Source organism: Streptomyces sp. NPDC051217, assembly GCF_044455465.1.
GTDB lineage: Bacteria > Actinomycetota > Actinomycetes > Streptomycetales > Streptomycetaceae > Streptomyces.
Window position 1 is genome coordinate 613,061 of sequence record NZ_JBITEV010000003.1, and the last position, 55,471, is coordinate 668,531.

A 55,471-nucleotide genomic window follows, 5' to 3' on the forward strand; every position below is an offset into this window, starting at 1 on the left:
CCGGAGGCGGCAAACAGACACAGCCCCGATGGCTGGGAGGCGAACCACGCGGTCCTCTCCCACCTCACGGAACACCGCGTGCCCTGGCAACCCTGAGGCCCACTTGCGCGGGGCGGGACAATGGACGGTGGCCGAAGCGACACGTACGACCTCACAGGCACCCGCACCAGGAGCAGCAGGAGGAACACATGGCGGAATCCGAGTCGAGTCAGCGGCGGCTGCGGCCCGCCCCGCTGCTGTTCGAGCCGTCGGAGGCGGCCTCCGATCCGGAGCATTTCTTCGACCTGGAGTCGATCGACGATCCGGGCGCGCTGCTGGACCGGGCCACCGAGCTGACGCTCGCCTTCCGGGCCGCGACCGACCGGGCCGTGGAGTTCCAGGCCCTCGCCGCCGCTCAGCTGGCCGATCCGCGGCGGTTCGACCGGCTCACGGCCGCGGACATCGCCGCACGGGCGGAGTGGACCGAGGACTACGCCCAGAAGATGGTGGAATTCGGCCGCGACCTGCTGCGCAACGGGCGCACGCCCGGGGAGTGACCCGCACCGGACGTCCGGCCGGGCGCCCTTTTACGGCCAGCCGCCTGGCATATGCCGGGCCGCAGGTTACGCCCTCCCGCCCCACCCTGTCCTGGTTTCCGACAACTCCCGGGAAGCGGTCGGTTACTCCAGGTAGACGTAGTCGCCATGAGCGCATGGCTGCGAGATGAATCCCCCTTGAGTCCGGGTGCTTGCGACGACGAGCGCCGGACCGACATCTTCGACTACCTCCGCGAGGAAGGCCGCCACCACACGGCGCAGGTCACCGCGACCGGCGCCGGATGGCTGGCCTCCGCCGAGCCGTACCCCCGCTCCACGCTCTCCCTCTGGGAGGCTCGGCCGACCGCTCCGGGCGTGCTGCCCTGCGGCGCCGTCTTCGACGTCGTCAATGTGCCCGCCATCTTCGGCAGGCGCGTGCTCGACCGGCTGTGGTCCGACGGGCCGGGCTCCGGGCCGGTCGCCACGCACCGGGGCCGGATGATGCTCTTCGCGGCCCCCGGCACCGCCCAGCGGCTGCCGTCGCTGCTGGCGTGGGAGGAGTGGGGGCGCTCGGTCCCGGAGGGCAGCGTGCCGGCCGTTCCGCCGCTGCTCTGCCACGGCTCCGGCGACGCCGTGACCGTACCGCCGCTGGTCCCCGGCACCGCTCCGGCGCCGCGCTGGGTGGTCGCCCCCGACACCCGTCATCCGTGGCTGCCGGGCCCCGAGGTCCTGCTCTGGGCGTGCGTGCGCGCGAGCCGTCCCACGGTACGGACGGCGGGCACCCACCCCCGGGCCGACGCGGTGACGAGCCTGCCGGGTTCCCGCCCCTGAGCAGCGCACCAGCGTCATCGGGGGCCTGTCATATCGATTTTTCTTCGCACCGATCCTGGTGCTAAGGTCTACGACGTCAGCAGGCGCCGCTAGCTCAGTTGGTTAGAGCAGCTGACTCTTAATCAGCGGGTCCGGGGTTCGAGTCCCTGGCGGCGCACAGACAGGGAAAGCCCCTCGCGAGAGCGGGGGGCTTTTTCGTACGCGCGCTCCTCAGACACCCGTCGTGACCTTCACCGTCCACGCGCCGGTCCGCGTGCGGTCGGCCACTTCCACCTTCGTGCCCTCCCCCGGCACCGTGAACGTCTCCCCGATCTCCAGCGGCGCGTCCGCCAGCGGCGGGTAGACCGACTGGTCCCAGCAGGCCTCGCTGTCCGGGTGCGTGTCCACCACCTCGATGGGGCCGCCGCCCGACTCGGCCTCGCCCCGCACCCGGTAGATCAGCACACCCTCGGTGCAGGTGGTGGCGTCGTTGCCGGTCGAGCCGCGCGCCTCGATCGCCAGGGCCGAGTGCTCGCCCGTCCTGACCACCGCCAGCCGGGTCCCGGCGCTCGCGCCGACCGGGGGCGCGCTGTCCAGCGGTTCCAGGGTGAGCATGCTGCTGCCCGTGGGCTTCACACAGCTGACCTGCCGTCCTTCGAGCCAGCCCAGTTTCCATTTGTGCCAGCCGAAGAGGTCCGGTGCCAGCCCGAATTGGCTGCCCATCACATCCCAGTCGCCGACGTGGGTGTCCCAGTCGCCCTTGCCGTCGGTCGGCCGGTGGTAGAGGTCGGGCAGGTCGAATACATGTCCGGTCTCGTGGGCCAGCACGTTGCGGTCCGGGGGGTGGCGCTCGAAGACGGTGACCACGCGCTTGATGTCCGTGCCGTCCGCGCTGAGCGGGTGATCGAAGTTGACCACTTTCGTCGCGTCGGAGTCCACGCCGGGCGCGTCCGGGTCGGCGACCAGATAGACGAGGTCGTACCGCGAGAAGTCGATCACCGGATCGGCGACCGACAGCGCGTCCCGGAGGTACGCCGTGCGCATCGCCGGCTCCCAGTCGCGCCTTATCGCGTAGTCGGTGGACGGGCGGGGCATGTCGATCCACCGGAGCCGGGGGTGCGGGTGGAGGGCGAACTTCCCGTACGAGGCCCGCTCGAAGAATCTGCTGGTCGCGGGGAAATGGTCGGAGACGAGATCGGCGGGGTCGAGACGGGGCACCGCGTCCGGGAAGGACAGGAAGACCATGACCGCGTCGAGGGTCCTGGCCGGGCGCGGGTAGGAGCCGTTCCAGGTGTCGAGGCCGAGCGAGTGGTGCGCGGCGGTACGCGGCAGGGCGCACGGGCCGGCGGAGTTGGCCGCCACGGCGGGGCCGGCCACCAGTGAGGTGGCGGCGACCGCGACGAGGGAGGTGAAGGCCGCGGCGGTACTGCGCAGACGCGGCCGCTCCACTCCCCCGTGTGTCGGGCGACGCTCCACGTGGACCTCCGGCTGTGGAATGCGGGACAGCTCACCCACCTTGTGCCTTTTTGCCGGAGGACGCCCTGTTCCACTGGACCGGTTGGGTGAGTGGGGCGACACCCCCGGTGGATCACGGAAAGTCACAATCGATCAGGTCGGAGACATCCCGCGCCGCAGCCGCGCAGAAACGATCGTCCGTCGCCCCGGCGTCGACGTCGCGCGCCCGGGTTCACCACCGGGGAGCTGGAACGGCCCACCGGCCAGCCTCTATGATCGGCAGACTTTCATGCGCCGACCATCCCGAATCACACCCTGTACGACACCACTGCACCGCGGGAGCGAGCCGTGAGCGGAACCTCCGAAAGGCCGCGGCCTGCGGCAGTCGCGGCACCCGATTCCAGCGCGCCCTCGGTGACGGAACGTGTTGCTCTGGCCAGGCTGGACGGTACGGGCTTCGCGCTCGGCGAGCTGCGGACCCTCACCCGCCCGGCGCCCGTCCAGCCCACCCCCGCCGGTCACCGCGCCGACCGCGAGGCCCCCGGCCACCACGCCGACCCCGACGCCCGGGGCAGCCACCCCGGCGCCCCCGATCAGCGCGCCGCCGCCCTCAATCACCGCCGTGGCGCAGACCCCGATCTCCGCGACTACCGCGCCGCCTTCAACGCCGCCCGGCTCCCCATGGCCGTCGTCGACCGCCGGGGGACCGTCGTCACCGCCAACGACGCCCTCGCCGAGCTGGTCGGCAGCGAGCGCACCGCGCTGCGCGACCGCGCCGCCGCCGACCTGGTCGACCTCGCCTCCGACGACCGGACCTGGCACGCGTACCACGAAGTGCTGCGCGGCCGCCGCTCCCGCTTCCGCTGCACCCGCCGTCTCAAGCATCCCGACGGCCGCACGCTCTGGGCCGAGGTCACCGTCGCGCCCCTGCCCGACGGCGGCACCGTGCTGCTCTCCCTCTCGGACATCAGCGAGCGGCGCGAGCTCCAGGCCAGGATCCGCCACCTACAGATGCACGATCCGGTGACCCGGCTGCCCAACCGCACGCTGTTCTTCGAGCGGCTCTCCGCCGCGCTCGAATCGTCGTACGACCATGGCAGAACAGGGCGGATCGGTCTCTGCTATCTGGATCTGGACGGGTTCAAGGCCGTCAACGACACCCTCGGGCACCGGGTCGGCGACCGGCTGCTCGCCGCCGTCGCGTGTCGCCTCACCGAGTGCGCCGACAATGACGGCCACAGCCGGGGCGGCAGCCACCTCGTGGCGCGCCTGGGCGGGGACGAGTTCGCGATCCTGGTCGAGGACTCGGCCGGTACGGAACAGCTCGCCGACCTCGCCCGCGCCGTACTCGCCGCCCTCCGGCTCCCCTTCGACCTGGCCGGGCAGCGGCTCTCGGTCTCGGCGTCCATCGGTGTCGTCGAACGGGCCGCCGACGGCACCACCCCCACCGGTCTGATGCAGGTCGCCGACACGACGCTCTACTGGGCGAAGGCAGACGGCAAGGCGCGCTGGACCCTCTTCGACCCGGAGCGCAACGCGCACCGGATGACCCGCCAGGCGCTGTCGTCCACGCTGCGCCCGGCGGTCGAGCGCGAGGAGTTCGTGCTCCAGTACCAGCCGCTGGTGGGAATGGCCGACGGAGTCGTCGAGGGCGTGGAGGCGCTGGTCCGCTGGAACCACCCGCAGTTCGGCATCCTGGCGCCCAACCGCTTCATCGGGATCGCCGAGGAGGACGGCTCGATCGTGCAGCTGGGGCGGTGGGTGCTGCGTACGGCCTGTCTCCAGGCCCGGGAGTGGCAGCGGGACCACCCGGCGGAGCGGCCGCTGTTCGTGAGCGTCAACGTCGCCGTACGGCAGGTCTGGGATTCCGACCTGGTGGCCGACGTGGCCGCGATCCTCGCCGAGACGGGCCTGACGCCGCATCTGCTGCAACTGGAGCTGACCGAGTCGGCGGTGATGGGCTCGGCGGGCCGGCCGCTCCAGGCGCTCCAGGCGCTGAGCGACATGGGCGTGCGGATCGCCATCGACGACTTCGGGACCGGCTACTCGAACCTCGCGTATCTCAGCCGGCTGCCCGTCTCCGTACTGAAGCTGGACGGCTCCTTCGTACGAGGCTTCCGTTACGACGGCGGCGCGCACCCCAATCCGGCGGACGAGACGATCGTCGAGACGCTGGTCCATCTCGCCCACCGGCTCGGCCTGACGGTCACGGCGGAGTGCGTGGAGACGGCGGGGCAGGCGGCGCGCCTGCGCCGGATCGGGTGCGACACCGGGCAGGGCTGGCTGTACTCGCGGGCGGTGGCGCCGGAGCGGATCGCGGAGATGATCGGGGCCGGCCCGCTGAAGGTCTGACGCCGGCCCCGCCGTCTCGTCATCGGACCGCGGGGGCTCGCAGGTCCTTCACCGGGCCCGTACCCGTGGGGTGGCCCCTTCGGCCCGTACGCGCGGTTCGTCCCCCCGGATCAGTCCGGCAGGCCGTACGCGTCGGCGATCAGGCCGTAGCTGTGCAGCCGCGCATCGGCGCCGTGGGCATTGGCGGTCAGCATCAGCTCGTCGGCGCCGGTGCGCTTCTGGAGGTCGTCGAGGCCGGCGCGGACGGCGTCGGGGGTGCCGTGGACGATGTTCGCCAGCCAGCTGTCGACGAAGTCACGCTCCTGCGCGCTGAAGCTGTACGCCTCCGCCTCCTCGGGCGTCGGAGCGAGCCCGGGGCGCCCGGTGCGCAGCCGCAGCATCGACAGCGCGCCGGTCAGGACCTGGCGGCGGGCCTCGTTCTCGTCGTCGGCGGCGAGGGCGGCGACGCCGATCAGCGCGTACGGGGCGTCGAGGACGGCGGAGGGCCGGAAGGACTCGCGGTAGAGGTCCAGCGCGGGGATGGTGTTCTGCGCCGAGAAGTGGTGGGCGAAGGCGAACGGCAGCCCGAGCGTGGCGGCGAGCCGGGCGCTGAACCCGGAGGAGCCGAGGAGCCAGATCGGCGGCCGGCCCGCGGGGCCCTGGACGGGTCCGGGGACGGCGTGGATCCGGGAGTACGGGTGCCCGTTCGGGAAGTCGTCGTCCAGGAAGCGGGTGAGTTCGGCGAGCTGCTGCGGGAAGTCGTCGGCGCCCTCGTTCAGCCGGTCGGTACGGCGCAGGGCGGCGGCCGTCGCCCCGTCGGTGCCGGGCGCCCGCCCGAGCCCGAGGTCGACCCGCCCCGGGGCGAGGGCCTCCAGGGTGCCGAACTGCTCGGCGATGACGAGCGGCGCGTGGTTGGGCAGCATGACGCCGCCCGAACCGAGGCGGATGGTCTCGGTGTATGCGGCGAGGTGGGCAAGGATCACGGCGGGCGACGAGGAGGCCACGCCGGGCATCGAGTGGTGCTCGGCGACCCAGTGCCGGTGGTAGCCCCGGCGCTCGCCGAGCTTGGCGATCTCGACGCTGGTGCGCAGTGACTGCCGCGCGGTGCTCCCGCTGCCGACGGTGACCAGGTCCAGTACGGACAGCGGCACGGGCGCGGTGCCCAGCGCCGTACCTCGAATTGCGTCAACCACCGGTGCGAGCCCTCCTGAGCGGGAATCAACTACGACTCCCACAAACAGGAGGACGGCTCCGTTTTATTCCCGAAGGCCCCGGGAGACCGGCCTGACCGGCAGGACAGGGCCTAGGCCCTCTCGCGGCTCGCGAAGAGTGTCCCCAGCTTCGGGGCCCACGCGTGCCGCTCCACCAGGCGCAGGCCCTCCCAGACCGTGACCTGGTTCGCCGTGAGGACCGGCTTGCCCACGGCCTCCTCCAGCTCCGGCAGATACGCCACGGTGTGCAGCGCCGTGTCCGGGAGGAGGAGCACTTGCGCGTCGGGGTGGTCACCCTCGCGGGCCAGGGCAAGTACCTCGTCCCGGCCCCAGGTGCCGACCTCGGCGGCCGTGATGATGCCGCTGCCGCGCGTGGAGACCACCTCGATGCCCGCCGCCTTCAGGAAGGCGGCGAAGTAGCCAGCGACGTCATCCGGATAGGTCGCGGCGACCGCGACCCGCCGGGCGCCCAGCGCCTGGACCGCGTGCGCGAAGGCGAAGGACGTGCTCGAAGCCGGCAGTCCCGCCTCCATCGCCAGCCGCCGGGCCTGCTCGTGCGCGCCGTCCCAGCCGTACACGAAGCTGCCGCTCGTGCAGGCCCAGACCACGGACTCGGCGCCCGCCATCCGCAGCTCCTCGACGCCGTCCGCCAGCCGCTGCGCCGCGCCCATTTCCAGGAGCGCGTCGACCCGGTGGGCGTCCTCGCCGATGTCGGTGTGGACGAGGGGCAGTCTGATGTCGCTGTCGAAGAGCATCTCCAGACGGGGGTAGTCGTCCTCGGCGGAGTGGCCGGGGTAGAGAAGTCCGACGGTCGTCATGTCCACCCTTCCTGTTCCTCGGTCGGAGCGTCCGGCTGGGAAGGCTGCGCCCACTCACCGGGCTGGGCCGGCTGGATGTCCTGCATCTGCTGGACCGGTTCCATCCGCTCCATCTCCGCGATGCCGGGGATGTCGCTGATCTCGGAGATCTCGTTGATCTCCGCGATCTCGGAGATCGGGACCTCGGGGATGTCCGAGATCCCTGAGAGTTCTCCCATCCCTTCCAGCGTAGGCACGTGGCGCACCGGAGGCGGGTCGAGCAGCAGGCCCTGGTACGGGCCGACCGCGTGCGCGCCGATTCTGCGCAGCGCCGCCCACATCGTGACCTGGTTCGCCGACAGCACCGGCATCCTCAGCTCAGCCTCCAACTGCGGGATCGCGTCATAGGTCGGCAGGTTCGTACAGCTGATGAACAGCGCGTCGGCCGCACCGACGACGGCCTGCCGCGCCATGTCCACGACCGACCTGTACGGCACCTTCCAGATGTGCCTGGTCAGCCCCAGAAAGGCGCGACCCGTGACGGTTACCCCGGCCTCCGCCAGGTACTCCTCCAGCGACTCGGTGACCGACTCCGTATAGGGCGTGACCAGGGCGATCCGTTTCGCGCCCAGCTCCTCCAGCGCTTCGAGGAGCGCGCCCGAGGTGGTGAGCGAGGGCACCTCGCCCGCTCTGTTCATCGCCTCGCACATGGCCCGCTCGCCGCCGACACCGCCGACGAAGCTGCCCGATGTGCAGGCGTACGCGATCACCTCTGGTTCGGACGCTCCAAGGGCCCGCACCGCCTCTCCGAGGGTCTCGTGCTCACTCACGAGCCTGGCAAGATCCAGCGACACCTCGACGGGGACGTAAGGGGTCCTCGTCAGGCGGAGCGAGATGTCGTCAGGCATCCAACGCCAGAGTTCACGGTCGAGAGCGAAATCGAATGGGGCGACCACACCGACACCACGCTGCGGCTGTGGTCCACCCAGAAAGGAGACATCCAAGGCACGGCCCCCTTTGGCTGTTGTTGACGACGGTAGGAGCTAAATGCGAGCGTGGTCAATCCGCACAGGAAAGACGTTGCACCGAGTTTTCCTCGGGGAAATCCCCGCCCCGCTCAGAAGGGCTCTCCCGATGGCCGAACCGACCCTTCTCGTACTGGGTGCCGACCCACCGCCGCGCCTCGGCCGGCTGACCGGCCGAGCCCGGATCCGGTACGCCGACGACTCCACCCTCGCCGCTCAACTCCCCCTGGCCGATGTCCTGTTGGCGTGGGACTTCACCTCGGACGCGATCCGGCTCGCCTGGCCGGGGGACGGCCCCCGGCCGGGATGGGTGCACACGGCCAGCGCCGGAGTGGACCGGCTGCTCAGCCCCGAGCTGATCAACTCCGAAACATTGGTCACAAACGCGCGCGGCATCTTCGAGGAGCCCATTGCCGAATACGTGGCGAGTCTGGTGCTTGCCATGGCCAAGGATCTGCCGGGAACTCTCGAACTCCAGCGCCAGCGGCGCTGGCGCCACCGCGAGGGACTGCGGGTCGCCGGCAGCCGCGCGACCGTCGTCGGCGCGGGTCCGATCGGCCGGGCGATCGCCGACACGCTGAAGGCACTCGGCGTGACGGTTGCGGTCACCGGCCGTACGGCGCGCCCGGGAATCCACGGCGCCGATCAGCTGGACCGGCTGCTGACCCGCTCCGACTGGGTGATCTGCGCGGCGCCGCTCACGGAGAGCACACGCGGCATGTTCGACGCGCGTCTCTTCGGTCTGATGCAGCCGTCGGCGCGCTTCATCAATGTGGGGCGCGGCCAGCTCGTGGACGAGAACGCACTGGTGGACGCCGTGTCCAAGCGCTGGATCGCCGGCGCCGCCCTCGATGTCTTCGAGTCGGAGCCACTCGACCCGGAGAGCCGTCTGTGGGACGTGCCCGGCCTGATCGTGTCGCCGCACATGAGCGGCGACACCGTCGGCTGGCGCGACCGACTGGGCGAGCAGTTCGTCGCGCTTTACGACATCTGGGCGTCCGGAGAGCCATTGCCTAACGTGGTGGACAAGAAACGTGGGTACGTCCCCATGCATGACTGAGTCCATGTTCCTCACCGATCTCACCGCACGACAGCTGCTGGCCGGCTACGAGAGGGGCGACTTCTCACCGGTCGACGTGACACGCGCCACGCTGGACCGGATCGAGGCGATCGAACCGCTCGTCAACGCCTTCGTCCGGGTCGACGCCGAGGAGGCGCTGGCCGCCGCCGAGGAGTCCACCGTCCGGTGGCGCGGAAAGGAGCCCCGGGGGCGGCTCGACGGGGTCCCCGTCTCGGTGAAGGACATCTTCCTCCAGCGCGGCGGGCCGACCCTGCGCGGCAGCAGGACGATCGATCCGGCGGGTCCCTGGGACGACGACGCGCCCGCGGTGGCGCGGCTGCGCGAGCACGGCGCGGTCCTCGTCGGCAAGACGACGACGCCGGAGTTCGGCTGGAAGGGCGTGACGGACTCGCCGCTGAGCGGGGTGACCCGTAATCCGTACGAGCTGTCCCGGACCGCCGGCGGGTCCAGCGGCGGCAGCGCGGCGGCGGTGGCGCTCGGCGCGGCTCCGCTGTCGATCGGCACCGACGGCGGCGGCTCGGTCCGGATCCCCGCGTCCTTCTGCGGAATCTTCGGGTTCAAGCCCACCTACGGGCGGATCCCGCTCTTCCCGTCCAGCGCGTTCGGCACGCTGGCACACGCCGGTCCGATGGCGCGGGACGCCGCCGACGCCGCACTGCTGCTCGATGTCATCAGCGGCCCGGACTGGCGCGACTGGTCGCAGCTCGCCACGGCACCGGGTGTCGGGGCGACCCTGTCGGACGGGGTGGCGGGGCTGCGGATCGGGTACTCGCCGTCGTTCGGCGGCCAGGTCGCGGTGCGGCCCGACGTGGCGGCGGCGGTACGGCGCGGGGTGGCGCGGCTCGCCGAGCTGGGCGCGTACATCGAGGAGGCCGACCCGGACATCTCGGACCCGGTGGAGGCGTTCCACATGCTGTGGTTCACGGGCGCGGCCCGGGTGGCGCAGTCGCTCGGCGAGGGGCAGCGCGAGCTGCTCGATCCGGGGCTCCGGGAGATCGTGGCGACGGGGTCCCGGGCGAGCGCGCTGGACTATCTGGCGGCCGTGGACGCGCGGATGGAGCTGGGCCGGCGGCTCGGCCGGTTCCACCAGACGTACGACCTGCTGGTCACGCCGACCCTGCCGATCACCGCCTTCGAGGCGGGCGTCGAGGTGCCTAAGGGCTCGGGGCACCACCGCTGGACCGGCTGGACCCCGTTCACGTACCCCTTCAACCTGACCCAGCAGCCCGCGGCGACCGTGCCGTGCGGGGTGGACGCGGACGGGCTGCCGATCGGCCTCCAGCTGATCGGTGCCCGTCACGCGGACGCGCTGGTGATGCGGGCGGCACACGCGCTGTACGAGTCGGGAGCGACGTCGCTCCCGGCACCGACCGGCGCGTGAGTCCCGCCCTCAGCCTCCAGGGACAGGCCCGTGCTCTGTCCTCAATCGCCGGACGGGCTCTGACAGGCCCGTCCTTGAGGACAGAGTGGGCCCAGCACCTCAGACCCGGCGGAAGTTGAGCGTCTCGCCGGTCGCGCCCGCGCGCCACAGGTCCTGGCACGCCTCCGCCATCTGGTCGAGACCCTCGACGATCGAGCCCCACACGATGCCGGGGATCCACCCCGTATCGCCGTTGATCAGCAGGTTGTTGCGCTCGTAGAAGAGCGCGAGGTCGACGACGGTACGGCGGCCCCGGTGGGCGGCCTTCTCCTCGTAGCCGTACGACGAGGTGCCGAGCACCGTGTCGGAGAAGGTGAAATAGCACAGATCGCCCGGAATGGGGGTGACCGTCGGATTCTCCAACGGCGGCTCCTCCGCGGCGAACCCGGGCATCAGCGCGTAGATCTCGTTGCGCGCGTACTTGGCGTGATAGACGTCACCCCCCAGCGGCAGCGCGTCCCACACCGCGGCGCAGGTGATCGGGGCCAGTTCGTCGAGGAGCTTGGCGGTGCAGCGCACTCCGCGCTTGTCCAGGGAGACTTCGATGAAGCGCTCGCTCATAAGTCTTCGCGCCCTTCTCGTCAGTTCGTATGCAGCCGGTGTCCGGCCATGAATACCCGCCCCGGCCGCGCGAATGCCGGGCCGGACGGACCCGCCCTCCCCGCGGGTAACGATAGGCATATCGGTCCGAAAATGATCCGCATACCCCCGGACGATTCGGGTAGCCGCGCGCCTATGGCTCCACTAAAGGGGAACAACACACGAAGCACAGGAAGCGGGCTCCGGCGCCGTTCGCTGCTCGCGGGTGCCGCGGCACTCGGTGTCGCGGGGGCGGTCGGAGCCACCAGCGGATGCAGCCGCGTGGCCACCGCCGACACCGGGGACGGGGGAACCCTCCTGGACCAGTTGCGCGCCAAGGGGACGGTGCGCCTCGGGCTGGCCGGTGAGCAGCCGTACAGCTACATCGGCAAGGACGGCGAGATGACGGGCTCGGCCCCGGCGATCGCGTCGCGCATCTTCAAGGAGCTGGGCGTGGAGAGCGTCCAGCCCTTCGCCACCGAGTTCGGTTCGCTGATCACCGGACTGAACTCGCTCCAGTTCGACGTGGTCGCCGCCGGGATGTACATCAACCCGGAACGCTGTGAACAGGTGATCTTCGCCGACCCCGAATACCAGATGCTCGACGCGTTCATCGTGGCGAAGGGGAATCCGAAGAATCTGAACAGCTACAAGGACATCGCCGAGGCCGGCGCCACCATGGCGACGGGTGTCGGTTACGCGGAGATCGGCTACGCGGAGGAGGCCGGGGTCAAGAGCATCACGACCCTGCCCGACCAGCTGGCCGGGCTGCTCGCCGTCGAACAGGGCCGCGTCGACGTCTTCGCCGGTACGGCCGTCACGGTGTTCAACGTCATCAAGGAGACCGAGAGCACGAAGGCCGAGGCGACCAAGGAGGTCACGCCGATCGTGGACGGCAAGCCCGTCATCGACGTCGGCGGCTTCGCCTTCCGCTCACCGGAGACCAACCTCCGCGACTCCTTCAACCGCGAGCTGCACAAGCTCAAGAAGAGCGGTGAACTCCTGGAGATCATGCGGCCCTTCGGCTTCACGAAGGACCAGATGACGACCATCACCGCCAAGGAGAAGTGCGCGCCATGAGCGAAATAACCTGGGGTCTCTGGGAAATACTCCTCAAGGGCGTCTGGATCACCGTCCAGCTGACCGTCTTCAGTGCCGCGCTGGCCGCCGCGGTCGCGCTGGTCGTCGGGCTCGCCCGCTCCCACCGGCTGTGGATCGTGCGCTTCATATCCGGGGCGTACTTCGAGATATTCCGCGGCACGTCCGCGCTGATCCTGATGTTCTGGATCTTCTTCGTGCTCCCGCTGGGCTTCGGCTGGCAGCTCGTCCCGCTGTGGGCGGCGACGCTGGCGCTCGGGCTCACCTACGGGGCGTACGGCTCCGAGGTCGTCCGGGGCGCGGTGCGGGCCGTGGCTCCCGCGCAGCGCGAGGCGGGGATCGCGCTGAGCTTCACCCCCGCGCAGCAGCTGCGGAAGATCATCCTGCCGCAGGCCTGGCCGGAGATGATCCCGCCGTTCAACAACCTGCTGATCGAGCTCCTCAAGGGCACCGCACTGGTCTCCATCATGGGCGTTGCCGACATCGCCTTCGGTGCGTCGCTGGTGCGTAACGCGACCGGTCAGAGCGCCCCCGTCTACACGATCATCCTGCTGATGTACTTCGTGCTCGCCTTCGTGCTCACGCGCGGGATGCGCGTCCTCGAACGGCAGGCGAAGGCCGGGATCGGCCAGCGTCCGGAGAAGAAGTCCCGGCTGATCGGCCGCAAGGTCGAGATCCCCCGGCAGGACTCCACCCCGGCGACCGTCGGAGGTGAGGGCCGATGAACTGGGACTGGTCCGCGGTCGGCGACTTCATGCCGATGTTCTGGGACGGCCTGCTCGTCACGCTCCAGGCGCTGATCCTGGGCGCGCTGCTCGCCTTCGCGCTCGGTCTCGTCTGGGCGATGGCACAGCGATCGAGCCTGGCGGTGGTGCGCTGGCCGGTGAACGTCATCACCGAGTTCGTCCGCAACACCCCGCTGCTTGTGCAGCTGTTCTTCCTCTACTACGTGCTCCCCGAGTGGGGTCTCACGCTCAGCGCCATGGTCACCGGTGTGATCGGCCTGGGCCTGCACTACTCGACGTACACCGCCGAGGTCTACCGCGCCGGTATCGACGGCGTCCCGGCCGGCCAGTGGGAGGCGGCCACGGCGCTCAGCCTGCCGAAGTCGCGCACCTGGGGCGCGGTGATCCTGCCCCAGGCGATCCGCCGCGTCGTGCCCGCGCTGGGCAACTACGTCATCGCGATGCTGAAGGACACTCCGATGCTCTTCGTCATCGGAGTACTGGAAATGCTCGGCGAGGCACGGCAGTTCGCCTCCGAGACCTTCTTGACGGTCGAGGTCTTCACCGTCGTGGGTGTGGCCTTCATCGTCATCTCCTATCCGGCATCCCTTCTCATGCGAGCATTGGAGCGTCGCCTTGTCCGCTGACAGCACTCCCCTCAACACCTCGAAGGAAACGGCCAATCCCGTCGCCGACGGCAGCGAGCTGATCCGCTTCGACAAGGTCACCAAGCGCTTCGGGTCCAACACGGTCCTGGACTCACTGGACTTCACGGTCAACTCCGGGAAACACGTGACGCTGATCGGCGCCTCCGGATCGGGCAAGACGACGATCCTCAGACTCCTGATGACGCTGATCAGGCCGGAGGAGGGCACCATCAAGGTGGCCGGCGACTACCTCACGCACGAGGAGAGGGACGGCAAACTCGTTCCCGCCGGCGACCGCCATGTCCGTGAGGTGCGCAAGAAGATAGGCATGGTCTTCCAGCAGTTCAACCTCTTCCCGAACATGAAGGTGCTGCGGAACGTCACCGAGGCGCCGGTGCATGTGCTCGGGCTCTCCCCGGACGAGGCCGAGGAGCGGGCGCGCGGCCTGCTCGACCTGGTGGGGCTCGGGGACCGCTGCGACGCTTACCCGAGCCAGCTCTCGGGCGGGCAGCAGCAGCGGGTGGCGATCGCGCGTGCGCTCGCGATGCGGCCGCAGGTCCTGCTCCTGGACGAGGTCACGTCCGCGCTCGACCCGGAGCTGGTCGCGGGCGTCCTGGACGTCCTGAGGGACATCGCCCACACGACAGACATCACGATGCTGTGTGTGACGCACGAGATGAACTTCGCGCGGGACATCTCCGACGACGTACTGATGTTCGACGCCGGTCATGTCATCGAGTCGGGGCCGCCGGAGAAGATCTTCAGCGAACCGGAGCACGAGCGCACCAGGGAGTTCCTGAGCGCGGTGCTGTAGGGCGTACGCCCGGCGCGTTCACGCAGGCGACGGGCGCGCCGAATTCGGGGGAACCCGGTCCGCTCACACGGACCGGGTTCCCCCGTTCTCACGGCCGCCCGGCCGAAGGTTGTGACGCTGACATATGCCCATGCGATACGCCCCAGATAGGAACGCCGGGCAGGCCGTCATTCTGCTCAACAGCCGCCCCGCAAAGGGCTCTTGACGGCTATCGTGGTAGAGAAGCTTGCGGTCACAACCTGCTAGGGGGAAACCGTGGCGCTGAAGCCAGAGCCGACCGCGCCGTTCCACTCGGTGCAATACGTCCTGCGCGTCCTCGAAACGGTCTCCAAGCACACCGGTGGCGTCACCGACGTCCAGATCGCCCGCGAGACGGGCCTGCCGACCGGCCATCTCGCCCCGCTGCTCTCGATGCTGCGCCGCGAGGGCTATGTGGAACAGGTCGCGGACGGGGCGTACGTCGTGGGGGACTCGCTGGTGCTGCTCGGCTCCGGCATCACCCGCGAGGAGGCCCTGGAGGCCAAGCTCCAGGACACGCTCGCCGAGCTGCGCGACTCGGTGGGGGCGGCGGTCTACATCAGCCGGTACATCGACGGCGAGGTCAAGATCACGCAGATCGCGGACGGCCCGGACGCGCCCGCGGTCAACGAGTGGGTGGACTTCCGTTCGGCGGCGCACGCGAGCGCCATCGGCAAGTGTCTGCTGACCCAGCTCGACCAGAACAGCCGCCGGGACCATCTCTCCCGGCACAAGATCGCGCGTCTCACCTCACGAACCATCACCAGCGAGCGGGTGCTGTTCTCCAAGCTGGACAGCCAGCCGCCGACGGTGCCGATCCTGGATCTCCAGGAGTACGCGGTGGGCACGGTCTGCGCGGCGGTGCCGCTGACGGCGGGCTCGGCGGTCGGCTGTCTGGCGCTCTCGATGCCGATCGAGCACGCGCACCGGCTGCGCTCGGCGGCGGACACGCTCAACCGGGGCGCGGCCCCGGTGGTGCTCTCGCTGGCCATCTGAACGGGGCCGTCCGACCGGGACACCGAACCGGGCCGCGGAACGGGCATGGGACCGGGCCGCGGTACGCGGGTTGCGGCACACACCCCACGTACGACGGCCCGGCCCGTCAGCGATGAAGCAGACCCTCGCCGGTCACATGCTGATGGATCGCGATCAGGTGGATCAGAACTTGACGTCTGAGCACGCGTAGAACGCGTTGGTCGTGTCCGCGACGTTCCAGACGGCCAGGACGATGTGCTTGCCCGTCTTCCCGCCGGGCATCGAGCCCTGGTGGACGAGCGTGGCCGGCGGCTGCTGGTTGCCGTACGGCACGGTCATGAACGGCTGGGGGTCGAGGGCCGCGCGGGTGAGCGGCTTGGTCGGGTCCCATCCGTTCTTGGTGATGTAGTAGCGGAAGTCGGACGTGGAGTGCCGGGCGGTGAACTGCCAGCGGAAGCTGTAGGACTGACCGCCCGAGACGTTGGTGGCGGGCCAGTTGCCGCCACGCGGGTCGTCGAGCTGCGCGAACTGGCCGTTGCCGCCCGCGCAGATCTTTCCGTCGGCGGGACCCGCGGCCGGGAAGCCCTTGGGCCCCTCGACGCTCTGCGGCTCCCACTGAATGTTTCCGCATCCGGTGACGCTGCCGTTCTGGCACAGCTTCTGACGGCTGATCGGTGAGTCGGTGTAGCCGTGGCTGGTCGCGCTGCCGGTGGCGAGCAGGGACACGCCCGCCACCGCGAGACCGAGTACCGCGGCGCTGATTCTCTTCTTTCGCATGCTCTCGCTCCAGTGACCGTGGGGATGCGGGTGGTGCGGTGACTCCTGACTGCGCAATCAGGTCTAGACCAAGGCTCAGAGTATTGACGGCAAGTGACCGTGTCCATAACAAAGGCCAAGAAAGGTCCAGACCAATCCCCACGGGGGTGGAGCGGGTCAGCTCCCCTCGTTCAGACCGTGCCTGCCGGTGTAGAAGGCCACGGTCAGATCCTTCACGAGGACCTTGCGCTCGTAGTCGTCCAGCTCCACGAGCCCCCGCGACGTCAGCCGGTGCACCGTGTCGTCCACCGCGTCCACCACCGACGTCAGCACGGTGTCCCGGTGCCTGGCGTCGATCGCCGCGATCCGGCTGCGCTGCATGGCCGCCGAGATCTCCGGCGCGTACTCGATCCGCGTCGGCTGCGCCGAGAAGACGTCCAGCCCGACGGGCCGGCACTCGGCCGACAGCATCCGGGTCAGCGCCTCGCCGACCAGCTCAGCGTTGCGCAGCGTCGGCGCGGCCTCGTTGAACGCGTCGGCGGGCAACTGCGAGAGCACGCGCGCCATCGCCGCCTCGACCTGCTCGCGCAGATACTCCTCGTGGTCGCGCACCCCGAGCGCCGCGCGGACGGTGTCCCTGACCCGCCACACCACCAGGACCACGACCCGTAGCGCCGTACCGTTCGCGTCGACCGCGGGCATCGGCTCGCTGCGCCAGTGCCGCAGCCGTACGTCGACGCGGCGGCGCAGCAGGAGCGGGCTGACCCAGAGAAGTCCCGTACGGCGCACGCTCCCCCGGTACTCACCGAAGAGCGTGAGCACCCAGGCATGACCGACCCGGCCCCGGCCGAGCCCGCCGAAGGCGAAGAGCGTGAGCGTCACGGCGACAGTCAGCAGCGTCCACATACCGATGCCGATGCCGTTGTACGGATTCGAGCCCAGCCCGAACATCTCCGTCAGCGCCTCGGGCACGGCCCCGACCCACCAGAGCACCGTCACGCAGCCGAACAGTCCGGCGACGCCGACGAGCGCCGCCGTCCAGCCGGGAAGCGTGGGGCCGGGCCGCTCGACCAGCTTCGGGTCCACCGGTGTCGCGGGACGCGAGGCCGCGGGGGCCAGTACGGGCGGCGCGGGCGCAGTGGCGACGGCGGGCCCGCGCCGGAACTGCGGGCGTCCGGCCGTCGGGGCGGTGGCCGCTTCCTGGTCGCGGAAGAGGAGATGGACGGGGATCTCGTGGGTGGCCTCGCCGACGATGAGCGGGCTCCAGCGCTGGCTGTCGAAGGTGAGAGCGGCCCGCGTGGGGACGACGGAGCCGGACCCGGCCGGCACGGTGACGTTCCACACGGGCGCGGGGATCCCACTCGGTGCGCCGGACCCGTCATCTGACGGATCGTCATCGGTGCTGGTCGCGACGGCCGCTTCCTCTTCGTCGCGTGGTCGCGGGTCGTCGGTCTCGGACTCCGTCTCGGGCACCTCCGCGCGGAGGTCCGGCTCGGGACCGGCCGCCGGCTCCGGGGGCTCTTCCGTGGGGGGCATCGCCCAGAACTCGCCCCGCGAGTGCGGTACGTCGGCGTCCTCGGGCGCCGGTGCCGCCTCCGGCACGGACGACTCGGCCCCGGTCGCCGCCGAGTCCAGGACATCGCCGGCCACGGCCTGCGGCTCGGCCGGAGACTCCGTGGCGGCCGTGAACAACGAGGCACCCGTCTCCACCGGCAGCTCCACCGACACGAACTCCGGCTGCCGCTCCCGCTCCTTCTCGGCCGACGCCCACTCCACGATGTCGGCGACCTCGGGCACCGTACCGCCGTAACAGGCCTCCGGCACGGCCGCGTAGCCGTGTTCGGGCTCGGGCTCGGGCTCCAGGAGGGGCTCCGCCACCGTCACAGGCCGGGGCTCCGTCCCCGCGGGCCCTTTCGTGAACACGTCCACCCGCTCCGCCGTGGCCACCGGCCCCGGCGGCTCCCCCTCGTGCGGTGGGTCCGGCTCGCCCGGCGGCCCGGTCAGCAGGCGTACGTTCTGGTACCAGCCGGTCTCGTTCCAGCCGGCGGGGGCCACCGCCGCGGGTGCCGCCGGGACTTCGGCCTCCCTGGGCGGGGCCGGGTCCACGGGCCCCACGGGCTGCTCCGGTTCCACCGGCTCCGCCGGCCCTCGTGCCGTCAGCGCGTTGCGTGCCGCCGCCCGGAGCGCCTGCGCGCCGCGCAGCATCTGTCCGTCACCGTTCGGTTGCGATGTCTGTGTGGTCATCCTTGCCTCCGTCGTCATGCGAAGAGTCGTCGCCAAGTCTCGGGGCCGGGGTACCCGTCGGCCGCGCTGCCGCGCCAGCCCTGCGCTCGTTGGAAGGCTTCGACGTTGCGCCGGTCGGCCTCGCCCCACCTCGGGCCGGGGCCCGTGACGTAGTGACGGCCGTAGCCGCGCTTCACCAGCCGCTTGCCGAGCTGGGTGACGTGCTCGCCGGCCCTCCCCGGCCGGAACTTCCCCTTCCCGGGGTACGCCGGCCGCGTGCCCGTACCGCCGGGGTGGCCCGCCCGCGTCGCCGGGATGTCCTTGCCGAGCCCTTCCACCAGGTAGCGCCAGGTGTCCGGCCCCGGCAGCCCGTCGGCCTCCGCGCCCCGCCAGCCCTGCGCCCGCTGGAAGGCCTCGGTGGCGCGCCGGTCGGCCTCGCTCCAGCGCGGGCCGGGACCGACGGAGTAGAAGCGTCCGCCGCCCCGGGCGACGAGCATCTGCCCGAGCTTGGTCACGTGCGCGCTGTCGGCCCCGGGCCTGAATGACTTCGCACCGGGGAAGGCCACCGGCTTAGCCGTGTCCGCCTCGCCGCCGCCGCTGCCCCCGGTCACGCCTTTGTAGCGGTACGCCACGTAACTCGACGAATTGTTCCAGTACGCCATCGGCGTCGACTGCGCCCGCGTGGTCGGCTTCGTCTGCTCGTACGCGAGGTAGTACGAGTGCGTGTAGTCGGTCCAGCCGCCGAAGATCGTCACGTGCGAGCCCTTGGTGGGGTCGGACGGGTTGTGGAACAGCAGGATGTCGCCGGGCTGGAGTTCCTCCCTGGCGATCCGGGTGGCGAAGCGGGACAGGCTGCCCGTCCACTCGTTGCCGTCCAGGTTCCAGGCCATCGAGACATAGCCGGAGCAGTCCTGGCGGTAGCCGTCGGACCAGTACTTCGTCATGGAGTAGGGGACCTTCGCGTTCACCCACAGCTTGGCGCGGTTGATGATGTCGGCGCGGTTGGTCCTGCGCAGGGTGTCGACCGAGTGGTCGGGCGAAGGCCCGGCCGACGGCGGCCCGTACAGCGGACCGCTCGCGCCCTGCGGGGTCGCCGGATCCGGCTCGGCCACCGGCGCCGCCGTTTCTGCCCGTCCGGTGCCGAGCGCGCGCCCGCCGGTGTCCGCGTCGGCCTCGCCCGCGCCCACGCCCGTGGCGGAGAGGGCGACTCCGGCCGCGGTCACGAGGACCAGGGCGCGGCGCGCACCGTGGGCGGCGGGGTGGCCGCCCGCGCGCAGGGACAGGCCTCGGGCCAGCAGGCGGCGTTGCTCGACACATCCGCCACAGGGGCAGTCACAAGCGGGTTCGTACTCCTCGAAGACCGGTGCGGTCATGGGATCCCCTCCACACTCGACAAGATGCTGTGCGGTGTTGCACGCGCGTCAGGCCCTCACAGTCCTGACTAATCGCATTTTGACGGATCAAAGGTAAAAAACGACCATCCGACAGGCCACATCGCTCATCAAATGGTTGGGAGCACTCCGGAGCGTCGGGTAGAGTTCTCCAGGTCAGCACGCGCCGCTAGCTCAGTTGGTTAGAGCAGCTGACTCTTAATCAGCGGGTCCGGGGTTCGAGTCCCTGGCGGCGCACGCACGGCTGAGGCCCCTTCGCGATTCATGCGAGGGGGCCTCGCTCGTTCCCCGATTTCGCGCCGCGAGAGGGGGCGGCCTTCGCGGGAACTTCACAGTCCGGCCACAGCTCCGCCTCCAGCAAGCCTTCAATGAGGGCATATGAGACGCAAGTAGTATCTTTCATCCTTGCGATCATGGCTGGGGTCGTAGAACCTATCCTGAAGCCGACGGGTCCAAAGAAGCACGCGTTTCTTGCAGTTGGGGCAGCTGAAGAATTTGCTCCGGTTTGCATACCGAGCGGGGTGGGGGTCCCTCTCGTGGGCCGATGTCGCAAACGGCACCATGCAACCGGATAGGTCCCGATGCGTGTCTGTACTGACTGTGGCGCGCGACCGGACGAACCGACCGACCAATCACGCACCAGCATGCGTGCGGGGGGATGACTGATGACGTCGACGCCGAACGGCGAGCGGCCGAACAACGACGCGTCCCGGACCACTCAGCTCCGGGTCCCCTCTCAGCTCAGGGCCGGCTCGCGGTTCCGGCAGAAGAAGACGGAACTGCCCAAGTACGACTACGAGCACTACAGCCGGCTCGCCGGGCCGCTCACCCAGCCCGATCCGAACAAGCCGTACAAGGTGCAGTACCGCTCACTGCTCTCACAGGAGCCGCACCGGATCCGCGCCGCCCTGCTCCTCGGTGCCGCCCCGCTCCTCTCCCTCGGTCTCTTCGCCTGGCTGATGCAGCCTCAGCACTGGACCGAGCGCGACCCGAACCTGAAGAACGACACGCTCCTCATCCTCGACATCGTGATGCTCGTCTCGATCGGACTGATCGAGCTGTTCCGCACGATGAACGTGCTCTCCAACGCGCACGCGACATTGGTGGCCCGTGACCCCGTCCCCGTCGTGCCCGCGAGCGGCACCCGCGTCGCCTTCCTCACCTCCTTCGTACCGGGCAAGGAGCCCCTGGAGATGGTGACGAAGACGCTGGAGGCCGCGGTCAAGATCCGGCACCGCGGGCTGATGCACGTCTGGCTCCTCGACGAGGGTGACGACCCCGCCGTCAAGGAGGTCTGCGCCCGTCTCGGTGTGCACCACTTCTCCCGCAAGGGCGTGGCGAAGTGGAATCAGACGAAGGGCGCGCACCGCGCGAAGACGAAGCACGGCAACTACAACGCCTGGCTCGACGCGCACGGCGACGACTACGACTTCTTCGCCTCCGTCGACACCGACCATGTCCCCATGGCCAACTACCTGGAGCGGATGCTCGGTTACTTCCGTGACCCGGACGTCGGCTTCGTCATCGGCCCGCAGGTGTACGGCAACTACGACACGTTCGTCACGAAGGCCGCCGAGTCGCAGCAGTTCCTCTTCCACGCCCTGATCCAGCGCGCGGGCAACCGCTACGGCTCGCCCATGTTCGTCGGCACGAGCAATGCCGTACGGATCTCGGCGCTCAAGCAGATCGGCGGGCTGTACGACTCGATCACCGAGGACATGGCGACGGGCTTCGAGATGCACCGCGCCAGGAACCCGCGGACGGGCAACAAGTGGCGCTCCGTGTACACCCCGGACGTGCTCGCCGTCGGTGAGGGCCCGACCGCCTGGACGGACTTCTTCACGCAGCAGCTGCGCTGGTCGCGGGGCACGTACGAGACGATCCTCAAGCAGTACTGGCGGGGCTTCACCACACTGCCGCCCGGCAAGCTCTTCAACTACACGATGATGATCATCTTCTACCCGATGTCGGCGCTCAACTGGATCCTGGCGGCGCTGAGTTGCGCCCTGTTCCTGGGCATGGGCGCCTCGGGTGTGCAGATCGACCCGGCGATCTGGATGATGCTGTACGGCAACGCCTCCGCCCTCCAGATCGGCCTCTACATCTGGAACCGGCGTCACAACGTCTCGCCGCACGAGCCCGAGGGGTCCGGCGGTCTCGCCGGTATGGCGATGTCCGCGCTCTCCGCGCCCATCTACGCGCGCTCACTGCTCGACGCCGTCCTGCGCCGCAAGAGCGGCTTCGTGGTGACGCCGAAGGGCGACTCGTCCAGCCCGGACACGCTGTTCGGGACGTTCCGGATCCATCTGTTCTTCATGCTCGTCTTCGCCGGGTCGCTGGTTTCGTCCTTCTTCCTCGGGCACGACCACCCGGCGATGATCACCTGGGCGACGCTGGCGCTGCTGATCACGGCGTCGCCGATCATCGTCTGGCGCCTGGGGATGCGCGCGGAGAAGAAGAAGCGCGGGAAGCACGGGGCGCGGCACTCCGCACAGCAGCCGCCACAGCCGACCTCGCAGGCACCACAGGCACCGCACGTGCCGCCGGCCTCGCAGCAGACGCCCCCCGGGGCCCTCGACCAGACCATACAGATTTCCCTTGGGGGACCTAAGCAATGAGTGCGCTTCCCGTCCGGCCGAACCACCGCAGGAACCGCGCCCGTCGCCTCGCGATAGGCGCGGCGGTGGTCGTCGTGGTGGCCGGGATGAACGGGCCGGCGATGTGGCGGTTCGGTTCGGAGCAGTACCACGAGTACAAGATCAACCGGCCCGATTACAAGGCCGCGAACGGTCACTGGGACTTTCTCGACGTCCCGTCGAAGTACAAGATAAATTCGATTCACGCGTCGCTGCTGCACACCGGCAAGGTGCTGCTGATAGCCGGGTCGGGAAACAACCAGAAGAATTTCGACGCGAACAAGTTCGAGTCCGTCCTCTGGGATCCGGCCACCAACGACTTCAAGATGATCCCGACGCCCAAGGACATGTTCTGCTCCGGGCACACCCAACTGCCCGACGGCAAGCTCCTGGTGGCGGGCGGCACGAAGCGGTACGAGAAGCTCAAGGGCGACACCACCAAGGCCGGCGGTCTGATGGTGGTCCACAACGAGGACCCCGACAAGCCGATGACACTGCCGGCGGGCACGATGTTCACCGGCAAGAAGAACGGCAAGACCTTCGAGTCCAAGGACCCGGTCCTGGTCGAGAAGGCGAAAAAGATATTCGACCCGGTGACCGGCGCCTTTCAGCGGACCGAGCCCGGTCTGGGCCGTATCTACGTCGAGGCCGAGAAGTCCGGGAAGAAGTACGAGACCGGCACCGAGGACAATTACCGGGTACAGGGCATGAAAGGCGCCGACGCCCGTAACGTCTACGGCATCGCGCAGAAGCTCGCCCTCGACAAGAAGGACTTCCAAGGCATCAAGGACGCCTTCGAGTTCGACCCGGTCGCCGAGAAGTACATCAAAGTGGACCCGATGAACGAGGCCCGCTGGTATCCGACGCTCACAACGCTCAAGGACGGCAAGGTCCTCGCGCTGTCGGGCCTGGACGAGATCGGGCAGATCGTCCCCGGCAAGGACGAGATCTACGACCCGGAGACCAAGGAGTGGGAGTACACCGGCGTCATCCGGAAGTTCCCCACGTACCCGGCGATCTTCCTGATGGACAACGGCAAGCTCTTCTACAGCGGCTCCAACGCCGGTTACGGCCCCGCCGACATCGGCCGTAAGCCCGGCATCTGGGACCTGGAGACCAACAAGTTCCAGAACATCCCGGGCCTGAGCGACGCGGACACGATGGAGACCTCCGCGACCGTCATGCTGCCGCCCGCGCAGGACCAGAAGTTCATGGTCATCGGTGGCGGGGGCGTCGGCGAGTCCGAGAAGTCGAGCGAGAAGTCCCGGCTCGTCGACCTCAAGGAGGACAAGCCGGAGTTCAAGGACGGTGCCGCGCTCGACAAGGGCACCCGCTACCCCAGCGCGTCGCTGATGCCGGACGACACCGTCCTGGTGACGGGCGGCGCCGAGGACTACCGGGGCCGGGGCGGCTCCAACATCCTCGAAGCACGGATGTACGACCCGAAGTCGGGCGAGTACACGCGCGTCGCCGATCCCGAGGTCGGCCGCAACTACCACTCGGGCTCGCTCCTGCTGCCCGACGGCCGCGTCATGATCTTCGGCTCCGACTCGCTCTACGCCGACAAGGCGAACACCAAGCCCGGCGTCTTCGAGCAGCGGATCGAGATCTACACCCCGCCGTATCTGTTCCGGGACTCGAAGCCGGAGCTGACCGACGGACCGAAGCGGATCAAGCACGGCGACCCGGGAACCTTCAGGACGAAGGACGCCGCGTCGCTCAAATCCGCGAGGCTGCTGCGGCCGAGCGCCGTCACACATGTCACCGACGTCGAACAGCGGTCCATCGCACTGGACATGGAGAAGACGGCGGACGGGATCAAGGTGACGGTGCCGAAGAACCGGGCGCTCGTTCCGGCCGGCTGGTACATGCTCTTCGTGACGGACGCCAAAGGGACGCCGTCCGAGGGCGTGTGGGTCGAGGTGCCGTAGCCGTTCGCCGTATCAACGTGAGCGGGCCCGTACCCGTCGTACGGGCCCGCTTCTGTGCCTGCTCGGTCTCCTACTTGGCGTTGCGCGCCAGCTCCAGCGCGTACTCCGGATACCAGTCGCCGGCCTTGGGCCCGCCCTTGCAGTCGCCGTCCGACTCCCCCGGGCGCTTGACCCACAGATACGCCTTGACGAGCGGGTCGCCGGTCTTCGTGGTCGGCGGCTCGCCAAGTGCGCGGCCCGGCGGGTTGCACCAGTTCTCGGCGGGATCGCCCTGCGTGTAAGGGCCGTTGCCGTTACGGCTGGTGTCGATCACGAACGGCTTGTTGCCGACCTTCGCCGACAGCTTCTTGCCGAACTCCTGGCTCAGGTCGGTCGGGAAGAAGTTGGAGACGTTGACCGAGAAACCGTCCGCCTTGTCGACGCCCGCCCGCTGGAGCGGCTCGAAGAGCGCGTCGGGCGACTGCCAGCCGGCATTGCCCGCGTCCAGGTAGACCGTGGTGGCCGGCTGCTGCTTGAGCCGTTCGATGGCACCCTTCAGCAGGTCGAAGCGCTCCTCGTGGAACTCCTGGGGCGTACACCCGTCGACCAGATGCAGCAGCGCGTCCGGCTCCAGGACGACCGTGGCCCGCCGGTCGCCGATGCCCTTGGCGACCTTGTCGACCCACTCCCGGTACGCGTTGCCGTCGGAGGCGCCGCCCTTCGAGAACTGGCCGCAGTCGCGGTGCGGGACGTTGTAGAGGACCAGCAGCGCGTCCCGGTCGGCCTTGGCGGCGGCCTCGGTGAAACCGCGGGCCTCCTCCTCGGGGCTGTCCGGACCGATCCACTCGCCGACGGGCTGCGAGGCGATCTTCTTGATGAGGTCGGCGTTCTTGTCGTCGCCGTCCTTGGTGTAATCCTCGACCTGCTTGGCCGCGTTGCCGTCGGGGTTGACCCAGTACGGATCGGTCGCCTTGGGCTGCTGGCTCGTCGCCGGGTTCTTCTCGCCCTTGTCCTCGCCGCCGGACGAGCAGCCCGCCACGAGCAGAGCCGCTCCCGTGGCCGCCGCGCACGCCGTCACTCGAAGACCGCGACCGGAATTACTGCCGTACATCCACTCCCCCTCGGTGCCCGTTCTTCAGTGCCGCCCCCCAGGCGCCCCGTTCCTGTCCTGCCTGCCTGCCGCCTGCCCGAACAAGACCGGTCCGATCCATCCTGGCACACGGGCCGGAGCCGTAACGGAGCCTGTTCGGCTTCGTGTGCGAGCTGTGACAGCGGGGTCGCGGTGACGCCGGATCAGGCATTGCGGGGGGCCTCCTTCACATTGGTGAGGTACGCCGAGACGACCACGTTCGCCGTGTACGTACGGCTCTCGCGGTCGAAGGTCCCGCCGCAGGTGATCAGGCGCAATTCGGCGCGGTCGGACTCGTGGGGGCCGTACACCTTCCGCGCGTCGAACTTCTCGCGGGTGTAGACCCGTACGTCGTCGATGGTGAACTCGGCGATCGAGCCGTCGGCCCGGGTCACCCGGATCTTCTCCCCGGGTCGTGTCGCGCTCAGGTCGTAGAAGACGGCGGGTTCGGTCCGGGTGTCGACGTGGCCGACGAAGAGCGCGGTGCCCGTGGCGCCCGGCCGGGCGCCGCCGCCGTACCAGCCGACGGTCTCCGGGAGTTCGTACGGCGGTGGCTCGACCGCCCCCGCGGAGTCGAGACCGCGGGAGACGACGGGCGCCCTTATGCCGACGGAGGGAACCTCGATACGGCGCGGTTCGGCGGGCTGCCGGGGATCACGGGCGGCCGGCGGCCGCTCCTCCATCGGGCGGCCCACGGCGGCGACATCCCCGGTCATGGGCGAGGAGGCGCCGACGATGCCGTCGTGGCCCCAGCCCCAGAGGCCGAGCAGCAGCACCGCCCAGGCCACCCCGGTCAGCAGCCGGCCCGATCCGGTCGGGCGGTCGTCCGTCGACGTCTCAGCCGTATCACCCATGTCAGTTATCTCCGCCGTCTCAGTCGGAGTCCCGCGCGGCGGAACGTCTCCGGCGCGCACTGCGGATCGCCACGGCCACGGCGGCGACACCGGCGAGGACGAGACCGATCACGGTGTGGGGGGTGCTGGGGCCGGCCTCGTCGCCGGCCAGGGCCGTACTCGTCCTGCCGCCACCACCGGCGCGTACCGGCGCGACGGGCGAAGCCTGATGCTCGCTCGGGTGGGCCTGGGCGGACTGAGGCGTCCAGGGGGCCTGGGACTGCCGGCCGGTCCGGACGGGCGCGGGCATCAGGTTCTTGGACGGCGGGGCCGACGTCGCAGGGGGGACGCTCCTGGGGGCGGCGGCGGTCTTCCCCTCGGACTTGGCCTCGTTGGGCTTGGCCTCGTTGGGCTTGGCCTCGTTGGGCTTGGCCTCGTTGGGCTTGGCCTCGTTGGGCTTGGCCTTGTCGGGCTTCGGGGAGGGCTGCGGCTTGGCTGAAGCCTTCCCGGACGCCTTGGCGGCCGGCTTGGTGGGCGGCTTGCTCGAAGCCTTGGTGGACTGCTTCGGCTTGGGCTTCGCGGACGCCTTCGCAGACGCTTTCGCGGACGGTTTGGCGGACGCCTTCGCAGACGGTTTGGCGGAAGGCTTCGGAGACACCTTCGCGGACGGTTTGGCGGACGCCTTCGCGGAGGGCTTGGTGGAGGGCTTCGTCGAAGCCTTCGGCTTCGCGTCGCGGTCCACCTTGAAGACCGCCGCACCCCGGTGGTCGTGCCCGTCGCACCAGACGTCGGCCTTGTACGTGCCGTCCTTGGTCGACGACTTGATCTTCGCCTCGCCGAGCAGCGTCGGCTTCTTGTCGTCGCCCTTGCGGGCCGCGAGCTCGGAGTCGGCGACGAAGACATCGGACCGGGCCGCCACCGAGCGGGGGTTCTTGCACCCCGTGACCTGGACCTTCACCTCGCCGCCGGGGCGGACGTCGGACGGGCTGACCGTCGCGTTCACGGAGTCGTGGGCGTCGGCGGCGGTGGTGCCGAGAACGGGAACCGCCACCATGGCGGCCACCAGCCCGGCGGCACGGAGAGCGAGCAAGCCTGAACGCATCGTGAACCTCCTGATGAAAGGAAGCCTCACGCGTTCAGCCGGATCTCGCATCCGCAGCGCGCGCCGGAAAGCCCGACACACCGCCGTGACCTGCGATTATTCAGTCAGATCCGGTCAGATCAGATCCACCAGATCGGCGATCGAGTCGACGATCGTGGAGGGCCGGAACGGATATCGGTCGATGTCCTCCGGCTTTGTCAGACCGGTCAGCACCAGGAAGGTCTCCATCCCGGCCTCAAGACCCGCCAGGACGTCGGTGTCCATCCGGTCGCCGATCATCGCGCTGGCCTCGGAGTGCGCGCCGATGGCGTTCAGCCCGGTGCGCATCATCAGCGGATTCGGCTTGCCCGCGAAGTAGGGCGCCTTGCCGGTCGCCTTGGTGATCAGCGCGGCGACGGAACCGGCGGCGGGCAGCGGACCCTCGGCCGACGGCCCCGTCTCGTCGGGGTTGGTGCAGATGAAGCGCGCGCCGTCGTTGATCAGCCGGATCGCCTTGGTGAGGGATTCGAAGCTGTACGTACGGGTCTCCCCGAGCACCACGTAGTCGGGCTCGTGGTCGGTGAGGATGTAGCCGATGTCGTGCAGCGCCGTGGTGAGACCGGCTTCGCCGATGACGTACGCCGTGCCGCCGGGGCGCTGGGCGCCGAGGAACTTGGCGGTCGCCAGCGCCGAGGTCCAGATGTTGTCCACGGGCACGGCGAGCCCCATCCGGGAGAGCCGTGCCTGGAGGTCTCGCGGGGTGTAGATGGAGTTGTTGGTGAGGACGAGGAAGGGCTTGCCCGACTCCCGCAGGCGCTTGATGAAGTCCGCGGCGCCGGGGATGGGGGTGCCTTCGTGGACGAGGACACCATCCATGTCGGTGAGCCAGGAATCGATCGGCTTGCGCTCTGACATGTGACGGACTCCTGCCGTAAGCAGTGTGCTGGTGGGGCCGGGGGCACTGCTCCGTACCGCTCGGCGCCCCCAGCCTAATCAGCTTCCGACGATCTTGGCTCTCGGAGGGCGCGGCCGTCAGTTGCCCGTGGCTTCCTTCCAGGAGTCCACGTAACCGTCGAGGCTGGGCTCGATCCGCTGCCAGTTGGGCTCGAAGAGCGTGACACCGTCGATGACCCTGGCCAGCTCGATGGCGTTCTCGTCGGTGGGTCTGACGTCCGTACGCGCGGGGAAACCGCCGCCGATGCCGCTGACCTGCTTCTGCGCCTTCTCGGTGAGCATGTAGTCGAGCAGCTTCTTGCCGTTCGCGCTGTGCGGGGCGCCGTCCACGACACCCGCCCCGTAGTACATGGCGAACGTGGTCGGCTTGCCGCCCTCCTTCGCCGGGAACCAGATCGCGAGGTTCGACATGCTCTTGGACTGCGCGAAGTTCGTCTGGACGTCACCGTTCGCGACGAGGATCTCGCCCTTGTCGACCTTGGCCGCGAGCTTGAAGGTGGAGGGGGTCGGTCCGACGTTGTTGTCCTCAAGCTTCCGCAGATAGTCCATCGCCGGCTCCTCGCCGCCGAAGTCCTGCATCGCCTTGATGAGAAGGCCCGTGCCGTCGCCCGCGATTCCGGGGGTGGAGTACTGGACCTTGTCCTTGTACTTGGTGTCCAGCAGCTCCTCCCAGGTGGTCGGAGGGTCCGTCAGTTCCTTCTTGTTGTATATGAAGCCGAAGTAGTTGTTGACGATCGACGTCCACCGGTTGTCCGAGGACTTCCCCGAACCGTGCACCTTGTCGGAGCCCTTCGGGTCGTACGACGCCAACAGCCCCTTCCGCTCCGCGTGTTGGATGTACGGCGGCAGGGCGATTATGAGGTCGGCGCGGACGTCGTCCTTCTCGCGCAGCACCCGGTCCACCATCTCGCCGGAACCGCCCTCCTGGTACTTCACCTTGATGCCGGTGTCCTTCTCGAAGTCGGCGAAGACCTTGTCGTACCAGCCGTCGTCCGCGACGCCCTTGAGCCCGTCGGCGCTGTAGACGGTGACGACCTTCTCCTCGGAGGCACCCGAGCCGCCGCCGCATCCGGCGAGCGAAGCGGTGAGGACGAGGCTGCCGGCGACAGCGGTGAGGGGGGTGCGACAGGTTCGAGAAGTGTGGGAGGTGTGGGAGTTGCGGGGCATGACGGCTCGTATCTCCTAGCGGGAGGTGGCTCGGGGCGGGGCCGGGCGGTGTCCCGTACAGCTGTGCACGAACACGCCCGCTCACCACCCCGTAGATCACACAGGGACCCGCGGAAATAACGATATCGAGGGCCACGCACGCGACTTCGTGGGTCGCGGGGGTGGCCGGACTCCAGAATCGCTTCGTTCAGGCCCAGGACGACGACGAGATTACCGCTCGCCGCGCCTTCTGGCTGCGTGCTTGCCAGGATCGAGACAGGGTCAGGAGCGGTTGCGGGCGTGGCGGAGGCCGAGAACCAGGGCGCCACCGGTGAGCAGGAGCAGTCCGGCGCCGATCGCGGGGCCGAGGAGGGAGTCGGAGCCGGTGTCGGCGAGGGAGCCGATACCGAGGGGGAGCGAGGGTTTCTCGCTGTGGCTTGGGGAGTTGGCGGTGGGGGCGCGGGTGGCGTCGGGGGTGGCGTGGGGAGTGCGGGCCGGGGTGGCGGTGCCGGTGCCGGGTGTGGTGCCGCGGGTAGCTGAGCCGGGGTCGGCGTCCGTGTTGGAGTCTGTGTCGGCCTCTGTGTCGGTGTCCGCTTCGGCGTCAGCGTTCGCGGCACCTACGGAGAAGCGGTAGTCGTTCGACTCCCCCACCCAGTCGCCGTCACCGCCGCGCCGCTGCACCGTGGCCGCGTTCACCACGATCCTGTTGGCATCGGCCGCGGCCGTGAAGGCGAGCCTCGCCCGTACGGTGACGGTCTCCTGGGCCGGGACGGCGAAGCCTGAGAAGCCGCCTTCGAGGACGGCGATCGTCTCGTCCTCGTCCGACCTCTCCAGCGACATGGTGCGCCATCGGTCCTTGTCGTCGGTGAGTTGGAGCCGGACCTGGGTCTCGGTGAGGGACCGGTGCCGGTCGCTGAGGACGATGACCGGGTGGATGTTGTGGCAGGCCTCGTCCGTGCTGTTGGTGAGATCGAGGGACCAGACGCCCGGCGGGCCGCCCGGGCGGTATGTGTCGGGGCCGCCGTGGATGCGGGTGTCGATGGGGAAGTTCGGGTCGGACGCCTTGCCGCAGCTCGGCTGCCGGTCGGCCCCGGGGCCGTCACCCGATTCGTCGCCCATCGCCGACAGGGACGCGTCCACGCTCGCGGTCGCGTTCGCGGTCGTCGCGGGCAGCACTGTGGGCACGATCGTGCCGACGGTGACACCGACAGCTCCGATGGCGCCGAGGATTCCGGTGACGAGGGCGGGGCGCAGTCGCATGGATCGCATGGGGTGCGACGCTGCCACGGACCGTCCGCCCGACCGGGGAGCCACGTCCCACTCGCGGTCCGAAAATCGCACAAATACACCCCGACGGACCTGTCTCGACGGAGGTACGCGTCCCTACGGACGCCCCCGGCCGAAGACCCGCGCGTGCCCGAACACGGGCGCGAGCACCAGCTGCGCCGCCCCCTCGGCGACCGAGTGCGCGCCGCCGCATGCCACGGCCACCGGGACGACGGGGCCACGCGCCCGCTCTTCGAGTACGGCTCCGACTCCCGTGACGAACTGTTCCTCGGCGGCGGCCACGGCGCGGCCACCGAGCAGCACCCGGTCGATGTCGAGCAGCCCGACCAGATTCGCGGCCCCCGCGCCCAGCACCCGCGCGGCGTCGGCCATGTCGCCGCGTGCCACCGCCGCCATGCAGAGCGCCTCGATGCAGCCACGGTTCCCGCAGTCGCAGAGAGGCCCGTCGAGCTGGACGACCTGATGCCCGAACTCGCCCGCGCCGGTGCGGTCGCCCCGGTAGAGGGCGCCGCCGAGTACGAGGCCGGCGCCCAGCCCCGTACCGAGGTGGAGGTAGGCGAACGAGTCGCCCGGCCCGCTCAGCGCGAGCCCGAGGGCTGCGGCGTTCGTGTCCTTGTCCAGGACGACCGGCAGACCGAGGCGGGCGGCGAGCGCGTCGCGCAGCGGGAAGCCGTCCCACTGGGGGAAGCCGGTGACCCGCTGGGGCACGCCGGTGGTGTGGTCGAGCGGGCCGGGCATGGCGACCCCCACGCCCAGCGGGCCGCCGGGGCCGCCCCCGGTCACGGTGGGCCTGGTCACCCCGGATGCGTCCGTACGAGCCTCCGCCTCCGCCCGTACCGACTCCACCTGTGTCGCGGCGATCTCGATGACCTCGGCCGCCCCGGCGCCGAGGTCGAACGGCACCGTGCGGGCGGCGACCGGCGTACCCGCCAGGTCGACCACGACGGCTGTCAGCTCGTCGCGGTCCAGATGCAGGCCGACGGCGTGCGCGGCGGAGGGGACCAGACACAGGACGGTCCGGGGTTTGCCGCCGGTGGACGCCCGTTGGCCGGCTCCGGCCGCCAGGCCCTCCGTACGGAGCCTGGCCGTGATCTTGCTGACCGCCTGCGGGGTGAGCCCGGTGGACTCCGCGAGTTCCAGTCGGCTGATGCCGCCCTCGCCCGCCGTACGGAGGAGGTCGAGCACCAGCGCGGAGTTGTGGCTGCGCAGGGACGGCAGATTCACGCCTGTGTGCGGGCTCGGGTTCACGCCCGTACGGATGCCGCTCACCGCCGGTACGTCTTCGCCCGCGCCGTCATTGCCTCTACTGTCGCCGAGGCCGGCGTCACTGTTGCCCACGGTGTCATTGTCACGCGCGCTTGCACTATGGCAACACCGTTGCTTAAGTGGAACTCATGACTGGCACCGGTACGCCTCCGCGCGTCGCACTCGTGGGCTACGGCCTCGCGGGCTCCGTCTTCCACGCCCCGCTGATCTCCACGACCGAGGACCTCGTCCTCGACACGGTCGTCACCTCGAACCCCGAGCGGCAGGCGCAGACGCGCGCCGAGTTCCCCGACGTCCGCTTCGCGGCGTCGCCGGACGAGCTCTGGGAGCGGGCCGACGAGCTGGACCTGGTCGTGATCGCGTCGCCGAACAAGACGCATGTCCCCATCGCGACGGCGGCGCTGAAGGCGGGCCTGGCGGTGGTCGTGGACAAGCCGATCGCCGGTACCGCCGCCGAGGCGCGCGATCTCGCCGCTCTCGCCGAGGAGCGCGGCGTGCTGCTCTCCGTCTTCCAGAACCGCCGCTGGGACAACGACTTCCTGACGCTCGGCCGCCTGATCGCGGGCGGCGAGCTGGGCGACGTACAGCGCTTCGAATCGCGATTCGAGCGGTGGCGGCCGGAGACCAAGGGCGGCTGGCGGGAGTCGGGAGCGCCGGAAGAGATCGGAGGGCTGCTCTACGATCTGGGCAGCCACGTCGTGGACCAAGCGCTGGTGCTGTTCGGTCCGGTGGCGTCGGTGTACGCGGAGTCCGACGTACGCAGGCCCGGTGCCGCGGCCGACGACGACACGTTCATCGCGCTGACGCACGCGAACGGTGTCCGCTCGCATCTGTACGTGAGCGCCACGACGGCCCAACTCGGCCCGCGCTTCCGGGTGCTGGGATCCAAGGCGGGCTATGTGAAGTACGGCCTGGACCCCCAGGAGGCCGACCTGCGGGACGGCAAGCGGCCCAACACTCCGGAAATGGCTGGAAATTGGGGTGTGGAGCCCGAGTCGCTGTGGGGCCGGATCGGGGCCGGTGAGTCTCCGGCGACCGGTGGCGGCCACCCGGTGGAGAGCACGCCCGGCGACTATCCCGCGTTCTACGCGGATGTCGCGCGGGCACTGCGCGAGGGCACGGCGCCACCGGTGACCGCGCACGAGGCCGCCGCGGCGCTGGACGTCCTGGAGGCGGCGCGGCGCTCCGCCCGCGAGGGTGTCACGGTCACGATCGGGGCCTCGTCATGACGGCGGGCCAGGGCCGCGCCCTGCCGACGGTGGACGAACTGGAGGCGCAGGAGGCCCGGTTGGTCCTGCCTCACTTCACGTACGACGACGCGTGGGCCCTCGGCAGTCTGCTCGCCGAGCTGTCGCGCGAGCGGGAGGCGCCGGTCGCGATCGACATCCGGCGGGGTGGCCAGCAGCTGTTCCACTGCGCACTGCCGGGCTCGTCGGCGGACAACGACGCCTGGATCGACCGCAAGCGGCGGGTGGTGGAGCGGTACGGCGCGAGTTCATTCCTGGTCGGTACGCGCTTCCGCGCCAAGGGCAGCTCGTTCGAGGACTCCTCACGCCTGGACCCGGACAGGTACGCGGCCCATGGCGGCTCGTTCCCGATCGCGGTGAAGGGGACGGGAGTTGTCGGCACGGTAACGGTCTCGGGCCTCCCCCAGGAGGAGGACCACGCACTGGTGGTGGAGGCCCTGGAGTGGCTGCTGGGGCGGATGTCGTAGCGAGATGGGCTCGCGCGGGCTGGTCGGCCCGCGTCGGCCCGCGTCGGCCCGCGTCGGCTCTGCGAGCCCGCGTGGCCCGGGAGACTCGCGGAGCCCGCGTGGCCCGGGAGACTCGCGCGGGCTCGGCGGGCTCCCTCAGGTCTTGATTTCGAGGAACCCCGGGACGCTCGCGACGAGAAGCGTGCCGTCCCACAGACGCAGCGCGTCCTCGGGGCCCGGCATCTCGCCGATGACGGGGCCGAAGAACGCGTGCCGGGCCCCGGAGGGGTGGGTGACGGCCAGGACCGGCGTGCCCACCTCCCCGACGACCAGGCTCATGGCCTCCGCGTGCGAGGCGCGCAGTGCCTGGTCGTGGTCGGTGGTGAAGCCGGCCCCGGCCAGTTCCGCCGGCAGCCCCGCGGCGCCCAGCGCCTCGGTGATGTCGCCGATCCACTCGCGCCGCCCGCCGTCCGGCACGGTCCACAGCGCGTCGTAGAACCTGCCGAGCGCCGCGTGCCCGTGCGACGTCCGGATCGCGGCGCAGACGCGGGCGGGAATCCAGAGGTAGCCCTCCTCGTCGCCCTCGGGGTCGACGTCCTTGCCCTCGTTCAGCACTGAGAGGCTCATCACGCGCCACCGGATGTCGACCGGGCGCCGCTCGGCGACCATGACCATCCATGACGCGGTGATACGGCTGAGGGGACAGGCGGGGTCGAACCAGAAGTCGACGGTCCGGCGGTCGGCGGTGACCATCGGAATACCCTCCCAAGCCCCCTCCCTGGGAGGGGAGTTACGCGTCCTTGAGTTCCTGCCGCTGCCGCCCCAGTCCCGCGATCTCCAGCTCGACGACGTCCCCCGCCCGCAGGTACGGCTTCGGCTCGGGCCGCCCGAGCGCCACACCCGCCGGCGTACCGGTGTTGATGACGTCGCCCGGGTAGAGCGTCATGAACTGGCTGACGTAGCGCACCACTTCAGCCACCGGGAAGATCTGCTCGGCCGTCGTCCCGTCCTGCTTCAGCTCCCCGTTGACGGACAGCTTGAGCGACAGCGCCTGCGGGTCCGGCACCTCGTCGGCCGTCACGAGCCACGGGCCGAGCGGGTTGAACGTCTCGCAGTTCTTGCCCTTGTCCCACTGGCCGCCGCGCTCGATCTGGAACTCGCGCTCGGAGACGTCGTGCGAGATGGCGTACCCCGCGACGTGCGCCAGGGCCTCCTCGTGGGAGTCCAGGTAGCGGGCGGTGCGGCCGATGACGACGGCCAGCTCCACCTCCCAGTCCGTCTTGACGCTCTTGCGCGGTACGAGGACGGTGTCGTCCGGCCCGACCACCGTGTCCGCGGCCTTGAAGAAGATGATCGGCTCGGACGGGATGTCCGCGCCCGTCTCGCGCGCGTGGTCGTGGTAGTTCAGCCCGATGCACACGACCTTGCCGATCCGGCCGACCGGCGGCCCGGTGCGCAGCCCGTCCGAGTCGACGACGGGCAGCTCGCCGGAGGCGGCGGCGGCCCGTATCCGGTCGAGTGCGGCTTCGTCGGCGAGCAGTGCGCCGTCGATGTCCGTGACCAGTCCGGACAGGTCCCGCAGGGTCCCGTCCTGGTCGAGCAGCGCCGGGCGCTCCGCACCCGCCGTACCGACACGCAGCAGCTTCATGGTCTGTTCTCCCTCTGGTCGAGCGGATCGACCTGGTCGAGCGGGGGCCCCACCGACGGGTTGCGGCCATCGGGGTGTTGGTTGATCGTCCAAGACATCGGATCACTCCGCAAGACCCCGTTCACACCCTGGACCGCGCCGAAAGGCGGCGGCGTGCCGAAAGGCGGGGGCGGCGTCACGCGGCGGTGGCCAGCGCGCCGGGCGCCGGGACGTCCCGGTAGAGGAAGGCCCGTTCGACGGCGGTCCATGTGGTGCTCGTCACGACGTACAGCGCGGCCGCCAGCGGGACCACACCCACCGTGAGGAGCGTCGCGAAGGAGAGCAGCGGCATCAGCTTGGTCATCGCGCCCATGCCGGGCATCCGCTGCCCGTCGGCCCCGGCCGCCGGCATCGGCATGGCGGCCATCTGGCTCTTCGTACGGCGGTAGTTGAAGGTGGCGACGGCCACGACGATCGCGAAGAGGGCGACGTACACCAGGCCCGCTCCGCCGAAGATCCCGCCGTCGGCGAGGGCGTCCTTCCAGCGGTCTCCGAGCGGCGCGGCGCCGAGGGAGTGGCCGAGCAGTTCGTTCGGCTTCCCACCGATCTCCCGGCTGGAGAAGAGGTGGTACATCAGGAAGAAGGCGGGCAGCTGGAGCAGGCTCGGCAGACAGCCGGAGAGCGGCGAGACCTTCTCCTTCGCGTGCAGCTCCATGATCGCCTTCTGGAGGCGCTCGGGGTTCTTGCGGTGCTTCTTGCGCAGCTCGGCGATCTGCGGCGAGAGCCTGGTGCGGGCCTTCTGGCCACGGGCCGCCGCCCGGGAGAGCGGGTGGACGGCGAGCCGTACGCAGGCGGTGAAGAGGATGATCGCCACCGCGGTAGCGCCGCCGTGGAAGAGCGGGTCGAGCAGATCGGCGAAGTGCCCGACCAGGGAGGCGAAGCCGGACAGGAAGACGGACATGGATGAGCCCTCCGAGGGTCTCGTCGTGCCGGATGGGATGCGCGGCGCCGGTGGTACGGCACGGCGCGGCTCGGCATGACGACCCGCGTGGGATCGGCTCGCTCAAGGGTGCTCCGGGGTGGGTGAAGCGGCGAACCGGCCCTACGCGGTCGTCAGGACGGGACGCCCTGGAGCTCGGGGCCTGGTGCGGCCCCGTGCGTCGGGATCTCGCTGGGGCAGGAAGGCTGTCCGCTGCTCGCGGTCGCGGATCGCCGTACGGACCCGGGTGGGCGGTACGGCGGGGGCACACCGGGCCGAGATGGCCGCGGAGGCGGCGAACGCGGTGGAGGCCGCGGCGGTGGCGGCGAGGGCGACGGCGGCGGAGAGGCCCCCGGCGTCGAGGAGCAGGACCGGGAGGAGTGCGACGAGCAGGAGGAACACCGGGGTGGCGGGGCGCAGCGACCGTGTCGCGCGTCGGATCATGGCCTGCCCCTTCCTGGTGTCGTGTCCCTGGTGCCTGTGCCCGGCCGCCTGTGCCGGGCGTCTGTTCCCGGCGTCTGTTCCCGGCGTCTGTGCCGGGCGTCGTGGCCACCGGATGTGTCGGGCCGCGTTCCGGGCCCTCAAGCCGTTATACACGATCCGTTTCGATGGGCAGAAGTAGCCGTCGGGGGCCGAGCAGCGCCCGGCCGCTCCGGGCCCCGCCCCGCCGCCACACTCGCCGTGACGAGCGCGGCCACGACCGTCGCGCTCATGAACTACACAGTCCCGATGCTCGCCCTCCCGGACCTGGCCGCCGATTTCGCACCGCGATATCGGCGCAGGCCTGGCTCCTCAACGGCGCCCCGCTCGGCCTCGCGGCCCTTCTGCTCGTCGCGGGCAGCCTCGCCGACGACTACGGCAGGCGCAGACTCTTCCTCGCGGGCACGCTCGGCCTCGCGCTCACGACCGGACTCGGCGCGCTGGCCGGCTCCACCCTCACCTTCACCCTCGCCCGGATCGCGCAGGGCGCCTCCAGCGCCGCGATCATCGCCAGCAGCCTCGGCCTCCTCGTACACGCCTTCCCGGCGGGGTCCGCCCGCGTCAGGGCCACCGGCGTCTGGGGCGCTTTCGTGAGCGCGGGGATCGCCACGGGGCCGCTGCTCGCGGGCGGGCTCGGATCGTACGGCTGGCAACTGCCGTACGCCGTACTCGCCGCGGCCGCCCTCGTCGTCGCGGCCCCCGCCTTCCGTACGCTCACCGAATCCCGCGCACCGCGCGGCGGACGCCCCGACCTGGTGGGCGCCGTCGTACTCGGGCTGGCCATGACCTCGCTGGTCGGCGCGCCGACACTGGGCCGCGACGGGTGGCTGCGTACGCCGGTGGTCCTGCTGCTGGTGGCCGCCGCCGTACTGACCGGTGTCTTCGCCGCCGTGGAGCGGCGCGGTGGCGCCCCGCTGATCGATCTGCGGCTGCTGGGGCGGCGGCCGTTCCAGGCGGCGACGTCGGGGGCGCTGTTCACGGGGCTCGCGGTGATCGGGCTGTTCAGCTACCTGCCCGCGCTGCTCCAGCGCACGCTCGGCATCTCCCCGATGGGCGCTGCGGGCCTGTTCGTGCTCTGGTCGGGCACGGCCTTCCTGGTCGCCCTCCAGACCCGCCGTATCGCGCACCGCGTGGCCGCCCGCCTCCAACTGGCCCTGGGCTTCCTCCTGCACGCGGCCGGCGCCCTGTCGATGCTGGGCGCGGTCGGCGCGGGGTCGTGGGGACGGCTCATACCGGGGCTCGTCGTCGCGGGCGTGGGCAGCGGCCTGCTGAACGCCGCGCTGCCCCGCCTCTCCGTCGAATCCGTCCCGCAGGAGCGCGCGGCGATGGGCTCGGGCGCGAACAACACCGCCCGTTACATCGGCTCGGCGGCCGGCGTCGCGCTGATGATCGCGGTGGCGACCTCGGCGGACACCCCTCAACAGGGCACGGACCTGGCGATCGTGGTGTCGGCGGGGGCGACGGTACTGGGCGCGGCGATCATGCCGGCGCTACGGCCCAATCCCTCGCGGTGACGGCCAGTGACGCCCTGTCCCCGTAGCCCGAACACCCTCCGCCCCGACAGGCGTACAGCAGTACGGTGTGGACCATGCGCCCCGACATCCCTGCCGACCACACCACCGAGGCCGAGCGCCTGCTGCGCACGGCCTCCCGGTACCCCGAGGATCGCGAGCCCCTGCTGCTCCAGGCCGCCGCCCATCTGGAACTGGCCGGCGCCCGCGACCGTGCCACCGGCCTCTACGACGACCTCCTCGCCGGCGACCCGGACCACCCCCACCTGGTGAAGGCGTTGAAGGCCGCCAACCTGTGGGAGTACGGCCACGAGGCCGAGGCCCGCGCGATCATCGACGGCCTGCGCATCGCCGAACCGCTGGAGCCGGCGCCGTGGGAGATCGTGGCGGAGACGCTGGAGGCCCACGACGAACTCGAAGCGGCCCACGACTCCTACACCACGGCCCTGAACCTGCTCCTGACCCCCGGCGAGGAAGTCCCGTACTCCGCCGGATCCCTCCTCGTCGGCCGCCACCGCCTGCGCCGCCTGCTGGGCCTGGAGCACGACGACTGGGACGCCCTCGGCGACCAGGTGAACAAGACGTCGGTCCCCCTCGACGAACTCCACGACCCCAAACGCCTCTGGGCCCTCGGCTCCGACAACCCGGCGGAACTTGAGGCCGAGATCGCCCGCCTGCGCGCCGAACTGGGCTCGTACCGCTCGGCGCTCTCCCGCCCGTTCCCGGTCGCGGTCCTGCACTGGCCGGCGGCGGAACTGACCGAACTCCTCGCGGCCTACCCCGACCTGCGCACCGAGTACCCCTCCCGCGAGGCCCACCTCGCCCAACTGGAGTCCTCCCTCCGCGAACTGGCCTCCACGGGCACCCCGAACCTGGGCATCGTGACGGGCACGGTCCCCTCCTACGAGGCCTTCGCGGCCTCGGAGTCGGCTTCCCCGTCGGACCCGAACCTGCTCCCCCAGTACGCCACCACCCTCGCCGCCCGCGGCCGCGCCACGTCCTGGCCCCCGGCCCGCAACGCGACATGCTGGTGCGGCTCGGGGGAGCCGTACAGGGAGTGCCACGGGGCGGGGTGACGACCCAAAGGCACGCTGACTCAGATAAGTCGGGGAGCAGCGCGGCACCATTCCAGGCCCCTCCCGAATGGCAGAGCCCCACCAACTAATTGGTGGGGCCTCTCAGCGGCCCCTTAAACACGCCTCGTCGCCGTGAGCTTCGTTCATCGCTTTCTGGGTCGGGATGACAGGCTCTCTAATTAGGACACGGGCTAGGACGATAAACTTCCACGACGGAGGCGCAGTCGGCAGAGATTCGATGATGGGGGCTTGATTCGTCAACACCAACAGCTAGCCTTCCCCTAACTACCTTAACGTGATCGCTTATCGCGGAGAAACTCATGGCCAAGATCAAGCAAGCAGCTCGGCAAACCCTCGGACAGCTTATCGGCGCAAACAATCCACCGATCGTAGTACCCGACTACAGCCAGAGACAATATTCATGGACACGTAAAGAAGTAAGCACATATTGGGACGATGTGCAGAAGTTCAAGAATAATTGGGATTCAGACGACGAAAATTCGGCAGAGTACTTCATCGGGCCCATAGTCACAATCACAGACGACAAGGTATCTAAAAGGCATCTTCTCGATGGTCAACAGAGGCTGACAACATCAACAATTCTGGTAGCAGCATTGCGGGACGCTCTCTGGAATATCGGTTCGGATGAATCCAAGACGATGGCTAACCATATCCAGCGCGACTGGATCTCCCGAAAGACAGGACGTCGCACGCCACCCGAATACTTTATAACTCTCTCACAGTTCGACCTAAACTTCTTCCGTGACTACGTCCAGGCCTGGGATGAAGTACACGGCAGGCCGGACCCTGCCGAGATATCCAGCAAATTCTCTCACGATCTCATTAAAGGGGCTTACGGATTCTTCGCCATTAAAATTGCCGATCATCTTGCAGACATTCCAGGAGACATGCAGAAGCTAGACTGGATTGATGATCTCAGGGTGTGCCTAATAAGCGGTCTTGTTTTTGTTGAGATTCAGACACCCTCCACCAGCGACGCCAACGAAGTCTTTGAGACAATCAACTCCCGCGGGCGTGATCTGTCAACGCCGGATCTCGTTCGCAATTTCTTGATGGAGAAGAGCAGAAATGCAGACGAGAAAGCGCGAGTAAACTCCGCTTGGGAGGTTCTCCTGACAGGATTCGACAGGCGAGAGGATATCGAAAAATTCCTGCGCCACTATTGGGTTGCCCGCCATGGCGATGTTAAGTCTCACAGCCTCTATACGACAATTCGAAGCACACTCGCTGAGCGCTTTGAGGACTCGGGCTATTCGTTCAATGTAACTGAATTTTCAGCAGATCTAGAGACTTGCGCAGAGCGTTACCAAGATCTCATATCCGCTGGGACAGGCGAAGAAGATTTCGACTTGACCTTGAACGACATCAGGAGACTGGGCGCTGACGCAATTTACCCCCTACTGTTGGCTCTTTCCGGAAAGAATGACTACTCCTTCCTGAGCGAGGTCTCGACGGCATGCCTCTCATACTACGTCCGTTGGACAGTTATCGGAAAGAAGGAGTCGACTCTCTTGGAGGAGAATCTCTTCAAGCTCGCAAAAGAGGTTTCCGGTGGCCTCGAATTGCAACTGGCAGTCACCCAGGTTCGTACGCTAATTCCGGATGACGCAACGTTTCTGGCGGACTTTCGGAAGGCGAGCCTCCCCAAGACCTCACAAGCGCGATACATCTTGGAGAGTATCGAGACGTGGCTTCGAAAGCAGGGAGAAATGGACGATGTGGCGATCGTGAGCAAAGTAAACCATGTTGAGCACATCTACCCCCAAAAGCCCGAGAACTCGCTTAAACTACCCTCTCACAACGAACTCGTGAACCGGGTAGGTAATTTGACGCTCCTTCACGGTCGCAAAAACATCCAAGCCTCAAATAAGCCCTACCCTGAGAAGCTAAGTAAATATACAACATCAAGCCTTTTGCTCGTCTCAGCAACAAACATCGACAAGCTATGGAATGCGAATTCGGCAACCTGGCGAGCCGAAGGAATAGCGGAGAGGCAAAAATTTCTTGCGGGTATCGCCGTGAGAGTCTGGCCCGCAGGCGCGGTCACGACCTAACGCGCCGCAATTGTCTGCGGTCACAACGCTGATGGCACCTCGGATTCGGATTCCGGTTGAAAGGTTGACAGGGGAAGGACACAAGCAAGTATTCTCTATCCGGTCATGCCCCAACCGTTAGCCGATGCTGATCCGTCCCAGCCGCTAGAGGTCTGCCATATCGAAGCGATTCCTCGTTGTTCCAAATAGCCCGAGTAGACGCCTACATCCTCGGTGAAAAGACCTACGAGATGTGGTTCGGGGCGACCTCGCTCTCGGTACAAGAAGTGGCTGTACTCGAAGAGTTGGCCCACTGCGTGGCGGACCGCCTCGGTAGGGTTGCCATCCCGAACAACCTTCGCTTCAACGAGCCACTCGTCACTGGTATCTTGTGCGCCGTTTTGACGATGCAGAACAAGGTCCCTCGGGTGCATCAACTTGGTCTTGGGTGTGAAGCCACGTGACGCGATATGAAGTCCGAACTCCGCGATCAGTGACTCGTGGCGGCGTCGCTTTATTTGCTGCTTGGCAGCGATGTTCGCGATGTAGTCAGAGCTATCCTTAGGTTGAAAGCCGGCAAGGGGATCACCCTCATTCGCTACATGGCCATTGGTTGCGTAACTCACTTCAAGCTGACTTTCTTCGTCCTCGAACCACCACAGACGTTCGGCGACGGACGTGCGCTTGAGCGCGTCCGCCGCGTACACAAGGTCGTCTCCCAGGGCGGTTTCCTGAGGTAGATCAGTCACGTCGTATTGGCGCGCGATCACGCTCGCGGCTTCGTATGCCTTCGGTCGAGCAGCTCCGTGCCGTAGCTCCGGCTCGTCGACCCACTCGTTTCGGCGTTGCATAGCCACCGCCCTACGCAGTCGCGCCGCCTGACGCCGAAGGTGATCCTGGCGGGCTTGTCCCTTCCCGAGTCGGTACTCAAGGTGAGTGATGCCCTGCTGAAGAGTCAGCGATACGGTCCGCAAATCGGCGCTGAAGATATAGGCCAGATACAGCCCCTCCCGAGCAGAACTGTTGACCTCAGGATCGAAGACTCCAATCCAGGGAGTTGCGGCGGCACTCGTTTGCCCACCGTAGCCCCTAGCGAACAGGGGGGTCGGAAGAGGCAGGTCGGTCCGACTCTCAACCTCACGCAGCACACGTTGGCCAGAGACTTCCAGTCTCGTCCCCTCGCTCGCGTCGTATGTGCGAGCGATCTCAAGCAGCAAGTCACGTATACCCATGCGGCAAATTTACGGCATGCAAGGCTCGTGGTGTTGCTGGTTGAACGCGCTGTGGGAGTTGGGCCGTTAGCCGGCTTCCTCTAGTTCAGCCTCGTAGTGCATTTGAGCGCGATCAAGGGCTTCGTCCGGGTCGCAGCCCTGAGCGCTGAGCCAGTGCAGGACATCGGCGATCAGGTCAATCGCCGCCTCCTCTGCGACCGCTACCGACAGAGGGCTTCCCTTTTCCGACGGAGGACGCTGCGCGGAACCGTGTTGGACGATGCTCATCTCGGCCCGCGCGATGCGGGCACTCCTCGGGTGCTCATTCGGCACCTCCGCCCCCGTGGCCAAGTCGCACCACACCACCTTTGAGTCAGCGCGAGAGATAACACCCCAGCGGTCGGCCATCGCATCGAGAATCATCAAGCCGCGCCCCGACTCAGTCCCGGGCATGGGGGCGAGGAGAGTGGGCATCGTGCGCGCGTCCGGGTCGGTCAGCTCAATACGGAGGTGGGCGCCGTCCGTGGAGACCGCAAGGGTGACCGGGGTTCCTGGGCCAACGTGGTTGATCACGTTCGCCACCAGCTCGGATACGCAGATCTGGGCCACGTCCTCCAGCTCCGACAGACCCCACAGCGAGAGATGCAGTCGCATCGCCCGACGCACTCGGGCGACCATGCGCGGTTCCGCCGTGAACGGCACTTCCCACGGCCGCCGTTGCACGCAACCACTCTCCTGGTAGATGGCCATGCTCCTGCTCCTCCCACCGGGCGACTCATGCCGTCGCACTCGACTGAGCAAACAGTGACGGTGCGTCACTCCTTGTGACAGGATGGCAGCGCACATCCCGAGATGCAATGTGCACGAGGGGATTAGCTCGAATGAGTGATTGGCGGGAGCGCTCGCTTCCGATGGGATGGAACCCTCGTTATCGCAAGAGGAGTTGAAGTGGCCGGATCACCCACCGCACGACGCCGACGCTTGGCGATCGAGCTCAGGAAGCTGCGCGACGACAGCGGGTTGACCTGCAACCAAGTCGGCAAGGAGCTGGACTGGAGCGGTTCCAAGGTCAACCGTATGGAGACGGGCCAGGGACGCGTGCAGCCTTCTGACGTGGACGCGCTGTGCCGCTTCTACGGCACGTCGGACGAGATGCGCGAGTTGCTGAAGGGGCTGGCCAAGGAGTCCAAGACCAAGGGGTGGTGGCACGCGCACGGCGATGCCGTGCCCTCGTGGTTCTCGGTCTATGTGGGGTTGGAGCAGGCGGCGTCCGACTTGCGCAGTTACCAAGGGGAGTTCGTCCCGGGGCTGTTGCAGACAGCGGAATACGCCACGGAGCTGAGCAGGGTCACGCCTGATCAAGACCACGACGAGATCCCTCGACTCGTCGATGTACGCATGCGCCGACAAGAGTTGCTGACAGGCAGCAAGGCTCCAGACTTCTGGGCTGTGGTTCATCAGAGTGCGCTGATGCATGTGATTGGCAGCAGACAGGTGATGGCGGGACAGCTCGAACGTATGCTGGATATCGGGCGACAGCGGAACGTGACAGTTCAGGTCTTGCCGTACAACGCCGGGGCGTACCCGACAACCGGTCCCTTCACGGTGCTTGGCTTTCCCGAGCAGGAGGATCCAGATGTGGTGTACCGGGAGGGGCTGACCGACTCCATCTACCTCGAACTCCCCGCAGACGTAAGCGTCTACACAAGGGCCTTTGACCACCTCAGAGCCCTGGCTCTGAGCCCGCAGCAATCAGCCGCGCTGATTCGAGCAGCCTTGGAGGAACACTCGCCATGACCCCGTCCCCCACCGAACCCCAGTGGCAGAAGAGCAGCTACAGCAACGGAGCCGGCGGAGAGTGCCTCGAAGTCGCCGACTTCACGCATAACGTAGGGGTACGTGACTCGAAGCTGCCCGACAACGCACGTCTGGACATACCGTGGCCTGCCTGGACGGAGTTCATCACCGCTGTACGGCGCCGGGAACTCGACTGAGTGATCTCAACGGCGCCTCCGCTCACGCCAAGGAGTGCTCAATCGCCTCGAAGATGTCCGCGTCCGTCTCCCGTTGCCAGTCCGGGAGATCGGACCAGTCCGCCACGTAGCCGGGCTTGGGGTCTTCGAAGTGCTTGTACATCTGGGCCGTCCAGCACGTCGCGACAAAGCGACTCTTTTGTTCCCTGGACAGCCGGGAGGCGTGACCGCCGCTCAAACGCAGAAACTGGCCGACCTGATCGTGGACGGCGCCCGCCGCCTCTCGTTCCCAGTCCGGGGTCTCGTCCCACGGAGTGACGTAGCCGGCCTTCGGCTCGCCCGGGAAGTGCTTGCGCACACTGGCGATCCAGGTCTCCCGGAACAGTCGCGCACCGTCGGTCTGCGGCATGCCCACGCCTCTCGTCAGGTCTGCTGGGAAGTGCTCAACGCGTCGATCTCGGAGCCCAGCTCGGCCACGCGGCCGTCGTCGGCGAAAGGGCCGAACTCGGCTCGTAGGCCACGGAGTCTACGGGCGACGTAGCCGGAGGAAGAAGCACGGGCGAGTTCGAGCGCTTCCCGGCCGAACGAGACCACCTGGTCGGAGTCGTGTCGCTTCGCGCCGATGGCTGCCAGGTCCGTGAGCACAGCACCCCGGCGGCGGTACGAGTGGCCCTTGGCCAACGCCTCCTGCTTCAACGCGCCCGTAAGTGATGCCTCGGCGAGGTCAAGTCGCCCTAGCTGTACGTATCGCGCTCCACGCTCCTCAGCCAGCCGCGAACCATCGAAACGGAGCCAACCGCTGGAGGGTGTGAAGCCAGCCAGGTCGGCCACCTTCTCGGCTTCGTCCAGGGCTCGCTCGCAGGCGGTGAGTTGGCCCATACCCGCATACGCCTCAGCCTGGACAGAAGCCACCCAGTAGCGGGTGGAGAGCGTGCCGTCGCCCCTCTTGGCGATCTTTTCGGCTGCGGAGAGGACACCCGCGGCTTCCTTGTACTGCTTCCCGGACATACCCACGTACGCGTGCCTCACCAGCGCGCACGCCCAGAGGTCGTACGACCTTGCCTCCCTGCTCGCGGACGCCGCGAGTGTGTACGACGCTGCCGCGTCCGTGTAGCGACTGTTGTCGAAGGCCAGTTCGCCGGCGAGTTGGAAGAGGTCGGCCGCTGCGCCGCAGAGGGCGCCGGTTTCGATCTCCGATCGGGTCTCAAGGGTCCTTGTGAGCGTGGCGAGTTGGTCCTGCACGATCGGATAGACCGAACTCTTGGACCGGGCGAGCTGGTACACCTGCCAGAGGTGGCTGTTCATACGGACGAAGTCCTCAGAGGCGCCCCGCTGAACACCTTCGGCCAAGGCGTGCCCGTCGGTGGGCGACAGCGAGGAGAGAGCCCCACTCACGGCGATCACCCGTAGGAATTCGCGTCGAATCATGTCGTCGATGTCCCCCGAGCCGTGGTGGTCGCTTGCCAATGGCGTCCGGGCGGGTCCCTCAGCACAAGCCAACTGACCGACCAGGGTGTTGAGTTCACTGAGACTGACCTGCAGAACCTCGGCCAGCCTCGGCCGTAACGCGGGTTGGGGCATGGTCCGCCCGGTCTCCCATCGCCCGACCGTCGTGCGGTCGACACCGAGCGCGTGTCCCTGTCCAACAGCGCGTAAGCAGCCGCCACAACCATGATCCGGAGGTTCCACCATGAGTACTGCCGTGCAGACCCTGACCCGCGATCCACGTGCCATCCTCAACGCACTCGCCGAGCGAGTACCCGGTCTGATCACTTCCGAGGAACCCACGCTGTGGGAGCGCGAGATCGCCCTCCTCGTCCGTGACAATCCGATCATGACTCGCGATACGGCCGAGCGGCTGCTGGGGCAGGCCATCGCGTACACCATCACCGCGATGGAACGGCGCGGTATCGATATGGGCGTCGGCCACACCGTCGACGTGGCAGTCCATCAGCTCATCCTTGACACACCGCTGTACTGGGCCTTCTGCGCTGAGTACAACTCGGGTGCGTACAAGCACCACGCACCGCTCGTGAGGCGACGGTGTGACGGGCTCGTGCTTCGTACGGCCGAGTTGCTCCGGGACAACGGATTCGAGGTGGACGAAGAACTCTGGGCAAAGGATGAAGCCGACTGCTCCCCGTGTGACGACAAGGTCCCCGACAGTCACTGACGCTGAAGAGTCCTGCGCCTGCCCTTGCATGATGAGGTCGGGCGCAGCGCCATGCGCCTTGAATGCCTTCAATCGCCGATCCAAGGAATCACGTTGTCAGCACGGCACGACATGGACGTGGAACGCGAGCTCTGGAACACCTATGCCGAGAGCAGCACCAAGGGTGATGTGCTCGACGGCGAGCCCGTTTTCCGCTGGACTCAGTACGCAGGGCACGGGCCGGGAGTTGAACTGTTGGGGGAGCCGGGGTCCGCGCTTGAGGTCGGTTGCGGCACCGGGCGGGCAGTGGCCTTCCTCGCTCAACAGGGTGTGAGAGCAACCGGGGTCGATCTCTCTCCCGTTATGGTCGAGCGTGTCGCGGAGCGGTGGGGGCACACGGGAGCGCGATTCATCTGCGCCAGTGTTCTCGACCACCTCCGGGACAGCACTCAGTCCTATGACGCCATCTATTCGATCTTCGGCGCGGTCTGGTTCACCGATCCCGTACGGCTGCTTCCACTGATCGCTCGGCGTCTCAACCCGGGAGGAGTTCTCGTCTTCTCGCAACCTCCGGCCATCCCCGGAGCTTATGGACCCCAGGGGATGTACAAGGGCGGCTTCGCGGGGAAGGCGATGTTCACCTACCGGTACAGCTATACGCCTCGAAAGTGGCTGAGCCTTCTCGACAGGAGCGGTTTCGCGCATGCCGAGGCGGAGATTCTGGACGCTCCGAAGTCCGGCCACATCGGAACACTCGTTGTACGCGCCACGGTCACCTGACTGGGGTGTCACGCCCGGAGGACCACCCGGGGACGGGTCGTGCGGGTGGTGGCCAGGTGGAGTTTGGTGAGGACCGCTGTGGTCAGTTCTTCCGGGTGGTCGCGGACCAGGGTCGGCGTCACGCTCAGTACTCCCACGCCGTGGGATTCCAGGAGCAGGCGGCGGCGGAGGGTGGCGCGGTATTCCGTGATGCCCAGGTGGTACTCCGCCGAGTCGACCTCCAGCGCGACGCCCTCGTAGGGCCAGTAGGCGTCCGGGCGGGCCAGGAAGGTGCCCGACGGGGTGTGGAGCGTGGGGTTCCAGAGGGGGTCGGGGATGTCGGCGCGGAGCAGGGTGTCGCGGGCTTCGCCCTCCGCGATGGAGCGGATGCCGACGCGGAGGTCGTCCAGCACCGCGCGGGCCGCGGGGTTGCGCAGGGCGTGGGACGCGTGGAGTTCGGCGAGGAGGTCGTCCGGGTGGCAGCGGCCCCGCTGGACCGTGTTCACCAGGAGCGCGCGGATCCGGTCGGGTGAGGGCTCGTGGGCGGCGAAGTCGGAGGCCGCGCGGACAGCGCGGACGCAGGGGATGCCCTCGCCGCGCAGGGTCGGTGGCCAGCGGCGGGTGGGGTGGAGGCGGACGTACGAGCGGTCGCGGAGCCGGCGGCCCGCGCCGACCAGGACGTCGGCCCGGTCGGTGCGGGCGCCGCGTACGCCGTAGATGGCCAGGACCGCCTCGCCCGTGAGTGCGGCGGTGTGGCCCGACATCACGGAGGCGCCCCTGGCCGCGAACAGGACCGCCGCCAGCAGTTGTTGCCAGCGGTCCGGCTTGCCTGTCTGTATCAGGACGACCCCCGGCAGCAGCCGTTGCCATCGGCCGCCCGGTGCGCAGCGGCGTGCCGCCGTGCTGGTGGCCAGGCCGGTGGCGCGCAGTTGGCCGGTGGTCGCCAGCCGCAGCTGGGTGCGGGCCAGGCGGTCGATCGCCGCGTTGTTCGCTGTCGTGGGTGTCGGCATGGACGAGTTCTGCCCGCCCGTGACTCTGTGTAGCTGAAATCGCGGAATGTTGTTGTCTTGTGTGGTGTGGGCTGCGTTCAGCGCCCGTTCAGCGCGGGGAGCAGATGCTTCTCCTCGTACGTGAAGTGGTCGTCCAGGTCCGTCGCCAGCCGTTCCAGCTCCTGCCGCAGGGCGTCGGCCGTGGCCGGCGGATCCAGCCGGAGCTTCGTCAGCGCCGCCGAGACCGCGCGGTGTTCCGCGCGCAGGCGCTCCAACACCGGTGCGAGCTCCGGGAATTGCGCGTCGAACGCCGAGAACGCGCCGTCCTCGGCGGTGTGGTGCATGCTCAGCGACTCGCAGAAGCTCAGGCAGTGCAGCAGCAGCCCTTCGTCGAAAGAAGAGGAAGACGAGGGGGTGGCGCGGAGCGCTGCCAACTCGGCTCGCAGTTGAGCGTGGACGCGTACGAGTTCCTCGCCTATCGCCCTGTTCCGCGCCGGGTCCGTCAGGCTCAGCGGGTACAGGGCGATCACCGGGATCGTGCGGCCGGTGCCCGCCTGGTACGCCGCGAAGCCCGGGTCGCGTGCGGCCTGGAGAGCGAACTGGTGGTCGCGCTCCTCGCCCTGGAGCGGTTCGGCACGGGCCGAGAACGTGTCGACGCCGCCCTCCCGCGTGCCGATCTCGACGGTCACCCGGTTGTCCGCGAGCAGGTTGAAGTACCAGCCCGGATGCGTCGGGCCGCCCGCGTTGGACGCGAAGACCAGCAGCCGTTCGCCGTCGCGCGTGTACGCGGTGGGGTTCGTGCGGCGCTTGCCGGTCTTCGCGCCCAGCGTCGTCAGCAGGACGAGCGGCGCCCCCTCGAACATGCCGCCCACCCGCCCGCCTCTGGCCCGGAACTCCTCGATGATCAGCTGGTTGAACTCCTGCGGTGTGGTGGGGGGATGCGGCGGGGCGTCCCGCTCCCCGCCCGGTGGCTGTCGCGGTCGATCTTGGGGCTCGGTCATGAGGCGGCCTCTCCGGATACGCTCGGCGCTCGACCAGAATACGCATTTGCTTTGCAAGCAAAGATGCTTTGAACTCAAAGCTATGGAGAGGGCGGTACGGATGTCAACCGGCAGCCGGCACGACGACGAGCCCAACGGCCCCGACGGCCTCGGCGTCGAGGACGGGATCCGTACGTTGTTGCTGCTCATGCCCCGGATGGTCGGGCGCGTCAAGCGGATCAGGATTCCCGCGGAACTGGAGTCGTTCTCCCTCGCCCCCCGCCATCTGTCGCTCTTCGCCTTCCTCCTCTTCGACGGCCCGATGACCGTCAACACGCTCGCGGCGCGCCTGGAGGTCGCCCCGGCGACGGTGAGCCTGATGGTCGGCGAGCTGAGCCGGCAGGGGATTCTGCGGCGGGAGGCCGACGAGAGCGACCGGCGCCGGACGATCGTCAGCATCAGCGACGAGCACCGTCCCGCCATCGACGGCTGGCTGGCGCGCGGTGCCGGGGCCTGGCGCAAGGCGCTGGAGCCGCTGACGCCCGCGCAGCGGCGCATGTTCGTCGACACCCTTGAGGCGTACGAGCAGGGGCTGGACAGCCCGACGGACGGGCCCTAGGAGGGCGCCGGGCGCAGGAACCGCTCGATCAGCGTGTGCAGTTCCGCCGGTCTGTCCAGGTGTACGTCGTGGCCCGCGCCCGGCACGACCTCGACCCGCGTCCCCGCCGGGCGGCGCACGCGCATCTCCTCGGCCTCCGACGCCGGCATGGCGCCCGACCCGCCCCGCACCACCAGGGTGGGGCAGCGCACCTCGTCCCATTCCCGCCAGAACGAGCGGACCGCGCTCTCCGCCACGCAGTCCACCATCACGTCCCGGTCGACGCGCGGATACAGACCGTCGGTGCGTACGTCCAGACCCGCCGCCCAGGCCCGGCCCGCCGGGCCGCCGCCGAAGAAGCGCGCCGCCGCGTCGGGCGACTCGAACGGGACCGGCCACGAGTCCAGCCAGGTCCCGATCTTGCCCGGCAGTTCGGGAGCCGGGCCCTTCGGTCCGGCCTCCACCAGCACCAGCGCGCGGACGAGGTCGGGGTGCGCGGCGGCGGTGAGCAGGGCCGTGAGGCCGCCGAGGGACTGCCCGACCAGAACGGGGCGGGGCAGGGCCAGTTGCTCGATGACGGCCACGACGTCGCGTACGTGCGCCGCGCGCGAGACGTCCTTGGGAAGACGCTCGCTCATGCCGTGGCCCCGCGCGTCGTATGCGACCAGGCGGTGGCCGGGGCCGAGCAGCCCCGCCAGTACGTCCCACTCCGCCGTATGGCCCGCGAGGCCGTGCAGCAGCAGGACGGGGACGGCGTCCCCCTCGCCGGAGGGCGCGTACTCCGTGCAGGCCAGCCGTACGCCGTCGTCCGTCGTGAGCGTCGTACGACGTACCCGTGGCATACCGTTCGCCCTTTCGCTGAACGTCTTCCTACCGAGGTACGTACGTGAGGGCACTCCCCCGTGGTTGCTGGGTGTGTGGGCCGGGCGGTCCGGTTCACACACCCAGCCCGGGATCGCCGTCAGTGGACGACGTCGAAGACGTTCTTCTGCAGGCCGTTGGCGTACGTCTCGTGCTCGACGAGCCGCAGCTTCTGGGCGTCCTTGTCCGTGTCGCTGAACAGCCGCTTGCCCGCGCCGAGCAGGAGCGGGAAGACCAGCAGGTGGTACCGGTCGATCAGGCCGGCGTCCGAGAGATTCCGGTTCAGGGTGGCGCTGCCGTGGACGATGATCGGGCCGCCCTCGGTCTTCTTCAGCGCGGCGACCTCGTCCAGCGACCGCAGGATCGCGGTCGGGCCCCAGTCCGGAACGAGCTTGTCGTCGGTGAGGGTGGAGGAGACCACGTACTTCGGCATCACCTTGTACTCGGCGAACTCCTCCATGCCGGGCCAGACCGGGCTGAACGCCTCGTAACTGGTTCTGCCCAGCAGCATGGCCGCGGCTTCCTGCTGCTCGCGGCCCTTGATCTCGTACGCCTCGGGGAGGAACTCCACGTCCTTGAAGGTCCAGCCCGAATTCCGGTAACCCGGCTCGCCGCCCGGGGCCTCCACGACGCCGTCGAGCGAGACGAAGGCGGTGGTGATCAGTGTGCGCATCGAAGGTCTCCTGGGTGTGTGGTGCGGTTGTGTCTGTCTGACCGGGCACCGCGGCGAAACTCATCGGTCATCGCGGGATCCGCGCCCTAAGGGCTGTCCCGTAATCCCCGGCGGGCGCACGACGACAGCTACGGCACCTCGCCGCGTTGTCGGATCGCCCGAATACGCCCGGTATGAGGACGACCCTCCGTCTTGCGATGCACCGCATCTGACGCCGCGCGCTGATCCACCGGGTATTACGGGACAGCCCTTAGCCGGACAGCGCATGCGAGATCGTGTAGATCAACAGGCCAGCCAGCGCACCCACCACCGTGCCGTTGATACGGATGAACTGAAGGTCACGACCGATGTGCGCCTCGATCTTCTTCGACGTGTGCTTGCCGTCCCAGCTCGCGACGGTGTCGGAGATGAGTGACGTGATCTCGCCCCGGTACGTCGTCACGACGTAGTCCGCCGCGTCCTCCACCCAGCCCTCCAGCTTCCGCTGGAGCCTCTCGTCCGTCGCCAGGCGGGCGCCGAGCGAGAGGAGGGAGGCGCGGGCGCGCAGGCGCAGTTCGCTGCGGTCGTCCTCGGCGGCGGCGATGATCATCGCGCGTACGGAGGACCAGGCCGACGCGATGATGTCCTGCACCTCCGGGCGGGCCAGCAGGTCCGACTTGAGGCGCTCGACGCGTGCCCGCGTCTCCGTGTCCGACTGGAGGTCGGTGGCGAAGTCCTTGAGGAAGCGGTCGATCGCGCCCCGCGCCGGGTGGCTCGGCATGTCACGCATCTCCGTGACGAAGCGCAGCAGTTCCTTGTAGACGCGGTCGCCGATCCTGCGGTCGACGAAGCGCGGCGTCCAGCCGGGCGCGCCGCCCTGCACCGCGTCCATCACCGAATCGCCGTGCTCGACCAGCCAGTCGTGCGCACGGGAGCAGATCAGGTCGACGGCGCGGTGGTGGGCGCCGTCCTCGACCACGCGTTCCAGCGTCTTCCCTATGCCGGGGGCGATCTCCGCGGCGTCCGCGCGGCGGGTGATCGCCTCGCCCACGACCGCCTGGACGTCGCCGTCCCGCAGGACGGTCAGCGCGCCGCGCAGGGCCGTGGCCAGCTCGGCCGTGACGCGGTCGGCATGGGCGGGTTCGGCCAGCCAGGCGCCGAGCCGGCGGCCCAGGCCGAGTCCGCGCAGCCGGGTCCGTACGACGTCGCCCGAGAGGAAGTTCTCCCCCACGAACGAGCCGAGCGAGGCGCCGAGTTGGTCCTTCTTGTTCGGGATGATCGCGGTGTGCGGAATCGGCAGGCCGAGCGGGTGGCGGAAGAGGGCCGTGACGGCGAACCAGTCCGCGAGCGCGCCCACCATGCCGGCCTCGGCCGCCGCCGCGACATACCCGGGCCAACCGGTGACGCCCGAATTCTCCGCCCAGGTGGCGAGGATGTAGATGACCGCGACGAGGAGCAGCAGGCTGGTCGCGGTGGCCTTCATACGGCGGACGCCGCGCCGCTTCTCCTCGTCGGCGTCGGTGAAGCCGAGCGGGGAGAACGGCGAACGCTTGCCGGGACCGGCGCCTTGGGCGGTGGCCCCCGCTCCAGCCCCAGCCCGCGCTCCCGAGTCGGCTCCGGCGCCGGCCCCGGAGCCCGGCTCCGCGCCCGAGCCGTCCGGACGCGCGGTGATGGCCGCCGCCGCCCCGCCCGCCACGGGCGTCCCGGGCGCCCCGCCCGCCGGGCCCGCGCCCGTCGCCCCGTCGCCGGCCCCGGACCCCGTCGTACCGTCCGGATCAGCCGGATCGCGTCGTTCCATTCACTCCACCCATCCGCGTACGTGCCGCCGTGACCTACCGTCCCGTACCCAGAACCGGCCCGCCAACAGGACCCCTCACCCATCTGTGCGCATTGTCCCTACCTCTGGTACTCCCGGGGCGCATCCCGAGTTCCCGCGCCATGCCGGATGATGTCCTTTGTACGTAGGTGAGGGAGTCACGGGGGACATGAACAGACAACGGGGATTCGTCCTGCTCGCGGGCCTTATGACGGTCGTGGCACTGGTGTGCGCCACGATATTCGCCGGGGTCGGCGCACTGGGCGGCGACGGGGGCTCCGACGAGGACGGCGGTGACCTGGCCGCCGCGTCGGGAAGTGGGGCGGGCGCCCGCGCGCCCGCGGCGCCCGCGTCCGCCGACGCGTGGATCGGGACCTGGGCCGCCGCGCCGGCGGGGATCGAGCCCGGCGTACCGAACGGCCACGTCGGGCGTTCCATCCGTAACGTCGTCCACACCAGCATCGGCGGCGCCGCCGCCCGCATCACGCTCTCCAACCTCTTCAGCCGCGAAGCCCTGCTCATCGGCCACGCCTCGATCGCCGTCGCGGACGGCGGCCGGCATGAACACCCGAGCGCCGCGCCCGGCACCATGCGCCTCGTCACCTTCGGTAAGAAGACGTCCGTCGTCGTCCCGCCGGGCGGGCGCGCCGTCAGCGATCCCGTACGGCTGCGGGTGCCGCCCGACACCGACCTCCTGGTGACGGTCCACACGCCCGCGCCCGGCGGCCCCGTCACGTACCACCCGCGCGCCCTGCGGACCTCGTACACGGCCGTCGGCGACCGTACGCGGGACGCCGGCGGCGCCGCGTACACCGGGCGCGCCCCGGTCTGGCGCTACCTCACCGCCGTCGACGTGCTCAATCGGCGGGCGCGCGGCTCGGTCGTCGTGATCGGTGACTCGATCACGGACGGCATCGGCTCCTCGTACGACTCCGACCACCGCTGGACCGACACGCTGGCGGACCGGGTGCGCGGCAGCGGTCTGGGCGTGCTCAACGCGGGCATCAGCGGCAATCGCGTCCTGCGCCCGAGCCTCGCCACCGGGAAGGGTCCAAGCGCTCTCTCCCGCTTCGGGCGGGACGTCCTGGGGCAGGCGGGGGCCGAGGTCGTCTTCGTCGAGCTGGGCATCAACGACATCATCCGCCGGCCGAACGAGACCGACCCGGACCGGATCACCGCCGGTCTGAAGACCCTCACCCGGCAGGCGCACGCCTGGGGGCTGCGGGTCGTCGGCTCGACGCTCACGCCCTTCGGCGGCAACCCACGCCACACCGACCGGCTGGAAGCCGTACGGGACCGGGTCAACGACGCCATCAGATCGGGCGACGTCTTCGACAGGACCGTCGACTTCGACCGGCTGCTGCGCGATCCGTACGCCCCCGACCGGTTGCGGCCCGACTACGACTCGGGCGACGGTCTGCACCCGAGCGACGACGGCTACGCGGCCATGGGGCGCTTCGTCGACATCGAGGACCTGGTGGGCAAGGAGCCCGCGCGGCTCTGAGCGCCCGGTGATCCCCTGCCACGGACGTCACGCGCCCCGTCCAAAGGAGATCAAAGGAGATCAGTCGAGTTCCTTGCGGAGCCTGTCCTTCTCCAGCTCCGCCTTCTTGCGCTCCTCCTTGAGACGGCGCTTCTCCACCGACCTCATCTTGCGCTCCACGCCCACGCCACCCATCAGCGCGAACCCCGTGATGATCACCCGCGGCGATCCGGGGCTCATCTCCGTGGTCTCCCCGCTCTCCCCGAACCCGCCCATCAGACTCAGGCCGCGCACCGTGACTTCCATGTCCGGCGGCACGACCACATGGATGCCGCCCATCAGCGCGAAGCAGCGGATGGTCGCCTCCCGCTCCTCGAACCGCGCCTCACGCAGGTCGATCTGGCCGCCGCCCATCATCGTGAAGGCGTGGAAGCGCCGGCCCACCGTCCAGGTGCCCTTGCGGT

General features: G+C 69.0%; 50 protein-coding genes, 2 tRNA genes and 2 pseudogenes (1 of these 54 only partly in view). 25 read left to right on the forward strand and 29 right to left on the reverse strand.

What is annotated here, in order from left to right:
• Positions 1-188 precede the first annotated feature (188 nt).
• The 3 genes and pseudogenes from ACIBBB_RS10865 to ACIBBB_RS10875 all read left to right on the forward strand — a co-directional run bounded on the left by ACIBBB_RS10865 (position 189) and on the right by ACIBBB_RS10875 (position 1,503).
• Positions 189-536 (forward strand): hypothetical protein, encoded by a 348-nt coding sequence (locus ACIBBB_RS10865; protein ID WP_398980665.1) that lies wholly within the window; start codon positions 189-191, stop codon positions 534-536.
• Between the two features lie 147 nt (positions 537-683).
• Positions 684-1,439: pseudogene (locus ACIBBB_RS10870) on the forward strand (hypothetical protein).
• Positions 1,430-1,503 (forward strand) — tRNA-Lys (locus tag ACIBBB_RS10875). The pseudogene ACIBBB_RS10870 and the gene ACIBBB_RS10875 overlap by 10 nt, the downstream one beginning before the upstream one ends.
• A gap of 53 nt (positions 1,504-1,556) precedes the next feature.
• Here the strand turns inward: ACIBBB_RS10875 and ACIBBB_RS10880 are convergent.
• A complete protein-coding gene (locus tag ACIBBB_RS10880) occupies positions 1,557-2,831 on the reverse strand; it encodes a M6 family metalloprotease domain-containing protein (protein ID WP_398980789.1) in 1,275 nt (424 codons plus the stop codon).
• A 297-nt stretch (positions 2,832-3,128) separates the two neighbouring features.
• Here ACIBBB_RS10880 and ACIBBB_RS10885 point away from each other — a divergent pair, with 297 nt between their 5' ends.
• Positions 3,129-5,132, forward strand: a complete 2,004-nt coding sequence (locus ACIBBB_RS10885) for a putative bifunctional diguanylate cyclase/phosphodiesterase (protein WP_398980666.1) — start codon at positions 3,129-3,131, stop codon at positions 5,130-5,132.
• 110 nt (positions 5,133-5,242) lie between these two features.
• Here ACIBBB_RS10885 and ACIBBB_RS10890 read toward each other — a convergent pair whose 3' ends face one another.
• The 3 genes from ACIBBB_RS10890 to ACIBBB_RS10900 all read right to left on the reverse strand — a co-directional run bounded on the left by ACIBBB_RS10890 (position 5,243) and on the right by ACIBBB_RS10900 (position 8,123).
• A complete protein-coding gene (locus ACIBBB_RS10890; protein ID WP_398980667.1) occupies positions 5,243-6,304 on the reverse strand; it encodes an LLM class flavin-dependent oxidoreductase in 1,062 nt (353 codons plus the stop codon).
• 110 nt (positions 6,305-6,414) lie between these two features.
• Complete coding sequence (locus ACIBBB_RS10895) at positions 6,415-7,140, reverse strand: decarboxylase (protein ID WP_398980668.1); 726 nt, start codon at positions 7,138-7,140, stop codon at positions 6,415-6,417.
• Positions 7,137-8,123, reverse strand: a complete 987-nt coding sequence (locus tag ACIBBB_RS10900) for a decarboxylase (protein ID WP_398980669.1) — start codon at positions 8,121-8,123, stop codon at positions 7,137-7,139. The genes ACIBBB_RS10895 and ACIBBB_RS10900 overlap by 4 nt, the downstream gene beginning before the upstream one ends.
• Before the next feature lie 130 nt (positions 8,124-8,253).
• Here ACIBBB_RS10900 and ACIBBB_RS10905 point away from each other — a divergent pair, with 130 nt between their 5' ends.
• Both ACIBBB_RS10905 and ACIBBB_RS10910 read left to right on the forward strand, forming a co-directional pair.
• Complete coding sequence (locus ACIBBB_RS10905) at positions 8,254-9,204, forward strand: D-2-hydroxyacid dehydrogenase (RefSeq protein ID WP_398980670.1); 951 nt, start codon at positions 8,254-8,256, stop codon at positions 9,202-9,204.
• On the forward strand, positions 9,197-10,606 hold the full coding sequence (locus tag ACIBBB_RS10910) for an amidase (RefSeq protein ID WP_398980671.1): 1,410 nt from the start codon (positions 9,197-9,199) through the stop codon (positions 10,604-10,606). Before ACIBBB_RS10905 ends, ACIBBB_RS10910 begins: the two co-directional genes overlap by 8 nt.
• A gap of 99 nt (positions 10,607-10,705) precedes the next feature.
• Here the strand turns inward: ACIBBB_RS10910 and ACIBBB_RS10915 are convergent, their stop codons facing one another.
• Positions 10,706-11,206, reverse strand: a complete 501-nt coding sequence (locus ACIBBB_RS10915) for a DUF3830 family protein (protein WP_398980672.1) — start codon at positions 11,204-11,206, stop codon at positions 10,706-10,708.
• Between the two features lie 174 nt (positions 11,207-11,380).
• Here ACIBBB_RS10915 and ehuB point away from each other — a divergent pair, with 174 nt between their 5' ends.
• From ehuB to ACIBBB_RS10940, 5 genes are all read left to right on the forward strand, one after another.
• Positions 11,381-12,304, forward strand: a complete 924-nt coding sequence (gene ehuB, locus ACIBBB_RS10920; RefSeq protein WP_398980673.1) for an ectoine/hydroxyectoine ABC transporter substrate-binding protein EhuB — start codon at positions 11,381-11,383, stop codon at positions 12,302-12,304.
• A complete protein-coding gene (gene ehuC / locus ACIBBB_RS10925) occupies positions 12,301-13,047 on the forward strand; it encodes an ectoine/hydroxyectoine ABC transporter permease subunit EhuC (RefSeq protein WP_398980674.1) in 747 nt (248 codons plus the stop codon). Before ehuB ends, ehuC begins: the two co-directional genes overlap by 4 nt.
• Positions 13,044-13,694, forward strand: coding sequence for an ectoine/hydroxyectoine ABC transporter permease subunit EhuD (gene ehuD, locus ACIBBB_RS10930; protein WP_398980675.1), 651 nt, complete (start codon positions 13,044-13,046; stop codon positions 13,692-13,694). The genes ehuC and ehuD overlap by 4 nt, the downstream gene beginning before the upstream one ends.
• Entirely contained in the window at positions 13,684-14,508 is an 825-nt protein-coding gene (ehuA, locus tag ACIBBB_RS10935; RefSeq protein WP_398980676.1) for an ectoine/hydroxyectoine ABC transporter ATP-binding protein EhuA, read from the forward strand. The genes ehuD and ehuA overlap by 11 nt, the downstream gene beginning before the upstream one ends.
• A 255-nt stretch (positions 14,509-14,763) precedes the next feature.
• The gene (locus ACIBBB_RS10940) at positions 14,764-15,522 is read left to right on the forward strand and encodes an IclR family transcriptional regulator (RefSeq protein ID WP_398980677.1); all 759 of its coding nucleotides are present in this window, start codon (positions 14,764-14,766) and stop codon (positions 15,520-15,522) included.
• Positions 15,523-15,684: 162 nt separating this feature from the next.
• Here the strand turns inward: ACIBBB_RS10940 and ACIBBB_RS10945 are convergent, their stop codons facing one another.
• From ACIBBB_RS10945 to ACIBBB_RS10955, 3 genes are all read right to left on the reverse strand, one after another.
• Positions 15,685-16,278, reverse strand: a complete 594-nt coding sequence (locus ACIBBB_RS10945) for a lytic polysaccharide monooxygenase (protein WP_398980678.1) — start codon at positions 16,276-16,278, stop codon at positions 15,685-15,687.
• Between the two features lie 156 nt (positions 16,279-16,434).
• Positions 16,435-18,501 carry an SPFH domain-containing protein gene (locus ACIBBB_RS10950; protein ID WP_398980679.1) on the reverse strand — a complete coding sequence of 689 codons (2,067 nt, stop codon included), beginning with the start codon at positions 18,499-18,501 and terminating at the stop codon, positions 16,435-16,437.
• Between the two features lie 14 nt (positions 18,502-18,515).
• Entirely contained in the window at positions 18,516-19,853 is a 1,338-nt protein-coding gene (locus ACIBBB_RS10955; protein ID WP_398980680.1) for a peptidoglycan-binding protein, read from the reverse strand.
• Between the two features lie 181 nt (positions 19,854-20,034).
• On the opposite strand from ACIBBB_RS10955, the gene ACIBBB_RS10960 reads away from it, so the two are divergent.
• The 3 genes from ACIBBB_RS10960 (at position 20,035) to ACIBBB_RS10970 (ending at position 24,438) form a co-directional block, all read left to right on the forward strand.
• Positions 20,035-20,108 (forward strand) — tRNA-Lys (locus ACIBBB_RS10960).
• Between the two features lie 428 nt (positions 20,109-20,536).
• A complete protein-coding gene (locus tag ACIBBB_RS10965) occupies positions 20,537-22,489 on the forward strand; it encodes a glycosyltransferase family 2 protein (RefSeq protein WP_398980681.1) in 1,953 nt (650 codons plus the stop codon).
• Positions 22,486-24,438 carry a galactose oxidase-like domain-containing protein gene (locus ACIBBB_RS10970; RefSeq protein WP_398980682.1) on the forward strand — a complete coding sequence of 651 codons (1,953 nt, stop codon included), beginning with the start codon at positions 22,486-22,488 and terminating at the stop codon, positions 24,436-24,438. The genes ACIBBB_RS10965 and ACIBBB_RS10970 overlap by 4 nt, the downstream gene beginning before the upstream one ends.
• 70 nt (positions 24,439-24,508) lie before the next feature.
• On the opposite strand, the gene ACIBBB_RS10975 is transcribed toward ACIBBB_RS10970, so the two are convergent.
• The 7 genes from ACIBBB_RS10975 to ACIBBB_RS11005 all read right to left on the reverse strand — a co-directional run bounded on the left by ACIBBB_RS10975 (position 24,509) and on the right by ACIBBB_RS11005 (position 32,116).
• On the reverse strand, positions 24,509-25,528 hold the full coding sequence (locus ACIBBB_RS10975) for a glycoside hydrolase family 6 protein (protein WP_398980683.1): 1,020 nt from the start codon (positions 25,526-25,528) through the stop codon (positions 24,509-24,511).
• 182 nt (positions 25,529-25,710) lie between these two features.
• A complete protein-coding gene (locus ACIBBB_RS10980; protein ID WP_398980684.1) occupies positions 25,711-26,400 on the reverse strand; it encodes a class F sortase in 690 nt (229 codons plus the stop codon).
• Between the two features lie 19 nt (positions 26,401-26,419).
• A complete protein-coding gene (locus ACIBBB_RS10985; protein ID WP_398980685.1) occupies positions 26,420-27,481 on the reverse strand; it encodes a hypothetical protein in 1,062 nt (353 codons plus the stop codon).
• Between the two features lie 114 nt (positions 27,482-27,595).
• Entirely contained in the window at positions 27,596-28,375 is a 780-nt protein-coding gene (locus ACIBBB_RS10990) for an HAD-IIA family hydrolase (RefSeq protein WP_398980686.1), read from the reverse strand.
• 117 nt (positions 28,376-28,492) lie between these two features.
• Complete coding sequence (locus tag ACIBBB_RS10995; RefSeq protein WP_398980687.1) at positions 28,493-29,581, reverse strand: 2-aminoethylphosphonate ABC transporter substrate-binding protein; 1,089 nt, start codon at positions 29,579-29,581, stop codon at positions 28,493-28,495.
• A 261-nt stretch (positions 29,582-29,842) separates the two neighbouring features.
• Positions 29,843-30,829 (reverse strand): hypothetical protein, encoded by a 987-nt coding sequence (locus ACIBBB_RS11000; protein ID WP_398980688.1) that lies wholly within the window; start codon positions 30,827-30,829, stop codon positions 29,843-29,845.
• A 114-nt stretch (positions 30,830-30,943) separates the two neighbouring features.
• Entirely contained in the window at positions 30,944-32,116 is a 1,173-nt protein-coding gene (locus ACIBBB_RS11005; RefSeq protein ID WP_398980790.1) for an ROK family protein, read from the reverse strand.
• A gap of 125 nt (positions 32,117-32,241) precedes the next feature.
• Between ACIBBB_RS11005 and ACIBBB_RS11010 the strand changes: the two genes are divergently transcribed.
• Both ACIBBB_RS11010 and ACIBBB_RS11015 read left to right on the forward strand, forming a co-directional pair.
• Positions 32,242-33,342: a Gfo/Idh/MocA family oxidoreductase gene (locus ACIBBB_RS11010; RefSeq protein WP_398980791.1), complete on the forward strand. Its 1,101-nt coding sequence runs from the start codon at positions 32,242-32,244 to the stop codon at positions 33,340-33,342.
• Entirely contained in the window at positions 33,339-33,827 is a 489-nt protein-coding gene (locus ACIBBB_RS11015) for a heme-degrading domain-containing protein (RefSeq protein WP_398980689.1), read from the forward strand. The genes ACIBBB_RS11010 and ACIBBB_RS11015 overlap by 4 nt, the downstream gene beginning before the upstream one ends.
• A 135-nt stretch (positions 33,828-33,962) precedes the next feature.
• On the opposite strand, the gene ACIBBB_RS11020 is transcribed toward ACIBBB_RS11015, so the two are convergent.
• From ACIBBB_RS11020 to ACIBBB_RS11035, 4 genes are all read right to left on the reverse strand, one after another.
• Positions 33,963-34,559: a disulfide bond formation protein DsbA gene (locus tag ACIBBB_RS11020; RefSeq protein ID WP_398980690.1), complete on the reverse strand. Its 597-nt coding sequence runs from the start codon at positions 34,557-34,559 to the stop codon at positions 33,963-33,965.
• 37 nt (positions 34,560-34,596) lie between these two features.
• Positions 34,597-35,454 carry a fumarylacetoacetate hydrolase family protein gene (locus ACIBBB_RS11025; protein ID WP_398980691.1) on the reverse strand — a complete coding sequence of 286 codons (858 nt, stop codon included), beginning with the start codon at positions 35,452-35,454 and terminating at the stop codon, positions 34,597-34,599.
• Positions 35,455-35,629: 175 nt separating this feature from the next.
• A complete protein-coding gene (locus tag ACIBBB_RS11030) occupies positions 35,630-36,394 on the reverse strand; it encodes a YidC/Oxa1 family membrane protein insertase (protein ID WP_398980692.1) in 765 nt (254 codons plus the stop codon).
• A gap of 141 nt (positions 36,395-36,535) precedes the next feature.
• Entirely contained in the window at positions 36,536-36,856 is a 321-nt protein-coding gene (locus ACIBBB_RS11035) for a DUF6412 domain-containing protein (RefSeq protein ID WP_398980693.1), read from the reverse strand.
• Positions 36,857-37,123: 267 nt separating this feature from the next.
• Between ACIBBB_RS11035 and ACIBBB_RS11040 the strand changes: the two are divergent.
• From ACIBBB_RS11040 to ACIBBB_RS11050, 3 genes and pseudogenes are all read left to right on the forward strand, one after another.
• Positions 37,124-38,406 (forward strand): annotated as a pseudogene (locus ACIBBB_RS11040) (MFS transporter).
• A gap of 74 nt (positions 38,407-38,480) precedes the next feature.
• Positions 38,481-39,479 carry an SEC-C metal-binding domain-containing protein gene (locus ACIBBB_RS11045; RefSeq protein ID WP_398980694.1) on the forward strand — a complete coding sequence of 333 codons (999 nt, stop codon included), beginning with the start codon at positions 38,481-38,483 and terminating at the stop codon, positions 39,477-39,479.
• 320 nt (positions 39,480-39,799) lie between these two features.
• Positions 39,800-41,554, forward strand: a complete 1,755-nt coding sequence (locus tag ACIBBB_RS11050; protein ID WP_398980695.1) for a DUF262 domain-containing protein — start codon at positions 39,800-39,802, stop codon at positions 41,552-41,554.
• Between the two features lie 95 nt (positions 41,555-41,649).
• On the opposite strand, the gene ACIBBB_RS11055 is transcribed toward ACIBBB_RS11050, so the two are convergent.
• Together ACIBBB_RS11055 and ACIBBB_RS11060 are read right to left on the reverse strand one after the other, a co-directional pair.
• Positions 41,650-42,765 (reverse strand): MrcB family domain-containing protein, encoded by a 1,116-nt coding sequence (locus tag ACIBBB_RS11055; protein ID WP_398980696.1) that lies wholly within the window; start codon positions 42,763-42,765, stop codon positions 41,650-41,652.
• Positions 42,766-42,831: 66 nt separating this feature from the next.
• Entirely contained in the window at positions 42,832-43,494 is a 663-nt protein-coding gene (locus tag ACIBBB_RS11060) for an ATP-binding protein (RefSeq protein ID WP_398980697.1), read from the reverse strand.
• A 231-nt stretch (positions 43,495-43,725) separates the two neighbouring features.
• On the opposite strand from ACIBBB_RS11060, the gene ACIBBB_RS11065 reads away from it, so the two are divergent.
• Together ACIBBB_RS11065 and ACIBBB_RS11070 are read left to right on the forward strand one after the other, a co-directional pair.
• Positions 43,726-44,541 (forward strand): helix-turn-helix domain-containing protein, encoded by an 816-nt coding sequence (locus ACIBBB_RS11065; protein ID WP_398980698.1) that lies wholly within the window; start codon positions 43,726-43,728, stop codon positions 44,539-44,541.
• Complete coding sequence (locus ACIBBB_RS11070; RefSeq protein WP_398980699.1) at positions 44,538-44,738, forward strand: DUF397 domain-containing protein; 201 nt, start codon at positions 44,538-44,540, stop codon at positions 44,736-44,738. Before ACIBBB_RS11065 ends, ACIBBB_RS11070 begins: the two co-directional genes overlap by 4 nt.
• Positions 44,739-44,760: 22 nt before the next feature.
• Here the strand turns inward: ACIBBB_RS11070 and ACIBBB_RS11075 are convergent, their stop codons facing one another.
• Entirely contained in the window at positions 44,761-45,126 is a 366-nt protein-coding gene (locus tag ACIBBB_RS11075) for a hypothetical protein (protein WP_398980700.1), read from the reverse strand.
• A gap of 14 nt (positions 45,127-45,140) precedes the next feature.
• A complete protein-coding gene (locus ACIBBB_RS11080; RefSeq protein ID WP_398980701.1) occupies positions 45,141-46,409 on the reverse strand; it encodes a helix-turn-helix transcriptional regulator in 1,269 nt (422 codons plus the stop codon).
• On the opposite strand from ACIBBB_RS11080, the gene ACIBBB_RS11085 reads away from it, so the two are divergent.
• Positions 46,408-46,890 carry a hypothetical protein gene (locus tag ACIBBB_RS11085; protein WP_398980702.1) on the forward strand — a complete coding sequence of 161 codons (483 nt, stop codon included), beginning with the start codon at positions 46,408-46,410 and terminating at the stop codon, positions 46,888-46,890. The genes ACIBBB_RS11080 and ACIBBB_RS11085 overlap by 2 nt on opposite strands.
• 93 nt (positions 46,891-46,983) lie before the next feature.
• A complete protein-coding gene (locus tag ACIBBB_RS11090) occupies positions 46,984-47,649 on the forward strand; it encodes a class I SAM-dependent methyltransferase (protein WP_398980792.1) in 666 nt (221 codons plus the stop codon).
• An 8-nt stretch (positions 47,650-47,657) separates the two neighbouring features.
• Here the strand turns inward: ACIBBB_RS11090 and ACIBBB_RS11095 are convergent, their stop codons facing one another.
• Both ACIBBB_RS11095 and ACIBBB_RS11100 read right to left on the reverse strand, forming a co-directional pair.
• Entirely contained in the window at positions 47,658-48,638 is a 981-nt protein-coding gene (locus tag ACIBBB_RS11095; RefSeq protein WP_398980703.1) for a hypothetical protein, read from the reverse strand.
• Between the two features lie 77 nt (positions 48,639-48,715).
• Entirely contained in the window at positions 48,716-49,618 is a 903-nt protein-coding gene (locus ACIBBB_RS11100; protein WP_398980704.1) for a nitroreductase/quinone reductase family protein, read from the reverse strand.
• A gap of 100 nt (positions 49,619-49,718) precedes the next feature.
• On the opposite strand from ACIBBB_RS11100, the gene ACIBBB_RS11105 reads away from it, so the two are divergent.
• Positions 49,719-50,216, forward strand: a complete 498-nt coding sequence (locus ACIBBB_RS11105; protein WP_398980705.1) for a MarR family winged helix-turn-helix transcriptional regulator — start codon at positions 49,719-49,721, stop codon at positions 50,214-50,216.
• Here the strand turns inward: ACIBBB_RS11105 and ACIBBB_RS11110 are convergent.
• From ACIBBB_RS11110 to ACIBBB_RS11120, 3 genes are all read right to left on the reverse strand, one after another.
• Positions 50,213-51,037, reverse strand: a complete 825-nt coding sequence (locus ACIBBB_RS11110; protein WP_398980706.1) for an alpha/beta fold hydrolase — start codon at positions 51,035-51,037, stop codon at positions 50,213-50,215. The genes ACIBBB_RS11105 and ACIBBB_RS11110 overlap by 4 nt on opposite strands.
• A gap of 119 nt (positions 51,038-51,156) precedes the next feature.
• On the reverse strand, positions 51,157-51,729 hold the full coding sequence (locus ACIBBB_RS11115) for a dihydrofolate reductase family protein (protein WP_398980707.1): 573 nt from the start codon (positions 51,727-51,729) through the stop codon (positions 51,157-51,159).
• Positions 51,730-51,979: 250 nt separating this feature from the next.
• A complete protein-coding gene (locus ACIBBB_RS11120) occupies positions 51,980-53,506 on the reverse strand; it encodes a DUF445 domain-containing protein (RefSeq protein ID WP_398980708.1) in 1,527 nt (508 codons plus the stop codon).
• A 187-nt stretch (positions 53,507-53,693) separates the two neighbouring features.
• Between ACIBBB_RS11120 and ACIBBB_RS11125 the strand changes: the two genes are divergently transcribed.
• Entirely contained in the window at positions 53,694-55,028 is a 1,335-nt protein-coding gene (locus tag ACIBBB_RS11125; protein WP_398980709.1) for an SGNH/GDSL hydrolase family protein, read from the forward strand.
• Between the two features lie 60 nt (positions 55,029-55,088).
• Here the strand turns inward: ACIBBB_RS11125 and ACIBBB_RS11130 are convergent, their stop codons facing one another.
• Positions 55,089-55,471 carry the 3' portion of a DUF1707 domain-containing protein gene (locus tag ACIBBB_RS11130; RefSeq protein ID WP_398980710.1) on the reverse strand. It continues 313 nt past the right edge of the window, so 383 of the gene's 696 nt are visible here — the last part of the coding sequence; its start codon lies beyond the right edge, outside the window — the gene reads right to left on this strand; the stop codon is at positions 55,089-55,091.

Coding starts and splice junctions, on each gene's coding strand:
- ACIBBB_RS10865 (WP_398980665.1), top strand. CDS start 189: ATGGCGGAATCCGAGTCGAGTCAGCGGCGGCTGCGGCCCGCCCCGCTG.
- ACIBBB_RS10895 (WP_398980668.1), bottom strand. CDS start 7,140: ATGACGACCGTCGGACTTCTCTACCCCGGCCACTCCGCCGAGGACGAC.
- ACIBBB_RS10905 (WP_398980670.1), top strand. CDS start 8,254: ATGGCCGAACCGACCCTTCTCGTACTGGGTGCCGACCCACCGCCGCGC.
- ACIBBB_RS10910 (WP_398980671.1), top strand. CDS start 9,197: ATGACTGAGTCCATGTTCCTCACCGATCTCACCGCACGACAGCTGCTG.
- ACIBBB_RS10915 (WP_398980672.1), bottom strand. CDS start 11,206: ATGAGCGAGCGCTTCATCGAAGTCTCCCTGGACAAGCGCGGAGTGCGC.
- ehuB (WP_398980673.1), top strand. CDS start 11,381: ATGGCTCCACTAAAGGGGAACAACACACGAAGCACAGGAAGCGGGCTC.
- ehuC (WP_398980674.1), top strand. CDS start 12,301: ATGAGCGAAATAACCTGGGGTCTCTGGGAAATACTCCTCAAGGGCGTC.
- ehuD (WP_398980675.1), top strand. CDS start 13,044: ATGAACTGGGACTGGTCCGCGGTCGGCGACTTCATGCCGATGTTCTGG.
- ACIBBB_RS10945 (WP_398980678.1), bottom strand. CDS start 16,278: ATGCGAAAGAAGAGAATCAGCGCCGCGGTACTCGGTCTCGCGGTGGCG.
- ACIBBB_RS10950 (WP_398980679.1), bottom strand. CDS start 18,501: ATGACCACACAGACATCGCAACCGAACGGTGACGGACAGATGCTGCGC.
- ACIBBB_RS10955 (WP_398980680.1), bottom strand. CDS start 19,853: ATGACCGCACCGGTCTTCGAGGAGTACGAACCCGCTTGTGACTGCCCC.
- ACIBBB_RS10965 (WP_398980681.1), top strand. CDS start 20,537: ATGACGTCGACGCCGAACGGCGAGCGGCCGAACAACGACGCGTCCCGG.
- ACIBBB_RS10970 (WP_398980682.1), top strand. CDS start 22,486: ATGAGTGCGCTTCCCGTCCGGCCGAACCACCGCAGGAACCGCGCCCGT.
- ACIBBB_RS10975 (WP_398980683.1), bottom strand. CDS start 25,528: ATGTACGGCAGTAATTCCGGTCGCGGTCTTCGAGTGACGGCGTGCGCG.
- ACIBBB_RS10980 (WP_398980684.1), bottom strand. CDS start 26,400: ATGGGTGATACGGCTGAGACGTCGACGGACGACCGCCCGACCGGATCG.
- ACIBBB_RS10985 (WP_398980685.1), bottom strand. CDS start 27,481: ATGCGTTCAGGCTTGCTCGCTCTCCGTGCCGCCGGGCTGGTGGCCGCC.
- ACIBBB_RS10990 (WP_398980686.1), bottom strand. CDS start 28,375: ATGTCAGAGCGCAAGCCGATCGATTCCTGGCTCACCGACATGGATGGT.
- ACIBBB_RS10995 (WP_398980687.1), bottom strand. CDS start 29,581: ATGCCCCGCAACTCCCACACCTCCCACACTTCTCGAACCTGTCGCACC.
- ACIBBB_RS11000 (WP_398980688.1), bottom strand. CDS start 30,829: ATGCGATCCATGCGACTGCGCCCCGCCCTCGTCACCGGAATCCTCGGC.
- ACIBBB_RS11010 (WP_398980791.1), top strand. CDS start 32,242: ATGACTGGCACCGGTACGCCTCCGCGCGTCGCACTCGTGGGCTACGGC.
- ACIBBB_RS11015 (WP_398980689.1), top strand. CDS start 33,339: ATGACGGCGGGCCAGGGCCGCGCCCTGCCGACGGTGGACGAACTGGAG.
- ACIBBB_RS11020 (WP_398980690.1), bottom strand. CDS start 34,559: ATGGTCACCGCCGACCGCCGGACCGTCGACTTCTGGTTCGACCCCGCC.
- ACIBBB_RS11025 (WP_398980691.1), bottom strand. CDS start 35,454: ATGAAGCTGCTGCGTGTCGGTACGGCGGGTGCGGAGCGCCCGGCGCTG.
- ACIBBB_RS11030 (WP_398980692.1), bottom strand. CDS start 36,394: ATGTCCGTCTTCCTGTCCGGCTTCGCCTCCCTGGTCGGGCACTTCGCC.
- ACIBBB_RS11035 (WP_398980693.1), bottom strand. CDS start 36,856: ATGATCCGACGCGCGACACGGTCGCTGCGCCCCGCCACCCCGGTGTTC.
- ACIBBB_RS11045 (WP_398980694.1), top strand. CDS start 38,481: ATGCGCCCCGACATCCCTGCCGACCACACCACCGAGGCCGAGCGCCTG.
- ACIBBB_RS11050 (WP_398980695.1), top strand. CDS start 39,800: ATGGCCAAGATCAAGCAAGCAGCTCGGCAAACCCTCGGACAGCTTATC.
- ACIBBB_RS11055 (WP_398980696.1), bottom strand. CDS start 42,765: ATGGGTATACGTGACTTGCTGCTTGAGATCGCTCGCACATACGACGCG.
- ACIBBB_RS11060 (WP_398980697.1), bottom strand. CDS start 43,494: ATGGCCATCTACCAGGAGAGTGGTTGCGTGCAACGGCGGCCGTGGGAA.
- ACIBBB_RS11070 (WP_398980699.1), top strand. CDS start 44,538: ATGACCCCGTCCCCCACCGAACCCCAGTGGCAGAAGAGCAGCTACAGC.
- ACIBBB_RS11075 (WP_398980700.1), bottom strand. CDS start 45,126: ATGCCGCAGACCGACGGTGCGCGACTGTTCCGGGAGACCTGGATCGCC.
- ACIBBB_RS11085 (WP_398980702.1), top strand. CDS start 46,408: ATGAGTACTGCCGTGCAGACCCTGACCCGCGATCCACGTGCCATCCTC.
- ACIBBB_RS11080 (WP_398980701.1), bottom strand. CDS start 46,409: ATGGTGGAACCTCCGGATCATGGTTGTGGCGGCTGCTTACGCGCTGTT.
- ACIBBB_RS11095 (WP_398980703.1), bottom strand. CDS start 48,638: ATGCCGACACCCACGACAGCGAACAACGCGGCGATCGACCGCCTGGCC.
- ACIBBB_RS11100 (WP_398980704.1), bottom strand. CDS start 49,618: ATGACCGAGCCCCAAGATCGACCGCGACAGCCACCGGGCGGGGAGCGG.
- ACIBBB_RS11105 (WP_398980705.1), top strand. CDS start 49,719: ATGTCAACCGGCAGCCGGCACGACGACGAGCCCAACGGCCCCGACGGC.
- ACIBBB_RS11110 (WP_398980706.1), bottom strand. CDS start 51,037: ATGCCACGGGTACGTCGTACGACGCTCACGACGGACGACGGCGTACGG.
- ACIBBB_RS11115 (WP_398980707.1), bottom strand. CDS start 51,729: ATGCGCACACTGATCACCACCGCCTTCGTCTCGCTCGACGGCGTCGTG.
- ACIBBB_RS11120 (WP_398980708.1), bottom strand. CDS start 53,506: ATGGAACGACGCGATCCGGCTGATCCGGACGGTACGACGGGGTCCGGG.
- ACIBBB_RS11125 (WP_398980709.1), top strand. CDS start 53,694: ATGAACAGACAACGGGGATTCGTCCTGCTCGCGGGCCTTATGACGGTC.